This is a genomic window from Pantoea sp. ACRSB (assembly GCF_022346905.1).
Taxonomy (GTDB): domain Bacteria; phylum Pseudomonadota; class Gammaproteobacteria; order Enterobacterales; family Enterobacteriaceae; genus Pantoea; species Pantoea piersonii.
On the sequence record NZ_JAKRNL010000010.1, the window covers coordinates 57,672 to 104,278 of the forward strand.

A 46,607-nucleotide genomic window follows, 5' to 3' on the forward strand; every position below is an offset into this window, starting at 1 on the left:
ATCGTCGGCCGTTACTTCACCGACGCGGGCGCGGGCTTTGTGGTGCCGGATGACAGCCGTCTCAGCTTCGACATCCTTATTCCGCCGGAAGAGACGCTGCAAGCGCGTATGGGCTCGGTCGTGGTAGTCGAGCTGATGCAGCGTCCAACGCGCCGCACCAAAGCCATTGGTAAAGTCGCGGAGATCCTCGGCGACAATATGGGCACCGGCCTCGCGGTTGATATGGCCTTGCGCACCCACGAAATTCCGCACAGCTGGCCGCCTGAAGTAGAAAAACAGGTCAGCAAGCTCAGCGAAGAGGTGCCTGAAGAGGCGAAAAAAGGGCGTATCGATCTGCGTAAGCTGCCGCTGGTCACTATCGATGGCGAAGATGCGCGCGATTTTGACGATGCGGTCTACTGCGAGAAAAAACGCGGCGGCGGCTGGCGCCTGTGGGTTGCCATCGCCGACGTCAGCTACTATGTGCGTCCCGGCACGCCGCTGGATGACGAAGCGCTGCAGCGCGGCACCTCCGTCTATTTCCCGTCGCAGGTGGTTCCCATGCTGCCGGAAGTGCTTTCCAACGGGCTATGCTCGCTGAATCCGCAGGTCGATCGCCTCTGCATGGTGTGCGAGATGACCATCTCCTCCGCAGGCAAGCTGACCGGCTTTAAGCACTACGAAGCGGTCATGAACTCGCACGCGCGTCTGACTTACACCAAAGTGTGGAATATCCTGCAGGGTAACCCAGAGCTGCGCGAACAGTACGCGCCGCTGCTGAAGCCGCTGGAAGAGCTGCACAACATGTATAAGGTGCTGGAAAAAGCGCGCGAGTCGCGCGGCGGCATCTCGTTTGAGACCGAAGAAGCGAAGTTTATTTTCAATGCGGAACGTCGTATTGAACGCGTAGAGCGCACCGTACGTAACGACGCGCACAAGCTGATCGAAGAGTGCATGATCCTCGCCAATATCGCCTCGGCGCGCTTTGTCGAGAAGCATCAGGAGCCGGCGCTGTTCCGCGACCATGATCGTCCCAGCGACGACAGCATTACCAGCTTCCGCACCGTACTTAACGAGCTTGGGCTTTCGCTGCCGGGCGGCACTAAACCGGAACCGATCGACTACGCCGAGCTGCTGACGCAGATCGCCGATCGTCCGGATGCGGAAATGCTGCAGACCATGCTGCTGCGCTCGATGAAGCAGGCGGTCTACGATCCGGAAAACCGCGGACACTTCGGTCTGGCGCTGCAGTCATACGCGCACTTTACCTCGCCGATCCGCCGCTATCCCGACCTGCTGCTGCACCGCGCCATTAAATATCTTCTGGCGCAGGCTGAAGGCGAGGTGAAAGGCAACACTACGGCGACCGGCGGCTACCACTATGAGATGCAGCAGATGCTGCAGCTGGGTCAGCACTGTTCCATGACGGAGCGCCGCGCTGACGAGGCCACGCGCGACGTCGCCGACTGGCTGAAATGCGACTTTATGCAGGATCAGGTCGGCAACACCTTTAACGGCGTGATCTCCAGCGTGACCGGCTTCGGCTTCTTTGTGCGCCTGAACGATCTCTTTATCGACGGGCTGGTGCACGTCTCCTCGCTGGACAACGACTACTACCGCTTCGATCCGGTGGGGCAGCGTCTGATCGGTGAGTCGGGCGGCCGCACCTATCGTCTGGGCGATGCGGTTGAAGTCCGGGTCGAGGCGGTGCATCTGGACGAGCGCAAGATCGACTTCGCGCTGATCTCCAGCCAGCGCCAGCCGCGCGGCGAGGGCAAAACCGCGCGCGACAAGGCGAAGCGTGAAGGTAAAGCGCCGCCGAAGCGTCGCCGTCAGTTAGGTAAAAAAGGCAACTTTGAACCGAACGAGGCTTTCCGCGACGGCAAGTCAACGGCGGACAAAGGGAAGAAAGAGAAAAAAAGCAAAACCCCGTCGGAAAAAACCCGTAAAATCGCCGCCGCCACAAAGGCGAAGCGCGCCGCGAAAAAGCAGGCCTGATTCGGCCTGATGCGTTAACGGACGCTTTCTGCCGCGCAGAAAGCGTCCGCTGAAGTCCATTCAATTCTTAACTGAGCAGATCGATGAGCGAAATTATTTTTGGTATCCATGCCGTGCAGGCGCTGCTGGAGCGCGATCCCCAGCGCTTCCAGGAAGTCTTTATCCTCAAGGGCCGCGACGATCGTCGCCTGCAGCCGTTGGTGGCGGCGCTGGAAGCTCAGGGCATCGTTATCCAGCTGGCGAACCGCCAGTGGCTGGACGGTCAGGTTGAAGGCGGCGTGCATCAGGGCATCGTGGCGCGCATTAAGCCTGGCCGTCAGTACCAGGAAGGGGATCTGCCGGATCTGCTGGCGAGCCTGGAGAAACCGCTGCTGCTGGTGCTGGATGGCGTTACCGATCCGCATAACCTTGGCGCCTGCCTGCGCAGCGCCGACGCCGCAGGCGTACATGCGGTGATTGTGCCAAAAGATCGTTCCGCCTCGCTCAACGCTACCGCGAAGAAAGTGGCCAGCGGCGCGGCGGAGAACGTGCCGCTGATCCGCGTCACTAACCTGGCACGCACGCTGCGTCTGCTGCAGGAGTACAACATCTGGGTCGTGGGTACCGCTGGCGAAGCGGATCATACCCTCTATCAGAGCAAAATGACCGGGCCGATGGCGCTGGTGATGGGCGCAGAAGGCGAAGGCATGCGCCGTCTGACGCGCGAGCACTGCGACGAGCTGATCAGCATCCCGATGGCGGGCAGCGTTTCATCGCTTAACGTCTCTGTCGCGACCGGCGTCTGCCTCTTCGAAGCGGTACGCCAGCGCGGGGCGTGATCGCCGCCGCAAAACTTTTCAGATCCAGGCATAACCACGCGGCGCTCTCCCATACTTATCGGGACACGCATTGCGAGGAGTGGTTATGACCTGGACAACCCACACCGTTTTTAATCAGCCGCAGCCCCTTAGCAACAGCAATCTCTTTCTCTCCGACACGCCGCTGCGCGAAGCGCTGGCGCGCGAAGGTGCGGAGTGGGATCGCGAGTGGCTGGCGTCGGTAGGCGCGCAGCTTGGGGGCGCCGAGTCGCTGGAGCTGGGGCGGCTGGCTAACGCCGCGCCGCCGGAGCTGCTACGCTACGACGCGCGCGGCGTACGCATCGACGAGGTGCGCTTTCATCCCGCCTGGCACCTGCTGATGCAGGGCGTCTGCGCCAGTCGTCTGCACAACCTCAGCTGGCAGCCCGACGTGCTCGATCGCGCCATGGTGGCGCGCGCCGCGCGCTTTATCCTTCACGCTCAGGTCGAGGCGGGCACGCTCTGTCCGGCGACCATGACGCACGCCGCCATACCGCTATTGCAACGCTGGCTGCCCGACGCCTTTAGCGACTGGCGCGACCCGCTGCTCAGCGATCGCTACGACACCCACGCGCTGCCGGGCGATCAGAAGCGCGGTTTGCTGATCGGCATGGGCATGACGGAAAAGCAGGGCGGCAGCGACGTCACCACCAACACCACGCGCGCGGAGCCGCTGGCGGATCGCGCGCCCGGCTCGCTCTGGCGCATCACCGGCCATAAATGGTTCTTTTCCGTCCCGCAGAGCGACGCGCACCTGATCCTTGCGCAAAGCGGTAATGGGTTAAGCTGCTTTTTCCTGCCGCGTCTGCTGCCGGACGGCACGCGCAACGCCATTCGTCTTGAACGGCTAAAAGATAAGCTGGGCAACCGCGCCAACGCCAGCAGCGAAGCGGAATTTCAGGACGCTACCGGCTGGCTGCTGGGGGAAGAGGGCGACGGCGTGCGCATGATACTCAAAATGGGCGGCATGACCCGCTTCGACTGTGCGCTCGGCAGCCATGGTCAGATGCGTCGCGCCTTCTCCGTCGCGCTTTACCATGCACACCAGCGTCAGGTTATGGGTAAAAATCTGGTGGATCAGCCGCTGATGCGCCAGGTGTTAGCGGCGCAGGCGCTGCAGCTTGAGGGACAAACGGCGCTGCTGATGCGGCTGGCGCGCGCCTGGTCGCAACCGGCGCAGCCGCTGGAAGGGGTGTTCGCGCGGCTCTTCACACCGGCGGCAAAATACGCCGTCTGCAAGGCGGGCATGCCGTTTGTGGCTGAAGCGATGGAGGTGCTGGGCGGAATCGGCTACTGCGAAGAGAGCGAGCTGCCGCGTCTCTATCGCGATATGCCGGTCAACAGCATCTGGGAGGGATCGGGCAACGTGATGTGCCTCGACGTACTGCGCGTGCTGCGTAAGCAGCCGGGCGTAATGGAGATGCTGAATCAGGAGTTCGACGCGGTCAGAGGCGTCAATCGTCTGTTTGATGCTGGCTGGCGACAGCTAAAACTGCGCCTGAACCGGCTGCAGGAGAGCCAGGCGCGTGACACCGCCCAGCGCCTGTTTCTGCTGGCCACGGGCGCACAGCTGCTGAAATATGCCGAACCGCCGCTGGCGGATGCATGGTGCCGGCAGTGGCTCGACAGTCGTGGCGTCCGTCCGCTGGACAGCCTGGTGGCTGAGCGCTTACTGATGCGCGCCAGCGGTGGGTGACGCGCCGTACAGGATCGCTGTGCCGTACCAGAATCCCGGCGTCACCGTGTCGTCCAGCATAATCACCTGATAGTAAACCGCGCCGCGCTTATTGGCTTCCGCCGCCAGCGAACGCTGCGCGTCATCCGGCGAACCGCGTACCTGCGTGGTGATGCTGCCGAGCCTTGGCAAACCGGCGCTCTGCGCGCGCGTGATCTCCTGCGCCTGGTGAGTGGGCGCAGGCGGCGGTTGCGGCGTGGTTCTCATCGCCGAGCAGCCGCTTAACAGCAGCGCCATTGTCAGTAAGTAAGCGTAACGCATAACGTTTCCTCCAGAGGGACGGTGGAGTAAGTGTAAGCCACCGTCCCAAAAGAGGGTCAGGATTTCAGATGAAATACGCTGACTAACTGCGTCAGATGATGACCTTTGTGACTCAGGTTCTGCGCCGAAGCATCCGCCTGCGCCATCAGCTCGCTGTTTTCATGGGTCGCCTGACTGATCTGGTTCATCGCCAAATTGACCTGCCCAATGCCCGCCGCCTGCTCCTGCGCCGCGACGTTGATTTCGCTCATCAGCGCCTGCACCTGTTCGATATGCGACACGATATGGGTCATGGCGTCATGGGTCTGCTGCGACAGCTGGTGACCTTCTGAGACGTTGCGGATCGAGGTGGCGATCAGGCCGTCGATCTCTTTCGCCGCCTGCGCGCTGCGCTGCGCCAGCGCGCGTACTTCCGCCGCTACTACCGCGAAGCCGCGTCCGTGCTCGCCCGCGCGCGCCGCTTCTACCGCTGCGTTAAGCGCCAGGATATTGGTCTGGAAAGCGATGGATTCAATAACGTGCGTAATATCAGCAATGCTCTTAGAAGAGACCTGAATCGCCGACATAGTATTCACTGAACGGCTCACCGTCTGGCTGCCGTGGGTCACCAGGCCGCTCGCTTCCGCTACCAGCGTCATCGCCTGACGCAGGTTATCGGCGGTATGCTCTACCGTCGCGCCGAACTGCTCCATGCTGGCTGAAGTCTCTTCGACGCTGCTCGCCTGGCGGCCAATCTGCTCGCTGATATTGAGGCTGCTGGCGGCGATGGTATCGGTGCCGTCGCTGATCTCCTGCGCGGCAACGCGTACCTGGCCGACAATCTTCTCTAACCCGTCGCCGATGCCGTTAATCGCGCTAATCAGCTGGCCGACTTCATCATGGCGTTGGGTATCCAGATGCACGCGCAGGTTGCCCGCCGCGTACTGCTCAGCCAGGTGAATCACCTGCTGCAGCGGTCGGGTAATGGCGCGGCGGCTGTAGAGCACAAAGCCCAACGCAAAAATCAGCACCAGCGCCAGGCCGGTCAGCATAAACAGATTGCGGCTGTGGGTAATCGGGGCCAGCAGCGTGTCGCGGCTCACTTCGCCTACGACGATCCAGTTCCAGCCCGGAAGCTGTTGCCATGCCAGCATCTTGCTTTCGCCATCCAGCTCCGCCTCCTGCACGCCCTGCGGCTGGCTCAGCAGCGCCTGCTGCACGCTGGCGTCCCAGGCTGGCTGCTTGCCTTCGTTTTGCGCGGCAAAAAGATACTGTCCCTGCGCTGCGCCTGGCGCGCCGTTCAGCACGTAGAAATGGCCGCTGTCGCCCAGCTTGCGCGCCAGCACTTTGTCGCGCATCAGCGCGTATTGCTTATCGATTTGTACGCCGACGAACAGGATGCCGATGACGGTGCCGCCCTCATCTTTAACCGGCTGATACTGCGTGATGTAGCGGTGGCCGAACAGCGTCGCCAGCCCGCGATAGATCTCGCCACGGCTCACGCTTTTCCACGCCGCGCTGCTGCGGTCGAGACGGGTGCCGATGGCGCGGCTGCCGTCCTCTTTTTTCAGCGAGGTGGAGATACGGTAAAAGTCGTCGCCGTCGCGCACGAAGATGGTGGAGACGGCGGTAGTGCGCTGTAAAAAGTCGTCGACCGCGACCTGATCGAGGTTCAGGGTTTTAAGCCCGGCGCGCAGGGTTGGGGTCGAGAACTCCCCCACCTGAATACGCGAACTCTCGTCGCGGCTAAAGCGCTGCGGCAAAAAGCTGGTGAACAGCTGGGTATAGTTGTCGACCTCTTCGCTGAGGGTGGCGTTAAACATCGTCGCCATTTCACTGATGCCCTGCACCTGATTGTGCATGTCGTCCATGGCCAGGCTTTGTAGCTGACGGGATGCGTTGTGACTTTGGGTCAGGGTCAGGACGAACAGCAGCAGCGCGACGCTGAGAGACGTCAGTACAGACAGCTTAACTCCAAGACTCATGGTGCTGAGAGAGAGACGCTTCATAAGATACCTTTGGATGGGATTTGGGGGATATACGATTAACGGCATCGGCAGCAAAAGGTTTACCCCCTAAATCTTGTAAAGGATTTGTGAAGTTGTTCGCAGATTAAGGTTGAGGCACGTAAACTCAGCGGAGTCGACATCCACAGCGGGGCGAGCATGATTGAACTGAATACAGAACGGCTGGCGGGCATTCAGGTGCTGCACGCCGCGCCAGCGGGCCAGCGCGACGCGGCGCTGCCGACGGTGCTGCTTTACCATGGGTTCACCTCGTCTAAAGAGGTTTACGCTTATCTGGCCGTGGCGCTGGCGCAGGCAGGATTCCGCGCCGTGATGCCTGACGCCGACCTGCATGGCGCGCGCGATAATGGCAACGACGCCGTACGGCTCGCCCGTTTCTGGCAGATCCTGCAGCGTAATATTGATGAGATGCCGCAGCTGGAAAACGCGCTGCGCGCCGCTGGCCTGATTGACGGCGACCGCTTCGGCGTGGCGGGCGCGTCGCTGGGAGGCATGACCGCGCTGGGCGCGATGGCGCGCTATCCGCAGATCCGCAGCGTCGCCTGCCTGATGGGCTCCGGCTACTTTATGCAGCTGAGCCGGTCGCTCTTTCCGCCGTTGCAGGTGAACACGCCAGAGGAGCAGGCGCAGTTCGATCGGCTTATGGCACCGCTGGCAGCTTACGATCCCTGCGAAAAGCTGGAGGCGCTGGCGAACCGGCCGCTGCTGCTGTGGCATGGCGAAGCGGACGACGTGGTGCCTTTCGCCGAAACGGCGCGGTTAGTGGAGGCGCTGCGGGCCAGCGGCGAGGCGGAGAATATGACCTTCCTTTCAGAAAAGGGGATTGGTCATAAAATCACCCCTTTCGCTCTGCGCGCGCTGACGGATTTCTTTAAACAGCATCTGTAACACAGCCGGGCTGGCGGAACCCCGTCAGCCCGTTGCCCTGCAGGTATTACAGCTGATTCGACAATCGCTCCGCCGCGCTGGTGGTGGCGCTGGCGTGCGTATTGCCCGGCGCGTCCAGTCGATTGACGTAGACATAGCCTGAAGCCGCTTTGCTGCTGTTACTTCTTATCTGCTGCGCACAGTCAGTCTGGCTGGCAAGGGCGGGTGGAGACAGGAAGAGACCCAGTAAAGTGGCGATGACGAACGTTTTCATGCCCGACTCCTCACTGATGGGAACACACTCTGCGACGCCGCGAATGCAACTCACCGCGTCATGATCAAGTTTAGTGCGCGCCAGCGCCGATGCCAGACGGCAGCGCTGAACGCCTTTATCAGAAAAACTGATGGAGTGATGCGCAACCCGATGAATTTAAGGCGTTAGCACATAAAGCCTCTTTAATGACGATTTAATGAAATGTGCGCTTGAGTTTAGCGTCCGGCTTCAGTATGATTACGCGTCAATTTTTCAGCTGCATTCAGGGGCGCGTTACATTCATCGAATGTTTCACGACCTATAACGTTCCTTGCTTCCGTGGGCCGCAGCTGACCCTGACAGGAGGCTGAATAATCCGTAAGGAGCAATTTCGATGCGTCATTACGAAATCGTATTTATGGTCCATCCTGACCAGAGCGAACAGGTTCCGGGCATGATCGAGCGTTACACTGGTGCTATCACTGGTGCAGAAGGCAAGATCCACCGTCTGGAAGACTGGGGCCGCCGTCAGCTGGCTTACCCGATCAACAAACTGCACAAAGCTCACTACGTTCTGCTGAACGTTGAAGCGCCGCAGGAAGTGATCGACGAGCTGGAAACGAACTTCCGCTTCAACGACGCCGTTATCCGCAGCATGGTTATGCGCGTTAAGCACGCGGTAACCGAAGCATCTCCGATGGTTAAAGCGAAAGACGAGCGTCGTGAGCGCCGCGAAGACTTCGCTAACGAAACCTCTGACGAGTCAGATGCTGGGGATTCTGAAGAGTAATCATTCGTGACGGCCAATCGACTGCGCCTGTCTGGCACCGTGTGCAAGACGCCGGTTCGAAAAGTGAGCCCGTCAGGAATTCCTCACTGTCAGTTCGTGCTTGAGCACCGCTCAGTGCAGGAAGAGGCCGGTTTCCACCGGCAAGCCTGGTGCAGAATGCCCGTGATTATCAGCGGCACGCTTCATCAGGAGATTACTCAACATATAACGGTCGGCACGCTGCTCACCCTCGAAGGCTTCATTAGCTGCCATCAGGCGCGAAATGGACAGAGTAAAATGGTGCTGCATGCCGAGCAGATTGAATTGATAGATTCTGGAGACTAGCCAAATGGCACGTTATTTCCGTCGTCGCAAGTTCTGCCGTTTCACCGCGGAAGGCGTTCAAGAGATCGACTACAAAGATATCGCTACGCTGAAAAACTACATCACTGAAAGCGGTAAGATCGTACCGAGCCGTATTACCGGTACTCGCGCAAAATACCAGCGTCAGCTGGCTCGTGCTATCAAGCGCGCGCGTTACCTGTCTCTGCTGCCGTACACTGATCGTCATCAGTAATCGGCAACTGTCCATTAACGACTTTAAGAGGATAAGGTAATGCAAGTTATTCTGCTTGATAAAGTAGCAAACCTGGGCAGCCTGGGTGATCAGGTCAACGTTAAAGCGGGCTACGCGCGCAACTTCCTGGTACCGCAGGGCAAAGCTGTCCCGGCTACCAAGAAAAACGTTGAATATTTCGAAGCTCGTCGCGCTGAACTGGAAGCCAAACTGGCTGACGTTCTGGCTGCTGCCAACGCACGCGCTGAGAAAATCAATGCACTGGGTTCAGTGACCATCGCCTCTAAATCAGGCGACGAAGGTAAACTGTTCGGTTCTATCGGTACTCGCGACATCGCTGACGCTGTAACTGCAGCTGGCGTTGACGTGGCTAAGAGCGAAGTTCGTCTGCCGAACGGCGTTCTGCGTACCACCGGTGAGCATGAAGTTGACTTCCAGGTTCACAGCGAAGTTTTCGCTAAACTGGTTGTGAATGTAGTTGCTGAGTAATTTTACTCGGTAATGCGAAAAAGCCGGCCTTGCGCCGGCTTTTTTGTGTCTGACGATCGGGCGGCAGGAAAGGCGGCCCGTTCGTAAATCCGGCCTTTTACTGCGCGCGGATAAAGGTGCCGTCCGGCTGGCGAGTAAAGAGCACCGGGCCGTTAGCGCCGTCCACGGTCAGTCCCGTCACTACGCCTTGCGCATTCTGTCGAATCTTCACCTGCTGTCCGCTCTGCAGCGCGCTCAGCGGCTGATCGTTGCCCTCTACGCGCGCCATGGCGAACACGTCGCCCACCGGCAGATTATTGTCGCGAAACAGCTGCGCCAGCGTCTGGCCTGAGGCGATGGTGTAGTTGTGCCACTCACCCTGAGAATCCGCTTTCGGCGGCTGCGTATTCTGCTGCGGCGCTTTCTGGTCGTAAATCTCCGCCTGCATTGGCACCTCTTTTTCAGTGCTCTGCGTCTGCGGGCGCTCGACAGGGTATTGCGGCGAGCTGGATGGCCATAAAAACGCCAGCAGCATTACCAGCAGGGCGATAACGATGCCGCGCCGGTGCGCAGGCGGCAGTGGGGACATCCAGCGGATGTGATCCGTATAGTGCCAGATTTTACCGATCCAGGCGGGCAAGCGGGAAGGCGCGTCTGAAGCCATTCGTGAATCCTCCTCATCGCCAGCGGCGCGCGGCGGTTTAACAGACCGCCAGGCGAAGCGTTGGCGCAATGTGCGCAATGTGCGTGGCGCGCGCGTCCTGCGGCGTTGTGGGGCGATTTGACCCATGTATCTTCTCTTCTTTTCAGTGCTCTGGAAAAGTTGCCCTCGTCCAGATTTATAGTATGGGCAATACGGGCGCGACGTGCCTGCCAGCCTTTAGAAATATGACCTGCGTATTGTTTCTGTTTCACCGCGAAAAGTCACCTGCGCGGCGTGGGATTTTACGCCAGCGGCCCGCGCTGATATGCTTCCGGTTCAAATTAGCGAAAGAGACAGGTATCAAGATGACGACCCCTTCATTCGACAGCGTCGAATCACAAGCAAGTTACGGAATTGGTTTACAGGTTGGCCAGCAGTTGCTGGAGTCTGGTCTGCAGGGACTTCAGCCAGAAGCGCTGCTCGCGGGCCTGCGCGACGCGCTGGAAGGGAATTCGCCGGCGGTGCCGGTTGACGTCGTGCATCGTGCGCTGCGTGAAGTGCATGAGCGCGCTGAAGGCGTGCGTCGCGAGCGCGTGCAGGCGATGGCTGCTGAAGGCCAGACTTTCCTGGCTGAAAACGCGCAGCGCGAAGGCGTTAACAGCACCGAATCGGGCCTGCAGTTCAGCGTGATCAAGCAGGGCGACGGTCCAATCCCGTCACGTCAGGATCGCGTGCGCGTCCACTACACGGGCAAACTGATCGACGGTACGGTATTCGACAGCTCGGTCGCGCGCGGCGAACCGGCAGAATTCCCGGTGACCGGCGTGATTGCAGGCTGGATTGAAGCGCTGACGCTGATGCCGGTCGGCTCGAAGTGGGAACTGACGATTCCGCACAACCTTGCCTACGGCGAGCGCGGCGCTGGCGCATCCATTCCGCCATTCAGCACCCTGATCTTCGAAGTTGAGCTGCTGGAAATTCTGTAAGCTACGCCTGCGCGATTAACAAGGCGCACGCCCGGCGATTGCGCAGCGTATCAGAATGATGAAGCCAGCCCGCAGGCTGGCTTTTTTACGCGCTTATTTCTGCTGTAAATCTAGCTTCCATATAGCAAAACCGATCTCATCGCTGCCCTGCGGCTGCATCGGGTACTGCGCATGGCTGCGGATAAAGGCGGTTGCCTTCTCGCCCGGCGCGGTCTCAAAACGGATATCGAGCGGGGTACTGCTCTTTATCGGCGCCAGTCGCCAGTTGTTGTCCGCCTGCGGGCTGACTTCGCCCTGTTTTTTGGTCTCCGCGCTGATATAGGCCGCGACGACCGCGCGGTTCTCATCGGGCGCGGCGAAGGCGATAAATTTATCTCCGGTGCCCGCGAATTTGCCGCCGTAGGCACGATAGTTATTGGTGGCGACCAGGAAGGTGGCGTGCGGATCGACCGGCTTGCCCTGCCATGTGAGGTTTTTAATACGCGAAGCGTTGGGATGGATGAGCTGGCATTCGCCGTCGTAGCGCGCCGGTTGGGTCACATCGATCTGGTAATTAACGCCGTCGATCACGTCGAAATTATAGGTGCGGAAATCCCAGTTGATCAGCGACTGCGCGCTGCTGCGCTGCGGATCTATCTGGTTAAACTGACCGGCGGAGCACTCCAGCCACTCTTTTACCTGCGCGCCGCTCACTTTCATGACGACCAGCGTATTAGGATAGAGATAGAGATCGGCGGCGTTACGGAAGGTCAGTTCGCCTTTCTCTACTTCGGTATAGCTGGCGGGATCGTTCTTGCGACCGCCCGCTTTAAACGGCGCGGCGGCGGAGAGCACCGGCAAACGACCCAGATCGGGATCGCCCTGAATAAAATGTTCTACGTAAGCGCGCTGCGCGTTATTGACGATCTGTACGGTCGGATCGTCCTGTACCAGCGAAAGGTAGCTGTACATCACGTCGGCAGACTTACCGATCGGTTTCGACACAAACTCCCGCGTGGCGCGGTGATCCTCTGCCAGCACTTTAACCAGCGCCGGATCTTCCGCTGCCAGCGACTTTTTCTGCACCGCGTCGTAAATCGGGCGCGCTTCCGCTCGACTGTCGCTGACCTGCCAGCGGCCGCCTTCATGGGTCAGCACCAGATCCACAACGCCGAGATGATCGCCCCACATGCCGGGCATCACCGCTGCAACCCCGTTCAGCGTCCCTTTTTCAATATCGGCCCCTTTGATGGCGGCGAAATCTTTACCGGGAAAAACCGCATGGGCGTGGCCAAAGAGAATAGCGTCAATGCCTTTAACCTGGCTCAGGTAGTAGACCGAGTTCTCCGCCATTGCATGGTAAGGCTCGCTGCTGAGGCCGGAGTGGGGAATAGCCACCACCAGATCCGCGCCCTGCGCGCGCATCTGCGGCACATAGCGCCGCGCGGTTTCGGTGATGTCCTCTACGCGCACTTTGCCCTGCAGGTTGGCTTTATCCCACACCATAATCTGCGGCGGGACGAAGCCGATAAAGCCGATCTTCAACAGCTGGGTCTTGCCGTCGCGATCCGTTACCTGAACAGGCTTAATCAGCCAGGGCGTAAACATGGGGCGGTTGGTCTTAAGATCGATGATATTGGCGTTCACATAGGGAAAACGCGCGCCCGCCAGCGCCTTGCGCAGGTAAGGCAAGCCGTAGTTGAACTCGTGGTTGCCAAGGTTGCCGACGCTGTAATCCAGCGTATTCAGCGCCTTATAAACGGGATGGCTCTCGCCCTGCTGTAGACCTTTCGCCGCCATATAGTCACCGAGCGGGCTGCCCTGAATAATATCGCCGTTATCCACCAGCACGCTGTTCTTTACTTCCTGACGCGCGGCATGGATTAGCGACGCGGTACGTACCAGCCCGAATTTCTCGGTCGGGGTATCTTTGTAGTAGTCGAAGTCCATCATATTGCTGTGCAGATCGGTGGTTTCCAGCAGACGTAGATCAACGGTGGCGGCGTGCAGACTGACTGAAAGGCTCAGCGCCAGAAAGGTGATAGTGGGTTTAAACATGCGTGCTCCTGCTGCAAAAGGGTAAGTCTCTCAAATTAATGTAAAAGAATGATGATGTGTCAGAGGAATACGTGATGGGTTTAACGTTTTGCGCGTTGAAAAGGGTGATTGCCGTACGGCATAGCGGCAAGGCGCAATCTATGGTATTGATATTGTTAAAATATTGAGAGAAAAGCGCCCGGAAGCCCGGGCGGCGGCGCAGTAGCTGCTAAAATTTAACCGATGTGGCGCACGATGACGTCGTGCAGTCGCCACCGATGAGGAGGTGAAAGATGTTAGAGCAAATCTGCCAGCTGGCGCGCGAAGCGGGCAACGCGATCATGCTGGTTTATGAAAAGGAAACGCCGGTAGACGTTTCCCGCAAAGCCGACGACTCCCCGGTGACCGCTGCGGATATTGCCGCGCACGATATTATTCTGCAGGGGCTGAAACAGCTGACGCCGGAAGTGCCGGTGCTGTCGGAAGAGGATCCGCCTTCATGGAGCGAGCGGCAACAGTGGCAGCGCTACTGGCTGGTCGACCCGCTCGACGGCACCAAAGAGTTTATCAAGCGCAACGGCGAGTTTACCGTCAATATCGCCTTGATCGATCAGGGCAAACCGGTGATGGGCGTGGTATATGCGCCTGCGCTCGGCGTGCTTTACTCCGCCGCAGAGGGCAAAGCCTGGAAAGAGGAGGGCGGCCATAAGACGCCGATCCATGTGCAGGAGGCGCGACCGCCGCTGGTCGTGGTCAGCCGTTCCCATGCCGATGACGAACTGAAAGAGTATCTGCAGCAGCTGGGCGAGCATCAGACCGTCGCCATCGGCTCTTCGCTGAAGTTCTGTCTGGTGGCGGAGGGCAAAGCGCAGCTCTATCCCCGCTTCGGGCCGACCAATATCTGGGATACCGGCGCGGGGCACGCCGTCGCCGTCGCGGCTGGCGCGCACGTCCACGACTGGCAAGGCAAAACTCTGGACTATGCGCCGCGTGAATCTTTTCTCAATCCCGGTTTCCGCGTGTCGCTGTTTTGATCAATAAGGGAGGCGAAAGCCTCCCGTTTTCATTCATGATTTAAGCAGCGTGCGCACCAGCGTAATGACCTGCGTCACTTCCTCCTGCGTCAGCGCGCCGTCTTTAACAAAGCGGACATGACCGCTCTTATCCAGTACCACAATGGCCGAACCGGCATCTTCAAGCTGCCAGGCACGCTTTACGTTGCCTTTGCTGTCGACGATAAACTGCGACCAGGGGTACTGCTTTTTGTTGCTCTCAATGCTGCTGCGCACAAACATGCCGGTGCCGGGAATAGCATCATTGGTGTTAACGATAGTCGTGGTCTGGTAGCGATCGTGCGGGAAGGCCGCGGCTTTGATCGCTTCAACTACGGCGGCGTTTTTCTCTTTAGCGGATGAGCGACCGGCGATGTGCTGAATAACGCGCACTTTGCCCGGCAGCTGCGCGCTGTTCCAGCGTTTGTAGCTAAAGTCATCCTGCTGGTAAAGCAGCTCGCCTTTATCGTCAACGCCGACCGCAGGCACGCGCTGATCTTCTTTCAGGCTATGAGCGAAAACCGCGCCGGGTAATAAAACCAGCGCAAACAGGGCACAGGCGAGTCGCATTGTGAGTCTCCTTGGTGATCGGACCAGTTGGTCATTTTTCTGCAATAGTAAGCAGGGATGATGCGCCTGTCTTGTTAAGGTGTCAGGTTTGTTATTCATGCCACAATTTCTTAACAAGTTTGGATTTATACTGTGTTGGTAAAGCGTGATAACAGACTATTCTGTAATGATGTGTCAATTCAGTAAAAAAGTTCAGTTTTCGGAACATTATCCCAGCTGAGTGTTCTATAGTTTACCGGCACTTTGCGCTTCATGGGCTCGTACCGAACTTGGAAACGGCGAAGCGTATTTATAAATGTACAGGAGTTAGACAGCATGAAGATCTTCCAACGCTATAATCCACTGCAAATAGCGAAATATGTAAAAACGCTGTTCAAAGGAAGGATGTATATCAAGGACGTTGGCGCGTTCGAATTCGACAAAGGGAAAGTGTTGATCCCGCGCGTAAAGGACATCCAGCACCTGAGCGTGATGTCCGAAATTAACCGTCAGGTTCTGCGCCTTCAGGCGGAGTTCAACTGATAAAAAAGGGCGCCGTCGGCGCCCTCTGATTTTCTACTCTTCAGCTTCCGTGGTTTTCGCCACATTCAGCACCGGCGGACGATCGTCAATCCGCGTCACCAGCAGCTGATCGATACGATAACTGTCGATATCCACCACTTCGAACTTAAACCCGGCGAACTTCACAAAATCGGTGCGTTTCGGGATTTTGCGCAGCATATACATCATAAAGCCGCCGATGGTTTCATAGTTGCCCGACTGCGGAAACTCGTCGATATGCAGCACGCGCATTACGTCATCAATCGGCGTGCCGCCCTCTACCAGCCAGGAGTTTTCGTCGCGCGCCACAATCTGCTCTTCCAGACCCTGGCCGACCAGATCGCCCATCAGCGTCGTCATCACGTCGTTCAGGGTGATAATGCCCACCACCAGCGCGTATTCGTTCATGATCACCGCGAAGTCTTCGCCGGCGGTCTTAAAGCTTTCCAGCGCTTCAGAGAGCGTCAGCGTATCCGGCACAATCAACGCCGAGCGGATCTGCACGCCGCTGTTGAGCGCCATGCTCTGATTGCCCAGCACGCGCAGCAGCAGCTCTTTAGAATCGACATAGCCAACGATATGGTCGATATCGCCGTCGCACACCAGAAATTTAGAGTGCGGATGCTCAGCGATTTTGCTTTTCAGCATGGTTTCGTCTTCGCGCAGATCGAACCAGACCACGTTTTCGCGTGAGGTCATGGAGGAGGGTACGGTGCGCGATTCCAGCTCAAAGACGTTTTCAATCAGCTCGTGCTCCTGCTTACGCAGCACGCCTGCCAGCGCGCCCGCTTCCACCACCGCGTAAATATCGTCGGAGGTAATGTCGTCTTTACGCACCATCGGCAGCTTAAAGACGCGGAAGAAAACGTTCGCCAGGCCGTTAAACAGCCATACCAGCGGGCTAAACACCAGCAGGCAGAAACGCATCGGGTTAATAATTCGCAGCGCCACTACTTCCGGCGCGATCATGCCGACGCGCTTTGGCGTCAGATCGGCGAACAAAATAAACAGGCTGGTGACGATAACGAAGGAGCAGATAAAGCTGAGCTGATCGGCGAGCGCCGGCTCCATAAAGCGGTTAAAGAGGCTGCGGAAGGCTGGCGAGAACGCCGCGTCGCCGACAATACCGCCGAGGATAGCGACCGCGTTCAGGCCGATCTGCACCACCGTAAAGAAGGTGCCGGGCGTTTCCTGCATTTTCAGCACGCGCTGCGCGTTGATATTGCCTTCATCGGCCAGCAGTTTCAGTTTGATCTTGCGGGCGGCGGCCAGCGAGATTTCCGAGAGAGAGAAAAAGGCGCTGATCACGATCAGCAATAATATGACAAGCAAGCTATCTAACATAGGTTATCCAAAAGGTTATCCACTTGTCATTTTTGGCCTGGGCAGCGCACGCAAAGGGCGTACCGATTGTACTCACCTCGTAGTCTGGGCTATCCGTGCCAAAAATGTCTGCGCCTTATCGACGGTGCGGAGCAGCGCCGGGGCAGAAATAGAGCAGGCGTAACCTGCGCCGCTGATTATAGCAGCAGCGCCCTCAACGCCGCCAGAGATCCCGGCGACGCCGTTTCGCTCAGATTAATCCGAGTGGCGAGCGCTTCTGCTGCGCAGCGGTTGTATCGGTCCGGCCATTTGCTGACAATAGGGCGCTATTTGGCTTTGTTAACCGTTTTTCGCCGCCGCAGGCCGCTTTATGCGGCTATGATGATGACTGCGCCGCTGCGATGTTCTTATATCAGGGATATATCACGCCCCGCGGAATAGGGGTCGGCATGATTAACAGGAGTACGCGTGCCACGAATTCACGTCTGTTTTATGACCTGCCTGTTGGCCGCCGCGCCAGTCGCTGAGGCAGCGAAAGTGCGCCTTGAAGTGCAAGGCTTAACCGGGGATCTCAACAAAAACGTGCGTGCTCGCCTCTCGACCATCAGCGCCGACGAGGTGTCGAACGATGGCCGTTTTCGCGCGCGCGTTTCAGAGGCAATCCAGCAAGGGCTGAAGGCGCTCGGCTACTACGAGCCCGACATCGATTTTGAATCGCGTCCCGCGCCGCCACAGGGCGGACGACCGGTACTTATTGCCCATGTCACACCCGGCGAGCCGGTAAAAATCGCTGGCAGCACTATCGTGCTCGAAGGCGACGCGCTGCGCGATCCCGACTATCGGGCCTGGGTGAAACAGGGTACGCCGAAAAAAGGGCGGCAGCTCAACCACGGCGAGTATGACAAATTCAAAAGCGGCTTTTCGAACCTGGCGCTACGCAACGGCTATTTCGACGGCGATTTTAAAAAGAGCCAGCTCGGCGTTTCCGTTGAACGGCGCGAAGCCTTCTGGGATATCGACTATGACAGCGGCCAGCGCTATCGCTTCGGCGACGTCAGCTTCTCCGGCTCGCAGATCCGCGAAGAGTATCTGAAAAATCTGGTTCCCTTTAAGAAAGGCGACTACTACAGCTCGCGCGATCTCGCCGAGCTGAACCGTCGTCTCTCGGCGACGGGCTGGTTTAACTCGGTGGTGGTCGCGCCGGAATTCGCGCAGGGGCGGAAAACCAAAGTGCTGCCGCTGAGCGCGGTGGTATCGCCACGCACCGAAAACACCATCGAAACCGGTATCGGCTACTCGACTGACGTCGGCCCGCGCCTGAAAGGCAGCTGGAAAAAGCCCTGGGTCAACGATCGTGGCCACAGCCTGACGGCGGACGCCTATCTCTCCGCGCCGGAGCAGCAGCTCGACCTCAGCTACAAAGTGCCGCTGCTGAAAAGCCCGCTGGAGCAGTATTACATCTTCTCCGGCGGCCTGAAACGCACCGATCTGAACGACACCAAAGCTGACACCTCGACGCTCGGCGTATCGCGTTACTGGGAGAACAGCTCCGGCTGGCAGAAGGCGATCAACCTGAAATGGAGCCTCGATCACTTTACCCAGGGCAGCGTTACCAACACCACGATGCTGCTCTATCCGGGCGTCAGCCTCAACCGCACCCGCTCACGCGGCGGCCTGATGCCGACATGGGGCGATTCGCAGCGCTACTCGGTGGATGTCTCCGACACCACCTGGGGTTCAGACGTCGACTTCCTGATCCTGCAGGCGCAGAACGTCTGGATCCGCACGCTGGCGGATAAACATCGCTTCGTGGCGCGCGGCAATCTCGGCTGGATCGAAACCAACGACTTTGAAAAGGTGCCGCCTGACCTGCGCTTCTTCGCGGGCGGCGATCGCAGTATTCGCGGCTACAAATACAAAGATATTTCCCCGCGCGACGAGGACGGTAAGCTGACCGGCGCCTCGAAGCTCGCCACCGGCTCGCTGGAGTATCAGTACAACGTGACCGGCAAATGGTGGGGCGCGGCGTTCATTGACTCAGGTGAAGCGGTCAACGACATCAAACAGAGCAATTTTAAAACCGGCGCGGGCTTCGGCGTGCGCTGGGCGTCGCCGGTCGGGCCGATCAAACTGGATATTGCCCGGCCGATTGGCGACAGCGAGGAGCATGGTTTGCAATTTTATATCGGACTGGGGCCTGAACTATGAAGCTGTGGAAAAAGGTCCTGATCGGCATACTGATTTTTCTGGTAGTGCTGCTGGGAGGCGTGGCGTTTTTAATCGGCACGACGCCTGGCTTGCATCTGGTGTTGAACGGCGCGGCGCGCTGGGTGCCGGGCTTATCGATCAAACAGGTAGAGGGCGGCTGGCGCAACCTGACCATTAGTGGGCTGCGCTATGAAATGCCCGGCGTCAGCGTTGACGCCGGCACCTTTCATCTGGCGGTCGATCTCAACTGCCTGCTGCACTCGTCGGTGTGCGTTAACGACATCGCGCTGAAAGATGTCAGCGTGGTGGTCGACAGCAAAAAGATGGCCCCCGCGCAGGAGGCGCCGCAGGAAGAGGATAACGGCAGCGGCGATCTCAGCACGCCTTATCCCGTTACGCTGCGTCATCTCGGCCTGCATAATATCAATGTGAAAATCGACGACACTGCCATTTCGCTGCTCGATTTCACCACCGGACTGCAGTGGCAGGGGCGCGCGCTGACGCTCAACCCGACGCATATCCAGAGTCTGCTGGTGGCCCTGCCGAAAGCGGCACAGGTCGCCAGCGAAGAGGTGGTGCAGCCGAAAGTGCAGAAACCGCAGCCGGACGAAAAGCCGCTGGGCGAAACCCTGCAGGCGATGTTTGCGAAACCGCTGCTGCCGGAGCTGCCCGATTTTCGTCTGCCGCTCGATATCGACGTGCAGGAGATCCTTGGCGAGCAGCTGCGTCTGACTGGCGATACCGACGTTGCGGTAAATCGCCTGCTGCTGAAGGCGAAAACGGCCGACCGCCGACTGCAGCTGCAGACGCTGGACGTCGACTCGACGCTTGGCCAGCTTAACGGCAGCGGCGAAGCGACGCTGGCGGACAACTGGCCGGTAAATTTCACGCTCAACGGTACTGCGAACGTCGATCCGCTGAAAGGAGAGAAGATCAAGCTTGAGCTGGGCGGCGCGATGCGCGACGAGTTGAAGCTGGGCCTCAACCTCTCCGGTCCGGTCCGCGCCCGGCTCGACGCCGCCACCCAGCTGGCGGTGGCGGGCCTGCCGCTGTCGCTGCATCTCACCAGCCCACAGCTGCGCTGGCCGCTGACCGGCGCGGTGCAGTATCAGGCGGATAATCTCGATTATCAGTTTAAAGGCAAAGCTACTGACTACGTGATGTCGCTGCGTACGGCGGTGAAAGGCGACAGTGTGCCGCCCGCTACCGTGGCGCTGGACGGCAAAGGCAACGTCGAGCAGTTCAATCTCGACAAGCTGCGCATCGGCGCGCTGCAGGGCAACGTCGATCTCACGGCGCTGGTGGACTGGAGCAAAGCCATTAGCTGGCGCAGCGAGCTGACGCTCTCCGGCATCGACACCGCGCGACAGTATCCTGACTGGCCGGCGAAGCTGGACGGCAAAATCGCCACGCGCGGCAGCCTCTACGGCGGCAGCTGGCAGGTGAGCGTGCCGCAGCTGCAGTTGAAGGGCAACGTTAAGCAGAACGCGGTAAGCGCCGAAGGGTCGCTGAAGGGCAACAGCTATAACCAGTGGGAGATCCCGGGCGTGAAAATCGCCCTGGGCCGCAATAATCTCGATGTGAAAGGCTCGCTGGGCGACGCGCTCAATCTTGACGCCACCATCGACGCGCCCCATCTCGATAACGCGCTGCCGGGACTGGGCGGCGTTGCTAAAGGCACCATCAAGGCGCGCGGCACCCTGCAGGCGCCGCAGCTGCTGGCCGATCTTAACGCCACTGGCCTGCGCTGGCAGCAGCTGCAGATCCGGCGCGTAACGCTGGACGGCGACGTCCGCTCCAGCGATCAGATCGCCGGCAAGTTGCAGCTGCGCGTTGAGCAGCTGAAACAGGATGCGCTTACTATCAGCCTGCTGACGCTCAACGCCGACGGCAATGAAAAACAGCATCAGCTGAAGCTGCAGGTGCAGGGCGAGCCGGTTTCCGGTCAGCTGGCGCTTAGCGGCAGCTTCGATCGTCAGCAGCAGCGCTGGAAAGGAACCCTTAACGACACGCGCTTCGATACGCCGGTCGGCGAATGGCGACTGACGCGCGCGATGGCGATCGACTACCTGAACGCGAAGCAGACTGCCACTATCGGCCCGCACTGCTGGCAGAACCCTAACGCGCAGCTCTGCGTGCCGGAGCCGGTTGAAGCTGGCCCGAGCGGCCATGCACATATCGCGCTCAACCGCTTCGACCTGGCGATGATCAAGCCGTTCCTGCCTGACGCCACCCAGCTTGCAGGCGTATTCAGCGGCGACGCGCGCGTAAACTGGACGGCGGACGGCGCGCTGCCGACCGGCACCGTCTCGCTGAAGGGCAACGGTGTTAAGGTCAGACAGGATGTGCAGGGCAATACGCTGCCCATTGACTTCAACACGCTGAACCTCAACGCGGCGCTGCGCAACGGCCGCGCCGATCTCGACTGGCTGATCCGCATTGCCAACAACGGCCAGCTCGATGGCAACGTGCAGATCAGCGATCCGCAGAACCGTCGTACGCTGGGCGGCAACGTCAATATCCGCAATATCTCACTGACGATGCTCAATCCGGCACTGGCGCAGGGCGAGAAGATCAAAGGCAACCTGAACAGCAGCCTGCGCCTCGGCGGCAGCGTGAAGCAGCCGCAGATCTTCGGCCAGCTTGGTTTGCAGGGCGTTGACGTCGACGGCAACTTTATGCCGGTCGATCTCACCGCTGCTAACCTGAACATGGTGTTCAACGGCATGAGCTCGACGCTCAATGGACTGGTGCAGACCGCGCAGGGCAATATCAACCTCAACGGTAATGCGGACTGGAGCCAGCTCGACAACTGGCGTGCGCGCATCGCCGCGCAGGGCAGCCGCGTGCGGGTCACCGTTCCGCCGATGGTGCGCATGGACGTCTCGCCGGACCTGGTCTTCGAAGCAACGCCAGCGGCTTTCAGTCTGGACGGCAGCGTAGATATTCCCTGGGCGCGCATTACGGTGCAGGAAGTGCCGGAGAGCGCTACAGGCGTCTCGTCGGACGAAGTGCTGCTGGATAAAAACCTGCAGCCGATTCAGCCGAAAAGTGCCGCGATCCCGATTAACAGCAATCTGGTCATTCACGTCGGCAACGATGTTCGCCTGTCCGCCTTTGGCCTGAAGGCGAAGCTTAACGGCGACCTGAAAGTGGTGCAGGATAAAACCGGGCTGGGCCTCAACGGCCAGATCAATATCCCGTCCGGTCGCTTCCATGCCTACGGCCAGGATCTTATCGTGCGTAAAGGCGAGCTGCAGTTCGCAGGCCCGCCGGATCAGCCCTATATCAACCTTGAGGCGATCCGTAATCCCGAGGCAACAGAAGATGACGTGACGGCTGGCCTGCGCGTCACCGGACTGGCGGACGAGCCGAAAGTCGAAGTCTTCTCCGATCCGGCGATGTCGCAGCAGGAGGCGCTTTCCTATCTGCTGCGCGGCCAGGGACTGGGAACGGACGGTGACAGCAATGCATTAACTTCTGCCTTAGTTGGACTGGGGGTTGCACAAAGTGGGCAGGTTGTGGGTAAAATCGGCGAGACGTTCGGCGTCAGCAATCTTGCCCTTGATACTGCCGGCGTTGGCGACAGCCAGCAGGTGCAGGTCAGCGGCTATGTGCTGCCGGGTCTACAAGTAAAATATGGTGTTGGCATATTTGATTCACTGGCGACGTTAACCTTGCGTTATCGCCTGATGCCCAAACTCTATTTGGAAGCCGTGTCCGGTGTGGACCAGGCTCTTGATTTGCTCTATCAGTTTGAGTTTTAGCAATGCGAATAATTGTCTACGGCAGTTTACGGCGCAAACAGGGAAACAGTCACTGGATGACGAATGCGCAATGGCTGGGGGATATGCAGATTGAGGGCTATGAGCTCTACAGTCTTGGCCATTATCCGGGCGTGATCCCGGGCGAAGGAACCGTCTATTGTGAAGTTTACCGCATCGATGCCACCACGCTGGGTGAGCTGGATGCACTGCGCACAAAGGCTGGTGAATACAAACGCCAGCTGATGCAAACGCCTTACGGCAGCGCATGGCTCTACGTCTACCAGCGGCCGGTTAAAGGGCGTCAGCGCATCGCCAGCGGCGACTGGCTACGGCGCGACGATCCACCGTCAGACGCATAAACAAAAACACCGTCCAGAGGACGGTGTTTTTTTCTGCAGGTGGGCCATACCACCCACAGAATTCTGACCGCTGTAAACAAAAACACCGTCCAGGGGACGGTGTTTTTATATCGGTCGGCGACAGATTACTTCTTCTGCGCGCGCTCGAAAGAGGCAACGATTTCAGCTTTCGCCGCTTCGGCGTCTGCCCAGCCGTCAACTTTCACCCACTTGCCTTTTTCCAGATCTTTGTAGTGCTCAAAGAAATGGGTGATCTGCGCGCGCAGCAGTTCCGGCAGGTCGTTCACATCTTTGATGTGATCGTACTCTTTGGTCAGCTTGGTGTGCGGCACAGCGACCACTTTCGCATCCTGACCTGATTCGTCGGTCATGTTCAGCACGCCAACCGGACGGCAGCGGATCACGGAGCCCGGCTGCAGCGGGTAAGGGGTTGGAACCAGCACGTCAACCGGATCACCATCCAGCGACAGCGTGTTGTTGATGTAGCCGTAGTTGCACGGATAGAACATCGCCGTGGACATGAAACGGTCCACGAACAGGGCGCCAGACTCTTTGTCGACTTCATATTTGATCGGATCGGCGTTAGCCGGGATCTCAATGATAACGTAGAGATCTTCTGGCAGTTCTTTACCTGCAGGCACCTGGTTCAAACTCATCGGGCATTCCTTCAATAGTCACATGTTGAGTGTCGGCTATTATAGCCAACTGCCTGTGAAAGTATGCCCCAATTTTGACCTTTCGGAATGCTCCTCGCCTTACTTCGCGACCACAAACAGCGAGACGATCCCCGCAGCAATCAGTGGTCCGACCGGCACGCCGCGGAAGAAGGCGACGCCAATCACCGTACCGATTAATAAGCCGCCGATCACCGACGGCTGCGCGCTCATAAAACTGACGCCGCGCCCGCCCAGCCAGGCGACGAAAATGCCCACCAGAATCGCCACGATCGACTGCCAGCTGGCGAAAGACTTCAGCAGCGAGGAGGCGGGAAGCGAACCGCTGGCGAGCGGCGCCATAACCGCGACCGTCAGGATAATAATGCCGAGCTGGATGCCCTGTTTCTCAACGTAGGGAAAAAACTGCGACAGCGGCGTGAGCTTGATCGCCAGCAGGATCAGAATAGAGATAGTGACCGCGCTGTTGTGAACGAAATAGCTGAGGACCGCGAGGCCGATAAGAATAAGGGTAGAGGCATACGCAGCCATGATTTCTCCCTGAAAAAAGATGGATGCGCTGGCCAGCGCCAGCGCGTGAGTAAGAGATACCCCCCATTAATCAACAATCGGCGTCGCTGGCGCAACTGCCTTTATTCAGCGACCGCAGCATCAGCGCCTGATTGCGCACCAGATCGACGCCCTGCGCCGCCAGTGAAACCTGCGCCAGCGAGCCCTGCGTGCGGGTGAAATAAGCTGCGCTCGCCGCCTGCCAGCTGTCGCGATAAGTCAGCCACTGCCGCTGCGCGCTGCGCAGTTTCTCTTTCGGCTCGCCGCTGAGCTGCTTCATTAGCTGCACATACTGCGCGTTCATCTCGCCGTCCCAGCCCTGGCTGGCGCGGCTGTAACACTTCACCATTGCCAGGGTAGTGGAGGCGTCATTCAGACAGTTTTTAAGCGCCTCGTCGACCGGGTTCTGCTGCGCCTGCGCGAAGGCGCATACCAGCAAGCCTGCGGCGGCAATCCCTCTTTTCATTCCTGCGATCCTTTTTCTGAAGGGGCTAAGCCTGGGTGATGATCAGGTGAATGACCATCAATAGCGATAAAGTTTCCCTGCGCAACTGCCGATAACTTGTACGTTTTAGGGCTGCTGGATTCTCTGCCTTTATATAAGCAAACGGAAAACAACATCATGAATAAGCTCTCACTACGCACAGGACTATTAGCTTTACTCGCCTTTATGACTCTGCTGCTGCTGGCGGTCAGCGTCATGGGGATCATTGCCATTAACAAAGGAAACCGATCGCTGGATGTTATCAACCGCATTCAGGGTATCGAACTCAACGCGCTCTATCAAAGCAACGGCGATCTGATGCGCGCGCGCGCCACCGCCGCGCTGGCGGTGCGCAAAATCGAGATTGGCCTGCTGGACGAGGGTACCGCCTCGGTGAAGCAGGCGCAGGCTGACGTGCAGGCGTCGCAGCACAGCATGAAGGCCTTTATTGCAGCCGGGACGGTGACGGCGCAGGGCAAAAAGCTGGCCGATGAGGTGGTCGCCACCTGGAACGCCTATCTGGCGCAGGGCATTACGCCCATCATGAGCGCGCTGGAAAAACAGTATACCGATGAATATTACAGCGTGCTGGAAGGCAATCTCGCTAAGCTGGCGCTTAACTACAGCAACGCGGTAGAGGCGTTCGGCAGCTATGCCGATCAGGTCACTGACGCGCAGCTGGCGCAGGCAGCCAGAAACGAAGCTTTTATGAAGGCGCTGATCGGCGCAGCGGTGGCGCTGACGCTGCTGCTGTTCGTGCTGGCCTGGGTGCTGATGCGTCGCCTGCTGCTGCTGCCGCTTGATGGTGCCATCGCGCATCTGGAACAGGTTGCGGCAGGGGATCTCTCGCAGACGCTGCCGCCTCCGGGCGACAACGAGCTGGGCCGCCTTAACCGCGCGCTCGGCGAGATGCAGCAGGCGCTGCGCGTGCAGGTAAGTCAGGTGCTCGACGCCAGCCAGCAGATCGACGTCGGCAGCCGCGAGCTGGCGGCGGGCAACGTGCATCTTTCCCAGCGCACCGAGGAGTCGGCGGCGTCGCTGGAGCAGACGGCGGCCAGCATGGAACAGCTTACCGCCACGGTACGCCTTAACGCCGCCAACGCGCAGCAGGCGCATAAGCTGGCAAACAGCGTTTCGGACACGGCCGATCGCGGCGCGGAAGTAGTTTGCTATGTAATGGAAAAAATGCAGGAAATTACCGACAGCGCGAACCGCATCGGCGATATTCTCGGCGTCATCGACAGCATCGCCTTCCAGACCAATATTCTCGCGCTCAACGCCTCGGTAGAGGCGGCGCGCGCCGGCGAGCAGGGACGCGGTTTCGCCGTAGTGGCGAATGAAGTGCGCACCCTGGCGCAGCGCAGCGCCAACGCGGCGAAAGAGATCCGCGGGCTGATTTCCGAGTCGCAGACGCGGGTAAAAGAGGGCAGCGATATGGCGACGCGCGCGGGCGAAACCATGGATGAGATCTCCAGCGAGGTGATGCGCGTCACGACGCTGATGAAAGAGATCTCCATGGCGTCGGATGAGCAGAGCCGCGGTATTGAGCAGGTTAATCTGGCGGTGACGCAGATGGATGAGGTGGCGCAGCAGAACGCGGCACTGGTCGAACAGGCCACGGCGGCTACGCAGTCGCTGGAGGCGCAGTCGCAGCATCTGCAGTCCACGGTATCGCTGTTCCGTCTGGAAACGGCGTAAAAGAAAAGGGCGCGATATTCGCGCCCTTGTCATTCCGCGTCAATCAGCACGCGGAACGCAGCCATCTTACACGTTAGCGAACTTACTGCGCCGCGTCCGGGTACTCGCGCAGGAAGCGCTCAACGTCATCCACCATTGCGTTGTTGCCGCAGAAGAACGGGCAGCGCTGATGCAGGGTTTCCGGCTGGATGTCGAGGATACGGTTCGCGCCGTCGCTCGCCTTGCCGCCCGCCTGTTCAGCGAGGAACGCCATCGGGTTGCACTCATAGAGCAGACGCAGCTTGCCGTTCGGGTGGCTGGCGGTGCTCGGATAGAGGTAGATGCCGCCTTTCAGCAGGTTGCGATGGAAATCCGCCACCAGCGATCCGATATAGCGCGAGGTATAAGGACGATGCGTGGCATGATCCTCTTCCTGGCAGAACTTCAGGTATTTCTTCACGCCCTGCGGGAAACGAATATAGTTGCCTTCGTTAATGGAGTAGGTGTAGCCCGTCGGCGGGTAGGTCATGCGCTCGTGGCTCAGGCAGAAGACGCCGAGCGACGGATCGTAGGTAAAGGCGTGCACGCCGCAGCCGGTGGTATAGACCATCATGGTCGAGGAGCCATACACCACGTAACCTGCCGCCACCTGCTTGTGGCCCGGCTGCATAAAGTCCGCTTCGGTTACCGGTGTGCCAGGGGCGCTGACGCGATGATAGATAGAGAAGATGGTGCCGACAGAGACGTTAACGTCGATATTTGAGGAGCCGTCCAGCGGATCCATCAGCACCACATATTTACCGTGTTCTACTCCTTCGAAGATTACAAACTCGTCCTCTTCTTCCGAGGCGATCCCCGCCACGATGCCGCGCGCTTTCAGCGCCGCTTTAAGCTTCTCGTTTGCGAAGAGATCGAGCTTCATCTGCTGCTCGCCCTGGACGTTTTCAACGCCGCTTGCGCCGAGAATATCCACCAGGCCAGCTTTGTTAATATCGCGATGGATAATTTTCGCGCCCAGCTTGATAGCGGAAATCAGCGCCGTCAGTTCACCTGTAGCGTGAGGAAAGTCGTGCTGTTTCTCGACGATAAATTCGCCTAACGTTTTCATAACACATTCCCTGAATCTTCGATGGAGTGGCAGCCTGCCTGTCAAACCGCCAACGTTTGCGTACGCAGTTTAGCCGATTGAACTTCAAAAACCATAGTCCTAATCCGTTTCTTAACTCTGCGAGCGGGGTTACACTGTGCGCCGAACTTTTGAGTAATGGATCTTGTTATGCGCATTCATATCCTTGGGATTTGCGGCACGTTTATGGGCGGTCTGGCGATGCTGGCACGTTCCCTGGGCCATCAGGTGACCGGTTCGGACGCCAACGTTTATCCGCCGATGAGCACGCTGCTTGAGCAGCAGGGCATTGAATTAACAGAGGGTTACGACGCTTCCCAGCTCGATCCCGCGCCGGACCTCGTTATCATCGGCAATGCCATGACGCGCGGCAACCCCTGCGTAGAGGCGGTGCTGGAGCGCAATATTCCCTACCTCTCTGGCCCGCAGTGGCTGCATGACTTCGTACTGCGCGATCGTTGGGTGGTGGCGGTAGCAGGAACCCACGGTAAAACAACCACTTCTGGTATGGTAGCCTGGATTCTGGAGTCGTGCGGACTGGAGCCTGGCTTTATCATCGGCGGGGTGCCCGGCAACTTCGACGTCTCGGCAAAATTAGGAAAAAGTCCATTCTTCGTCATCGAGGCGGATGAATATGACTGCGCCTTCTTCGACAAGCGCTCCAAATTCGTTCACTACTGCCCGCGCACCCTGATCCTCAACAATCTGGAATTTGATCACGCGGATATCTTCGACGATCTGCGCGCCATTCAGAAGCAGTTCCACCATCTGGTGCGTATCGTGCCGGGCCAGGGCAAAATCCTGCTGCCAGAGCACGATCACAATATCCGCCAGGTGATGGCGATGGGCTGCTGGAGCGAGCAGGAGAGCGTCGGCGAAGGCGGTCACTGGCAGGCGAAGAAACTGACGCCGGACGCTTCGCGCTGGGAAGTGCTGCTCGACGGCGAGAAAGCTGGCGAGGTGAACTGGTCGCTGGTAGGCGAGCACAACATGCATAACGGCCTGATGGCGATCGCCGCCGCGCGTCACGTCGGCGTCAAACCGGAAGATGCGGCGCAGGCGCTGGACAGCTTTATCAACGCGCGCCGCCGTCTGGAACTGCGCGGCGAAGTGAACGGCATTAAGGTCTATGACGACTTCGCGCATCACCCGACGGCGATTCTGGCGACCTTATCCGCACTGCGCAGCAAAGTCGGCGGCAGAGCGCGTATCCTGGCGGTGCTGGAGCCGCGCTCCAACACCATGAAAATGGGCGTGAGCAAAAACGATCTGGCACCATCGCTGGCGCGCGCGGACGAGGTCTTTCTGTTCCAGCCGCACCATATTCCCTGGCAGGTCTCTGACGTTGCCGAAGCCTGCATGCCGCCCGCACACTGGAGCGCCGACATCGATACGCTGGTCGAGATGGTGGCGAAAGCCGCTCAGCCGGGCGATTCGATCCTGGTCATGAGTAACGGCGGATTTGGCGGCATTCATCAGAAACTGCTGGATCGCCTCGCCTGAAAGAACAAGCGCCCTGAAACGGGCGCTTGTTTATGCAGTGATCTGTCTGCTGCGTTAGCCTTCGCTTTCGGACGGGCAGATTCGCCCGTCGCCGCTTAGCTTTCCGCCAGCTCGCGCAGATACTGGAAAATCTGACGTGACGATTTCGGCGGCTTGTTGCCCGCTTTCTCTTTCTGTGCGTTGCGGATCATGCTGCGCAGCTGCTGACGATCGGCGTGGGGATAGAGGGTAATCACCTCGTTCATCGCCTCGTCGCCCTGATCGATCAGACGATCGCGCAGCGCTTCCAGCTTGTGAAACAGCGCAACCTGCTGGTTATGGCGGTTCTTCAGCTTATCGAGCGCCTGACGGATCGGGTCAACGTCGCGGGAGCGCAGCATTTTGCCGATCAACTGCAGCTGACGACGGCGGCCCTCTTTTTTGATGCGCTGCGCCAGTTCGATAGCGGCCAGCAGCTCTTCATCCAGCGGGATCTTCTCCAGGGCGTTCTTGCCCAGATCGACCAGTTCGGCACCCAGGCGTTTCAGCTCTTCAGCGTCGCGTTTAATTTCGCTTTTACTGACCCAGATAATCTCTTCATCATCTTCTTCCTGATTATCCGGCACATCGTCGAGCCACTCATCGGGCTGTTTGGTCATTTTCTGGGCTCCCCTAAAAAAAGAGGCTAATCCTATCAGTTTATCGGGTGACTGCGAAATTGTTCTCTGACTCTGATAGACTCAAAACTTTCATACATAAGATTAGACGGCAGGCCGATGAACGTATCTACTCAGGTTGCAGAACAGCGAAAAGTGTTGGAACAGGCAGTGGCGCAGGCGCTCGATCTGGCGAAAGCCAGCACCGACGGCGCGGAAGTGGCAGTGACCAAAACCACCGGAATCGGCGTCAGCACCCGTTACGGCGAAGTGGAGAACGTCGAGTTTAACAGCGACGGCGCGCTCGGTATCACCGTTTATCACCAGAACCGCAAGGGCAGCGCTTCCTCCACCGATCTCAGCCCGGAAGCGATCAAACGCACCGTGCAGGCGGCGATCGATATCGCGCGTTACACCTCGGCGGATCCTTACGCCGCACCGGCGGATGCCGATCTGCTGGCGTTCGAGGCGCCGGATCTCGATCTCTATCACCCCTGGGAGATCGACGCCGATCGCGCCATCGAGCTCGCCGCCCAGGCGGAGCAGGCGTCCCTGAAGGCGGATCCGCGCATCACCAATACCGAAGGCGGCAGCTTCAACAGCCACGTCGGCATTAAGGTATTCGGCAACAGCCACGGCATGCTGCAGAGCTACTGCTCCAGCCGTCATTCGCTCTCCAGCTGCGTTATCGCCGAGCAGGACGGCAATATGGAGCGCGATTACGCCTACACCATCGGCCGCGCTTTTGAAGATCTGAAAAGTCCCGACTGGGTCGGCGAAGAGTGCGCGCGTCGCGTGCTGTCGCGCCTGGCGCCGCGCAAGCTTTCCACCATGAAAGCGCCGGTTATTTTCGCGCCGGAAGTCGCCACCGGCCTGTTCGGCCATCTGGTCGGCGCCATCAGCGGCAGCAGCGTCTACCGTAAATCGACTTTCCTGCTCGATGCGCTGGGCCAGCAGATCCTGCCGGAGTGGCTCACGATTCAGGAGCATCCGCATCTGTTAAAAGGCCTGGCGTCAACGCCGTTCGACAGCGAAGGGGTACGTACCCAGGCGCGCGACATCATTAAGGATGGCGTACTGCAAACCTGGCTGATGACCAGCTACTCGGCGCGCAAGCTGGGCCTGAAAAGCACCGGTCATGCGGGCGGCATTCACAACTGGCGCATCGCCGGGCAGGGCAGCAGCTTTGACGACCTGCTGAAGCAAATGGGACGCGGCCTGGTCGTTACCGAACTGATGGGACAGGGCGTCAGCGCCATTACCGGCGACTATTCGCGCGGCGCGGCTGGCTACTGGGTCGAGAACGGCGAGATTCAGTATCCTGTGAGCGAGATCACTATTGCAGGAAATCTCAAGGAGATGTGGCGAAATATAGTCACGGTCGGTAACGACATTGAAACCCGCAGCAACATACAATGTGGTTCGGTGCTGCTGCCGGAGATGAAAATCGCCGGACAATAAGAAAACTCGCTTCCTGAAAGCAGCCGCTCTGGCTGCTTTTTTTTTACCCACAATAAAAAAGGATATACCGATGCGTAAGCATGTGATTGCTATGTTGTCTCTCTCTTTGCTGTTCGGAAGCGCCAGCCTTTACGCGGCGGATTTAGAAAATGATATGGATACCCTGAAAGACGGGCTGAATACCGTTATGAAAACCAGCGACGCGCAGACGATGCAGAAAGCGCTGGGCGAGATGCGTCAGGCTGCGCAGGATGCTAAAAAATCGACGCCGGAAAAGCTTGAAGGCCAGCCGGCCGACAGCGCGTCGATCAAGGATTACCACGCCGGGCTTGACTCGCTGATTGCGCAGATCGACGTGGTTAACGAGCTGGCGAAAGCCAACAACCTGGACGGCGCCAAATCCGAAGCGAAGAAGCTGGCGGATATCCGCAACGCCAACCATAAAAAATTCCGCTGATCTATCGGGCCGGTCTGCGTGACCGGCTTCGCATCGTCATCATATTTTCTTATCCCAATCCGCTCCTGATGCGCGCCGCGCCGCAGGACGTGCGCACATCTCTTCTTTAATAGCGCAATCGAGCGCAATCCACGCATAACGCGGCCTCTGTCACACAATCCATGCGTCCTGCGATCTGGCGCACAGGCTGCCCTGCGATTTCCACTTCCATGCGGAAAAAGTGCGTCTGCACTTCCGCCGCGCCACGCCGTAATTTATTCGTAACGCGAATTTTCGTGAACAGGAGTAGCAAGGTGAGCAGCAACGGAGCTTCGGTACGGCAGGCAACGCCGGAAGAGATTCAGGCCCTGGCCGACAAGGTCATGGCGCAAATCGCGGCGATCTATGCCCGACACGATATAGAGCCGAACGCGGTGCAGCAGCAGATGCTGGCTTCGCACGTCCGCGCCATGGCGCAGCGCTCGCTGACTGGCGAACCGCTTCCGGAGGTGGAAGAGGAGCTGTTTGAGGATATTTCGCCGGAAACCATGCAGCTGGCGCAGCAGATCGTCGATCTGTTCGGCAATCTGCCGCGCGAAGAGGCCTGGCTTCTCTCCGTCCATATAGAAGTGGCTCGTTCTAACTAATTGTATAAAGAGGAAATAATCATGGTGACCGTAGTGATTGGCGATCGTTTAGGTAAAGGACAGAAAGTGGCCGCAGGCGTAGAAAAAGCGGGCGGGCGCGCCGTCGTCGTACCGGGCGTCGCGGCGGACATGAAGCTGGGCGACGTAATGAAGGCGGAAAACGCCGACTTCGGCATCTCTTTTTGCGGCAGCGGCGGCGCGGGCGCCATCACCGCCCAGAACAAATATGGCTACAAAGCGCGCCACGGCATGCGCTCCGTTGACGAAGGCGTCACCGCCATCAACGAAGGGGCCAACGTGCTTGGCTTCGGCTTTATGGACAAAGAAGAGTTAGGCGAGCGGCTGGTGCAGGCCTGGAACAAGAAGCACGGCAGCTAATTATGAAAGAACAATACGTTACTCAGGTGACGGTGCAGGGCAAAGGCGACAGTAAAGAGAAGGCGTTTGCCGATGCCCTGAGTCACGTGCAGAACCAGGTTCTGCGCGCGACGCAAAAAATTCTGCTGCGCATTGAACCCCTGGATGTTCGGGTGCTGCGCGCGCAGGAAAGCGTCAGAACGGAGAAGTTTTTGTTCTTCTTTCTGGCGCGCCAGCGGCGGAACTACAGCGTCGAGCTGGAAATTTCCGTCAGCGTCACCGTGATTGATACCGGGCAGGTGACATTCACGGCGGCACCGTAAAAACAGACGACAACAAAGGTAAAAAAACATGTTTTTAATTATTTTGTTTAAGTCGTTGATCATTGGGGGGCTGGTAGGTGTGGGCGTTGGCGCCGGTGCGGCGCGCATGTTCCACGCGCCGACGTCGCAGGGCATGGGCGCGTTCCGTACGCTGGGCGAGCTCAACTCCTGTGAGGGCGATCCCGCCTCGCATTTCTCCTTTGGTCTCGGCTTTTTCTTCAATGCCTGGGCATCTTCCGTCGCAGCAGGCTCCTTCACTCAGGACGTCGACCACCGCATCATTCCCAACTGGGGCGCGGCCGCGCTGATGGTTAAAAACCGCAACCTGGCCGAAACCCTGCATGACCCGAAAAAGATGGCCATCGCCTGCGGCATTATCGGCATGATCGTCGTGGCCTTCCTGAACTCCACCGCGTCGGCCGTCCCGGCCGCGCTACAGGTGACCGCGGTTAAAGTGCTGGTGCCGGCGGCTAACCTGCTGGTTAACACCGTCATGCCGGTGATCTTCTGGCTGGCGGCGATCGACGCCGGAAAAAAATCGGGCTTTTGGGCGACGATTTTCGGCGGCCTGGCGCAGCTGATCATGGGCAACGCCGTACCGGGGCTGGTGCTTGGCATTCTGATCGGCAAAGGCGTCGAAGAGAGCGGCTGGAACAAAGTCACCAAAGTAATGATGGTGGCGATCGTGCTGCTGTTCGTGCTGAGCGGCTTCTTCCGCGGTTTCGATATGAAGCTGTTGCAGTCGTTCCAGTTAGGCATTCCCGGCTGGCTCGACATGATCCACAACTCTCTGAGCGGCAAGTAAGGCTAACGATATGACTGAAAATAAAGGCTTCTGGTACGCCGACTGGTCTTTCCCGATCTTCGTCGGCCTGCTCTCGGCGGGCGTATTCGCCGGTACGCATATGTATTACCTCTACGGCATCGGCGCGTTTAATGAAGTGGCGTTTGTTTCTATGCTGCGCGCCGGAATGGAAACCGGCGTCTATGGCGCGGTAGCGGCCTTCGGCGCGAGTTTTCTGTTTGCGCGCATCATCGAAGGCTCGCTGGTGGGCATCCTCGACATCGGCGGTGCCATCCAGACCGGCGTTGGCCTGGGCGTTCCGGCGCTGCTGCTCGGGGCAGGCATCGTCTTCCCGGTGGCGAATTTCGCCGCCTCGCTGGCGACGGGCCTGGTGATTGGCCTGGCTATCGGATACATCATCATCCTGGCGCGCAAATTCACCATTAACCAGAGCGACTCTACCTACGGCGCAGACGTCATGATGGGCGCAGGCAACGCCTCCGGCCGCTTTCTGGGGCCGCTGATCATCCTTTCCGCTATGGCGGCTTCGATTCCTATCGGGCTTGGCTCGCTGCTCGGCGCGCTGCTGTTCTATCTGTGGAACAAGCCGATCACCGGCGGCGCGATCCTGGGCGCCATGATCCTCGGCGCGATCTTTCCGATCGCTATCTGAAACTGGCGGCGGCTCGTCAGCGGGCCGCCGCGTTAAGGAGGTGCTATGTTCGATCTGATTCTTCGTCGCGCAAGGCTGACGGATGAGCGGCGGGTGGATATCGCTCTTCAGGACGGGAAAATCGCCGTCGTCGCCGACAGCGTGCAGGGCGAAGCAAAAAGCGAGCGCGATCTGGCCGGGCGCTATTACGTCAGCGCAGGCTGGATCGATTCTCATGTGCACTGCTACCCCAAATCGCCCATCTATCATGACGAGGCGGACGCCATCGGCGTTGCCACCGGCGTTACCACGGTGATCGACGCAGGCAGCACCGGCGCAGACCATATTGATGATTTCTATACCATTACGCGTGCGGCCAGCACGCAGGTTTACGCGCTGATCAATATCGCGCGCACCGGCATCGTGACGCAGAACGAACTGGCGGATATGCGACAGATCGACGGCGACGCGGTGCAGAAAGCGGTCGAGCGACTGCCTGACTTTATCGTCGGCCTCAAGGCGCGCATGAGCAGCAGCGTGGTCGGCGAGAACGGCATTCAGCCGCTGATCGAGGCCAAAGCGATCCAGAAGCGGGTCGGGGATCTGCCGCTTATGGTGCATATCGGCAATAACCCGCCGGATCTGGCGGAGATCGCCGACCGGCTCACCGCAGGCGATATCATCACCCACTGCTTTAACGGCAAGCCCAACCGCGTGCTGACGCCGCAGGGCGAACTCAAGGCGTCGGTGCAAAAGGCTATCGCGCGCGGCGTAAAGATGGACGTTGGCCACGGCAGCGCCAGCTTCAGCTTTGAGGTGGCGCGCGTCGCCATCGCGCAGGGCATTCTGCCTGACACCATCAGCTCGGATATCTACTGCCGCAACCGTCTCAACGGCCCGGTGCATAACCTGGCGCACGTCATGTCGAAATTTTTCAGCGTCGGCATGACGCTGCCACAGGTGATCGACTGCGTTACCTGGAAAGCGGCGGACGGGCTGCATCTGACGCGAAAAGGGCGTCTGGAGAGGGGTTTTGACGCCGATCTCACCATTTTCAGCGTCACAGAAGCACCCCGCCTGTTTGTTGATTCCGAAGGCGAACAGGTCACCGGGGAGAAACATCTTACGCCGCTGGCCGCCGTGGTGGCGGGCGAGTGGTTCCTGACAGAAGAAGGGAAAGCCAATGTCTTCGATCTATGAAAAATATGGCCTGAAGCCGGTTATCAACGCCTCGGGCCGCATGACGATCCTCGGCGTCTCTACGCCCTCGGCTGAGGTGGTCGATACCGTTCAGACCGGCCTCAGCCACTATTTTGAAATGAAAGATCTGGTCAACAAGACCGGCGCCTATATTGCCCGGCTGCTGAATGTCGAAAACGCGGTAGTGGTCTCCTGCGCCTCGGCGGGCATTGCGCAGTGCGTCGCGGCGGTCATCGTGAAAGAGAGCGACTGGCTGCTGGATAACCTGCACGCCGCACCGCTTGAGGTGCCGCACGACATCGTGGTGCCGAAAGGCCATAACGTCAATTTTGGTGCGCCGGTCGGCAGCATGGTGGCGCTGGGCGGCGGCCGCCTGGTGGAAGCGGGCTACAGCAACGAGTGTTCGCCTGAGCAGCTGGCGGCGGCGATCACGCCACAAACCGCTGCGATCCTCTACGTTAAATCTCACCACTGCGTGCAAAAAAGTCATTTAAGCGTCGAGCAGGCGGCGGTGGTGGCGCGCAAGCACGGCGTCCCGCTGATCGTCGATGCGGCCGCCGAAGAGGATCTGCAGTGCTACTACCAGTACGGTGCCGATCTGGTGATCTACAGCGGCGCGAAGGCGATTGAAGGGCCGACCAGCGGGCTGGTGATTGGCCGACAGCAGTATGTTGAATGGGTGAAGCGGCAGAGCAACGGTATCGGCCGGGCGATGAAGGTGGGCAAGGAGGGGATCCTCGGCCTGACGCAGGCGATTGAAAACTATTTGCGGCTGGAAAAAGTGAGCGGCGCGCAGATGGTGGAGAAGATGACGCCCTTTATCGACCATCTCAACCAGCTGCGCGGCGTTAGCGCGCGCGTAGTCTGGGACGCGGCAGGGCGCGATATCGCCCGCGCCGAGATCAAATTCGACGAGGCGGCTATCGGTCAGCGTACTGGCGATATCGTACAGGCGCTGAAGAACGGTGAGACCGCTATCTATTTTCGCGGCTACAAAGCCAATGAAGGCATTATCGAGGCGGATGTCCGCAGCGTCAGCGCTGAGCAGCTGCACACCATATTCACCTCGATTCAGGCGCTGTTGAACGGAGAAAAAACCGCATGAAGCTGACCCCAAATTTCTATCAGGATCGTCTGTGCCTGAACGTGCTGGCCGGATCGAAAGCGAACGCGCGCGCCATCTGGGAAGCGGCGGAAGGGCATGTGCTGGTAGGGGTGCTGTCGAAAAACTACAGCAGCAACGAGGCGGCTATCGCCGATATGCGCGAATATGCCGCGCTGATCGATAACGCGCTCTCGGTCGGACTTGGCGCGGGCGATCCGAACCAGTCAAAAATGGTGAGCGAGATTTCCGCCGTGCTGCAACCGCAGCACGTTAACCAGGTATTCACCGGCGTCGGCGCCAGCCGCGCGCTGCTCGGCCAGTCACAAACCGTGGTTAACGGGCTGATTTCGCCGACCGGCACGCCGGGTCTGGTAAAAATCTCTACCGGCCCGCTAAGCTCGCAGGGCAGCGACGCCCTGGTGCCGATCGACAGCGCCATCGCGCTGCTGAAGGATATGGGCGGCAGCTCGGTGAAATATTTCCCGATGGGCGGGCTGAAGGCGGTCGATGAGTATCGCGCCGTCGCCCAGGCGTGCGCGGCGCATGACTTCTGGCTGGAGCCGACCGGCGGCATCGATCTCGATAACGTCGAAGCGATCCTGACGATCGCGCTGGAGGCAGGCGTCAGTAAAATCATCCCGCACGTCTACAGCTCGATTATCGATCCCGCCAGCGGCGATACGCGGGTGGAAGATGTACGTCAGCTTCTGGCGATTTGCAAAAAACTGCTGCCGTAACGACCACCACGCCGGCGCGCTTCACAGGGCGTCGGCGCTTGCCTGGACGTAACGCGCCGTTCGCTTTAGGCTGCTATTTTTCGACATGATGCCGCTGAATGCATGCCAGCGCCGTAACAGGTAGACCGCTTTGAGATTCCCTAATCAACGCCTTGCACAGCTGTTTGACGCCCTGCAAAACGAAACGCTGCCTCAGGATGAGCTGGCGCGGCGCTTCGCCGTTTCAACGCGCACCGTACGCGCCGATATCAGCGCGCTCAACGCGCTGCTGGAGGAGTATGGCGCGCAGTTCGTGCTCAGCCGCGGCGAGGGGTATCAGCTAAAAATCGAGGATGCTCAGCGTTTCCAGCGGCTGGAGCTGCAAAAACGCTCGCCGCTGCGCGTGCCGCGCACCTCCGCCGAGCGGGTGCGCTATATGCTGACGCGCTTTCTGACCGCCGCCTGGTCGCTCAAGCTGGAGGATCTGGCGGATGAGTGGTTCGTCAGCCGCGCCACGCTGCAAAACGATATGACCGAGGTGCGCGAATGGCTGGCGCGCTATCACCTGAATATCGAAAGCAAACCCCATTACGGCATGAAGCTGTTCGGCAGCGAAGTGGCGATCCGTACCTGCTTAACCGATCTGCTGTGGCAGATCGATCAGGAACAGGCCGACAGCCCGCTTATCACCATCGAAGCGCTGCACAGCAACATTCTGGAGACGCTGCGCCCGCTGCTGCAGCAGTGCCTGTCGCGCCACAACGTTCGCCTCAGCGATGAGGGAGAGCGCTATCTGCGCCTTTACTGCGCCGTGGCGGTGCGGCGCATCAGCGAAGGGTATCCGCTCAGCGATCCCGGCGCGGAGGATGTCGGTCTCGACGTGCGCGAGGCGGCGCACGAGCTGATTAATCTGCTGCGGCCGCTGGTGGGCAAGCCGGTATCGCCGGCGGAAGAGGGGTGGCTGCGCGTCAATATCGCGGCGCGCCAGATGCAGGAGGTCGCACCGAGCGCCATTAACGCCGATGATGCCGACGCGCTGGTGGACTATCTGCTCAGCTATATCAATACCCACTATAACTACAACCTGCAGGGCGACGAGCAGCTGCGCGCCGATCTGTTGACGCACATTAAAACCATGATCACTCGCGTGCGTTATCAGATCCATATTCCGAACCCGCTGCTGGGCAATATTAAGCAGCACTATCCTATGGCCTACGACGTCACGCTGTCGGCGGTCTCCAGCTGGGGCAAATATACGCCTTATGTTATCAGCGAAAACGAAATCGGCTTTCTGGTGCTGCATATCGGCGTCGGGCTGGAGCGCCACTACGACGTCGGCTACCAGCGCCACCCGCAGGTGCTGCTGGTGTGCGACAGCGGCAACTCGACCCTGCGGATGATTGAGGCGATGCTGCTGCGTAAGTATCCGCAGCTGCAGGTCACGGGGCGCCTGTCGCAGCGCGAATATGAGGAGCGCACGCGCATCGACGAAGATTTCGTTATCTCCACCACGCGCCTGAGCGAGAAAGATAAGCCGGTGGTGGTGATATCGCCGTTCCCCACCGGCTTTCAGCTGGAGCAGATCGGCAAGCTGGTGCTGGTGGATCGCACCCGGCCCTATATGCTGGAGAAGTTCTTCGACGCGCAGCACTTCCTGATTGTCGATAAGCCGATGACGCAGTCGCAGCTGTTTCGTCAGCTGTGCGATCGGCTGGAGGCGGAAGGCTTTGTTGACGCGAGCTTTTATCCCTCGGTCGAGGAGCGCGAGGCGATCGTCAGCACCATGCTGGGCGAAGGCATTGCGCTGCCGCACTCGCTCGGCCTGCTGGCGAAAAAGACCGTGGTTTACACGGTGCTGGCGCCGCAGGGCATTGCGTGGGGAGAGGATACCGCCTCGGTGATCTTTCTGCTGGCGATCAGCAAAAGCGAGTATGAAGAAGCGATGGCGATCTACGACCTGTTCGTGACTTTTTTGCGCGAAAGGGCTGTAGCCCGGCTGCGCGACAGCAAAGATTTCGCTGAATTCAAGGCGGTGGCCATTGAGTGTCTGGGGCGGCTGTAAGATAAGGCTCCAGCCTGAGGGCCGACTGGAGCAGGAACGCGTTTAGCTTTTTTTCGCCAGCAGACGCGGGATTTCGCGCAGGCACCAGGCTTTGGCTTCGCCCATGCTGTCGCGTCGCCACGCCATAATAATATCCACTTCGCGGGTATATTCCGGGCTGACGACGCGCAGCCGACCTTCCGCGATATCCTTCTCCACCAGCGAATAGGGCATAGTGGCGACGCCAAGGCCCGCCAGCAGCGCGCGGCGTTTGTCGTCCATGCTGCTCACCGTCAGGCGCTGCTGTTTATCCAGCAGCTGCACCGTCAGAACCGGACGCTCGCGCGCCGTATCGGCTACCGCAATGCCGCGATACTTCACGCGCGTCACTTCCGACTGCGGCTCCGGCTCGTTATGGATAGGGTGGTCGGCGCTGGCGACATAGACGCTCATCATGGTGTAGAGCTTACGGGTATTGATTTCGGTCGAGGCGCGGAAGTGCATATCGGGCGCGATAACGATATCCGCGCGGCCCTGCTCCAGCCGTTCCCACGCGCCCGCCAGCACCTCAGTCACCAGCGAAATCTGGGTATTGGCTTTTTCCGACAGCTTCTCCACCAGCGGAAAGAGCGCGTCGGTCGGCACCAGCGCCTCGGTAACGATAGTCAGATGCGTTTCCCAGCCGCGCGCCAGCGCTTCGGCGTCGGTAGTGAGCTTGTCCGCCGCCTCCAGCAGCACGCGTCCGCGCTCCAGCAGCATGCGCCCGACGTTGGTGAATTTCGTCCGGTGGCCGGAGCGGTCGAACAGCACCACGTCCAGCTCCTCTTCCAGCTTTTGCATGGTGTAGCTGAGCGCCGATGGCACACGCCCCAGTTCATCCGCGGCCGCCGCAAAACTGCCGCGACGATCGATCGCATCCATCACGCGCAACGCTTCCAGGGTTAAGGCACGCTCTTTAGCCATCCGAACTCTCTTTCAGGAAATTTGAATATGCACGGCAGATTAACTGGCTAACAATACGGCGTCCAGCCTTTTACCATAATGGGTATCAGGTCTGCGGCCGCTCTCTGCCGCAGCGAGCTGGAGGTAAATTATGATAACGACGCGCAGCGCGTCCGCGTGCGGCCAGGCCGATTTCGGCTGGTTGCAGGCACGCTACAGTTTCTCTTTTGGTCACTATTTCGATCCCAAACTCATGGGCTATGCCTCGCTACGGGTGCTGAATCAGGAAGTGCTGGCGCCAGGGGCCGCCTTTCAGCCGCGCACCTATCCGCAGGTCGACGTACTGAATATCGTGCTGCAGGGCGAGGCAGAGTACCGCGACAGTGAAGGCAATCATATCGTCGCGCGCGAGGGCGAAGCGCTGCTGCTCGCCACGCAGCAGGGCGTCAGCTACAGCGAAATCAACCTGCGCAAGGATCAGCCGCTGACGCGTATGCAGCTCTGGCTGGCGGCCTGTCCCGAGCGTGAAAACCCGACGCTGCAAAAGATTGCGCTGTCAGAGCGCGGCAAGCTGCAGCTGATCGCCTCGCCGGACGGCGCGGGCAACAGCCTGCAGCTGCGTCAGCAGGTGTGGGTTCACCAGCTGCTGCTGGCGCCAGGCGAAGAGCAGTCGCTGACGCTGCGCGGGCCGCGCGCCTATCTGCAGTCGATTCACGGTTCGCTGGAGGCGGCAACTTCAGGCGAGCGGCAGGAGAAGCTGGGCTGCGGCGACGGGGCGTTTTTGCAGGAGGAGCAGCAGATTCGGCTGCGGGCGAAAACCGCGACGCGGGCGCTGGTGATTGATATACCGGTATAAAAAAACGGGCGGCTCAGGCCGCCCGTTCTGTTTCTTTGCCTGTTACTTCAGCATGGTGAATGCGGTAGTGACGTGCTTCACGCCGCTGACCCGGCTGGCGATATCCGCCGCGGCTTTCGCCTCTTCCTGCGTTACCAGACCTAACAGGAACACTTCGCCGTTCTCGGTCGTCACCTTCACGTTCGACGATTTCACCTGATCGCTGCCCAGCAGCTGCGAGCGGATTTTGGTGGTGATCCAGGTATCGGAGGACGAAGTGCCCAGGCTCACTTTCTGGCCGATGCGAATTTCGTTATAGACCTCGGTCGCGCCATCTACGCCCATGGCGATCTGCTTAGCGCGGCTGGCGATGTCCTGCGACGGCGCCTGGCCGGTCAGCAGCACTTTGCCCTGGTAAGCGGTGGCGATAATGCGCGCGTCGGTTTTAATCTGCTGATCTTTTGCCAGCGCGTTGCTGACGCGCAGCTCCAGCGTGCCGTCATCTACCTGGGTGCCTACGGTGCGCGGATCGGTGGCGGTTTTGGTGGCGACGGCCGCGCCGCCAGCGACAACGGCGACGCAGCCCTGCAACAGCATGGCGGTTAACAGGATGGCGACAGCATTCAATGCTTTCATGTTTGCTCCTTCAGTCATTCCTGGTGTGGAAACAGGGTGTTATCAATCAGGTCGCACAGACAGTTCAGCGTCAGCATATGCATCTCATGGATGCGGGCGCTACGGTGCGACGGGATGCGAATTTCCACGTCGTGCGGGCCTAACAGGCCTGCCAGCTCGCCGCCGTCATAGCCGGTGAGCGCAACGATGGTCATATCACGGGTAACCGCGGCTTCTACCGCTTTGACGATATCTCGCGTGTTGCCGCGGGTGGAGATCGCCAACAGGACGTCGCCGGTCTGACCCAGCGCGCGCACCTGTTTGGCGTAGATTTCATCGTGCTGACGATCGTTGCCGATCGCCGTCAGCATCACGTTGTCCGCGCTGAGTGCCAGCGCAGGCAGGCTGGGACGCTCAGTCTCGAAGCGGTTAATCATGCTGGCGGCGAAATGCTGCGCGTTGGCGGCCGATGCGCCATTACCGCAGCTGAGAATTTTATTGCCGTTAAGCAGCGACTGCACCAGCGTCATCGCGGCGCGGGAAATGGCATCCGGCAGCGCTTCCGCGGCGGCAATCTGGGTTTGAATACTTTCAGTAAAACACGCTTTAATTCTGTCCTGCACACGACCACCTGGTTCTATACGTCTGCATTAAAGGCATTGGGCAGCCACTCCAGCGCCGTACCGGTAATGGCGATGATGTCGAAACGGCAATCCACCGTATCAAAACTGCCGCCGCGCTGCGACAGCCAAAGGGCGGCGGCGCGCAACAGCTTTTGCCGCTTGAGGCGGGTGACGCTGGCCAGCGCGCCGCCGTAGCGCGCGTCGCGCCGGTAGCGCACCTCCACAAACACCCAGCATGCGCCGTCGCGCATGATGAGATCCAGCTCGCCGCCGCGATAAGTCACGTTGCTGGCGATCCAGCGCAACCCGGCGCGCTCTAAATAGCGCCGGGCGCGCTGTTCCTGTTCAGCGCCGAGGCGCCGCGAGGTCAGGAGGCGGGAACGATCGCGCCCTGACGGTACTGGCTCCATGACAACGCCCTGTTGATCACGCAATCCTGATTCGCGCTCAGCTTGCCGGTATTGCCGTCAATGGTGAAGCCCGGCGTCTGGCGCATCTGATTAAAACTGTTCGCCAGCGTCCAGGCGTCAATGCCCATTGCATAAAGGCGAACCAGCGAATAGTCGTTGTTAAACGACTGCGCTGCCCGCTGCATCAGCGCCGGATTACGGCCTGAAAGCAGCGGAATATCGCTGAACTGCAGTCCTTCCATCTCCAGGCGGAAATCGGGGCCTGCGCCAGCCTGATAGCTGCGTGAACTGGCGTAGAGCGATGCCGCGCTACGGCTGCCGGTGCGCATGGCGATCATCGGCTTGATCAGCTGTAGCTCATCCTGCGTCGAAACGATATAGACCGAATCGACGTTGCCGCCGCTGCTCGCCGCTGGCGGCGCGCTCTGCTGCTGCGGCGAGGGAATATTCAGCCCGGCGATAGCGACGCCCTGCGGTTCAGCCGGCTGCGTAGTAACCGGCGTGCCGCTCAGCGTAATGCCCGCGCCGCTGTTGATGCCTTGCTTCAGCTCAGCAGTCGAGCCAAAACGCTGTTGCAGCGGCGCACCGCCGCCCAGTTTCTGCCACTCCTGCGCAAAGGCGTTAACCACGCGATCGCCGAAGCTGCTGCGCGGCACCAGCAATAGCGGCTGGCGTTTGCCCTGATCCCACATATGGTGCGCGGCATCGCGCGCTTCGTCTTCAGGAGAAAGCGCAAAGTAACAAACATTCGGATGGTTCTGGATCTGCTCCGGCGCGTTAAGCGCCAGAACATTAAGCGACGTCTGGCTGTTAGCGACCGCTTCAACGTTGCTTTTCAGCAGCGGACCGACCACGAGGGTGGCGCCATCCTGCTGTGCCTGCTGCATCACCTGCTGAATCGGCTGGCTGCTGGTGTCATACACCTTGACCTGCGTAGTGCTGGAAGGGGCGCTTGCCGTCGGCTGCTGCGGCTGCGCGGCTGCGGGCTGCTGGGACTCGGCTGGCGTGATCGAGGCGGCTGCCGGGCTGACCACGGCGTTGGCTGCGCCAGTAGGCGCAGGCTGCGCGTCTGCGGCGGCGGCAGGCTGAGCTGCGGTCGGCTGCGGCGCAGCGTTCAGGGCGCCGTTTTTCGCATCGTTGAAGCCTTTCTCAATCGCGCTGGCGAAGACCTGCGCCTGACCGTTCAGCGGCAGCAGCAGCGCGATGGTGCTGGTAGAGGCTTTAGTAAAGTTCTGCGCCTGGCTTAACGGCGTCGGCAGGGTTTTAGCCGCCGGGTTTTGCGGATAGCGCGTCTGCCAGTCTTTAAGAGCGGACTTCAGCATCTCGCCGTCCTGCGCGTTGGCGCGCCAGACGTTAAGCAGATCCAGCCAGCCCTGCAGGGTATTTTCACTGGCGTTGATCACCAGGCTGCTGGCTTCCTGCGGCGTCATCTGCGTCAGCGCCTGCCAGGTGGCGTCGATGTTTTTCTGATGATCGTCGCCGGTCAGCAGCGGCTCCTGCGCAATATAGGCGCGCAGCAGCGCCAGCGAGGTTTTACCCTGCACGGCGGCGATCTGCAGACCGTAGTAGCGCGCCTGCTGCTCTTTCGACAGGTCGTCGACTTTCACCTGATTCAGCAGCTGCGTCGCGCCCGGCACGTTCTGCTGGCTAAACAGGAACTGCGATTTAAGCAGCAGCAGTTCCTGCTGTTGCGTGTCGCTGAGGCGGCTCGGCAGCTGGTTAAGCTGCTGGCCAGCCTGTGGATACTTTCCTTCTTTCATCAGGGCACGGATGGCAAGTAATTGCCAGTCTGTCCTGCTATCATCGCTGCTTTGCTGCACTTGCTGCAGATAGTAATCAGACCCGCCGGTCACGGGTCCCTGAATATTAACGTTTGAGGTTTGCGGCCCCTGACCGCTACAGGCGGCTAAAATCAGCCCAGCAAGAAGGACAGGCACAAAGCGTCCTGCTTTATGACGAACGACTTTTGAAGGAAGCATACTGTATCCAGTGATGTTTTTTTCAAGATGCTCAATATTAAATCGGCAATTCGGATGAAACAATGAAACAACTCGATCGGGCAGAGATTTCTGCCAGCACGCTCTACATCGTTCCAACCCCGATTGGTAATTTGGGTGATATCACCCAGCGGGCGCTGACGGTGCTTTCGGGCGTCGATCTGGTCGCAGCGGAAGATACACGTCATACCGGACTGTTGCTACAACATTTCGCCATCGCTGCGCGGCTCTTCGCACTTCACGACCACAATGAACAGCAGAAGGCCGAACTGCTGCTGGCGAAGCTGCAGGAAGGGCAGAGCATCGCGCTGGTCTCCGATGCCGGCACGCCGCTGATTAACGATCCGGGTTACCATCTGGTACGCCGCTGCCGCGAGGCGGGCATTCGCGTGGTGCCGCTGCCTGGTGCCTGCGCTGCCGTCACAGCATTAAGCGCCGCCGGGTTACCGTCCGATCGTTTCTGTTACGAAGGGTTTCTGCCTGCCAAAACCAAGGCGCGCTGCGACACGCTGCGCGCGCTGGCGCAGGAGCCGCGCACCCTTATTTTCTATGAGTCTACCCATCGTCTGCTCGACAGCCTGCAGGATATGGCGAGCGAGTTGGGTGCCGGGCGCTACGTGGTGCTGGCGCGCGAGCTGAGCAAGACCTGGGAGTCGATTCACGGCGCGCCGGTGGGTGAGCTGCTCGCCTGGGTCAAAGAGGATGAGAACCGTCGCAAAGGGGAGATGGTGCTGGTCGTCGAAGGGCATAAGCCGGACGAAGAGGCGCTGCCCGCCGAAGCGCTGCGTACGCTGGCGCTGCTGCAGAAAGAGCTGCCGCTGAAAAAGGCGGCGGCGCTGACCGCGGAAATCCACGGCGTGAAGAAAAATGCGCTCTATCGCTTTGCTCTCGATCAGCAAGAGACGTGACAATTGCAGTCGAATGGCCTATCATCCGGCGCCGAAGCTGACCAGACAGTCGCCGCTTTGTCGTCGTCCCTCTTGTAGGGAGACGGGCAGAGGGGAGGAAAGTCCGGGCTCCATAGGGCAGGGTGCCAGGTAACGCCTGGGGGGCGCAAGCCTACGACCAGTGCAACAGAGAGCAAACCGCCGATGGCCCATTTATGGGATCAGGTAAGGGTGAAAGGGTGCGGTAAGAGCGCACCGCGCGTCTGGCAACAGTTCGCGGCACGGTAAACTCCACCCGGAGCAAGGCCAAATAGGGGTTCGCATGGTACGGCCCGTACTGAACCCGGGTAGGCTGCTTGAGCCAGTGAGCGATTGCTGGCCTAGATGAATGACTGTCCACGACAGAACCCGGCTTATCGGTCAGTTTCGACTTTTCAGGTGAAAACCCCGCGCAAGCGGGGTTTTTGCTTTCTGGAGCAAGCTGCCGCCCACTTTGTGCCACGTTCGCCGCCGTTGAAAATGACAAAGCTGCCTGCTCAAATCACGAACATTTCGGCCCATAAGGGATATATCGCTGCGGGTAATGACTCCAAATTATTGATAGTGTTTTATGTTCAGATAATGCCCGATGACTTTGTCATGCAGCTCCACCGATTTTGAGAACGACAGCGACTTCCGTCCCAGCCGTGCCAGGTGCTGCCTCAGATTCAGGTTA

Annotated in this window: 47 protein-coding genes and 1 other RNA gene (1 of these 48 only partly in view); 30 read left to right on the forward strand and 18 right to left on the reverse strand. The window is 59.3% G+C overall.

The window, feature by feature from the left end; all coding sequences use genetic code 11:
- The 3 genes from rnr to MHZ89_RS20675 all read left to right on the forward strand — a co-directional run.
- A protein-coding gene (gene rnr, locus MHZ89_RS20665) for a ribonuclease R (RefSeq protein WP_311784506.1) crosses the window boundary here: on the forward strand, positions 1-1,977 show its 3' portion. It extends 453 nt beyond the left edge of the window; only the last 1,977 of its 2,430 coding nucleotides appear in the window; its start codon lies beyond the left edge, outside the window; the stop codon is at positions 1,975-1,977.
- Positions 1,978-2,060: 83 nt separating this feature from the next.
- On the forward strand, positions 2,061-2,795 hold the full coding sequence (rlmB, locus tag MHZ89_RS20670; protein ID WP_081140753.1) for a 23S rRNA (guanosine(2251)-2'-O)-methyltransferase RlmB: 735 nt from the start codon (positions 2,061-2,063) through the stop codon (positions 2,793-2,795).
- A gap of 85 nt (positions 2,796-2,880) precedes the next feature.
- Positions 2,881-4,509, forward strand: coding sequence for an isovaleryl-CoA dehydrogenase (locus tag MHZ89_RS20675; RefSeq protein WP_311784507.1), 1,629 nt, complete (start codon positions 2,881-2,883; stop codon positions 4,507-4,509).
- Here the strand turns inward: MHZ89_RS20675 and bsmA are convergent.
- Together bsmA and MHZ89_RS20685 are read right to left on the reverse strand one after the other, a co-directional pair.
- The gene (bsmA, locus tag MHZ89_RS20680; RefSeq protein WP_311784508.1) at positions 4,483-4,809 is read right to left on the reverse strand and encodes a biofilm peroxide resistance protein BsmA; all 327 of its coding nucleotides are present in this window, start codon (positions 4,807-4,809) and stop codon (positions 4,483-4,485) included. The two genes, MHZ89_RS20675 and bsmA, sit on opposite strands and share 27 nt — an antisense overlap.
- Before the next feature lie 56 nt (positions 4,810-4,865).
- Complete coding sequence (locus MHZ89_RS20685) at positions 4,866-6,797, reverse strand: Cache 3/Cache 2 fusion domain-containing protein (protein WP_311784509.1); 1,932 nt, start codon at positions 6,795-6,797, stop codon at positions 4,866-4,868.
- 156 nt (positions 6,798-6,953) lie between these two features.
- Here MHZ89_RS20685 and yjfP point away from each other — a divergent pair, with 156 nt between their 5' ends.
- Positions 6,954-7,703: an esterase gene (yjfP, locus tag MHZ89_RS20690; protein ID WP_311784510.1), complete on the forward strand. Its 750-nt coding sequence runs from the start codon at positions 6,954-6,956 to the stop codon at positions 7,701-7,703.
- Positions 7,704-7,749: 46 nt separating this feature from the next.
- On the opposite strand, the gene MHZ89_RS20695 is transcribed toward yjfP, so the two are convergent.
- Positions 7,750-7,956 (reverse strand): hypothetical protein, encoded by a 207-nt coding sequence (locus MHZ89_RS20695; RefSeq protein ID WP_120455013.1) that lies wholly within the window; start codon positions 7,954-7,956, stop codon positions 7,750-7,752.
- Positions 7,957-8,329: 373 nt separating this feature from the next.
- Between MHZ89_RS20695 and rpsF the strand changes: the two genes are divergently transcribed.
- From rpsF to rplI, 4 genes are read left to right on the forward strand one after another with little or no spacing between them, the layout of a single operon-like run.
- The gene (gene rpsF / locus MHZ89_RS20700; protein ID WP_120455011.1) at positions 8,330-8,725 is read left to right on the forward strand and encodes a 30S ribosomal protein S6; all 396 of its coding nucleotides are present in this window, start codon (positions 8,330-8,332) and stop codon (positions 8,723-8,725) included.
- Between the two features lie 6 nt (positions 8,726-8,731).
- A complete protein-coding gene (gene priB, locus MHZ89_RS20705) occupies positions 8,732-9,049 on the forward strand; it encodes a primosomal replication protein N (RefSeq protein WP_120455009.1) in 318 nt (105 codons plus the stop codon).
- Between the two features lie 4 nt (positions 9,050-9,053).
- Complete coding sequence (rpsR, locus tag MHZ89_RS20710; protein WP_000135199.1) at positions 9,054-9,281, forward strand: 30S ribosomal protein S18; 228 nt, start codon at positions 9,054-9,056, stop codon at positions 9,279-9,281.
- Positions 9,282-9,320: 39 nt separating this feature from the next.
- Entirely contained in the window at positions 9,321-9,770 is a 450-nt protein-coding gene (gene rplI / locus MHZ89_RS20715; protein WP_120455007.1) for a 50S ribosomal protein L9, read from the forward strand.
- Positions 9,771-9,867: 97 nt separating this feature from the next.
- On the opposite strand, the gene MHZ89_RS20720 is transcribed toward rplI, so the two are convergent.
- Positions 9,868-10,539: a LysM-like peptidoglycan-binding domain-containing protein gene (locus MHZ89_RS20720; protein ID WP_311784511.1), complete on the reverse strand. Its 672-nt coding sequence runs from the start codon at positions 10,537-10,539 to the stop codon at positions 9,868-9,870.
- A 218-nt stretch (positions 10,540-10,757) separates the two neighbouring features.
- On the opposite strand from MHZ89_RS20720, the gene fklB reads away from it, so the two are divergent.
- Positions 10,758-11,378: an FKBP-type peptidyl-prolyl cis-trans isomerase gene (fklB, locus tag MHZ89_RS20725; RefSeq protein ID WP_311784512.1), complete on the forward strand. Its 621-nt coding sequence runs from the start codon at positions 10,758-10,760 to the stop codon at positions 11,376-11,378.
- 93 nt (positions 11,379-11,471) lie between these two features.
- On the opposite strand, the gene MHZ89_RS20730 is transcribed toward fklB, so the two are convergent.
- On the reverse strand, positions 11,472-13,415 hold the full coding sequence (locus MHZ89_RS20730) for a bifunctional 2',3'-cyclic-nucleotide 2'-phosphodiesterase/3'-nucleotidase (RefSeq protein ID WP_311784513.1): 1,944 nt from the start codon (positions 13,413-13,415) through the stop codon (positions 11,472-11,474).
- A gap of 272 nt (positions 13,416-13,687) precedes the next feature.
- On the opposite strand from MHZ89_RS20730, the gene cysQ reads away from it, so the two are divergent.
- Positions 13,688-14,428: a 3'(2'),5'-bisphosphate nucleotidase CysQ gene (cysQ, locus tag MHZ89_RS20735; protein ID WP_120455000.1), complete on the forward strand. Its 741-nt coding sequence runs from the start codon at positions 13,688-13,690 to the stop codon at positions 14,426-14,428.
- A 33-nt stretch (positions 14,429-14,461) separates the two neighbouring features.
- Here the strand turns inward: cysQ and MHZ89_RS20740 are convergent, their stop codons facing one another.
- A complete protein-coding gene (locus tag MHZ89_RS20740; RefSeq protein ID WP_311784514.1) occupies positions 14,462-15,016 on the reverse strand; it encodes a YtfJ family protein in 555 nt (184 codons plus the stop codon).
- Positions 15,017-15,331: 315 nt separating this feature from the next.
- Between MHZ89_RS20740 and MHZ89_RS20745 the strand changes: the two genes are divergently transcribed.
- Entirely contained in the window at positions 15,332-15,538 is a 207-nt protein-coding gene (locus MHZ89_RS20745; protein ID WP_033754894.1) for a DUF1107 domain-containing protein, read from the forward strand.
- Between the two features lie 33 nt (positions 15,539-15,571).
- On the opposite strand, the gene MHZ89_RS20750 is transcribed toward MHZ89_RS20745, so the two are convergent.
- Positions 15,572-16,900, reverse strand: a complete 1,329-nt coding sequence (locus tag MHZ89_RS20750; protein ID WP_311784515.1) for a hemolysin family protein — start codon at positions 16,898-16,900, stop codon at positions 15,572-15,574.
- A gap of 471 nt (positions 16,901-17,371) precedes the next feature.
- Here MHZ89_RS20750 and MHZ89_RS20755 point away from each other — a divergent pair, with 471 nt between their 5' ends.
- The 3 genes from MHZ89_RS20755 to MHZ89_RS20765 are packed head-to-tail and all read left to right on the forward strand — an operon-like array spanning position 17,372 to position 23,213.
- Positions 17,372-19,087: an autotransporter assembly complex family protein gene (locus MHZ89_RS20755; RefSeq protein WP_311784527.1), complete on the forward strand. Its 1,716-nt coding sequence runs from the start codon at positions 17,372-17,374 to the stop codon at positions 19,085-19,087.
- The gene (locus MHZ89_RS20760) at positions 19,084-22,854 is read left to right on the forward strand and encodes a translocation/assembly module TamB domain-containing protein (protein ID WP_311784516.1); all 3,771 of its coding nucleotides are present in this window, start codon (positions 19,084-19,086) and stop codon (positions 22,852-22,854) included. Before MHZ89_RS20755 ends, MHZ89_RS20760 begins: the two co-directional genes overlap by 4 nt.
- Before the next feature lie 2 nt (positions 22,855-22,856).
- Positions 22,857-23,213, forward strand: coding sequence for a gamma-glutamylcyclotransferase (locus tag MHZ89_RS20765; RefSeq protein ID WP_033792318.1), 357 nt, complete (start codon positions 22,857-22,859; stop codon positions 23,211-23,213).
- Positions 23,214-23,338: 125 nt separating this feature from the next.
- On the opposite strand, the gene ppa is transcribed toward MHZ89_RS20765, so the two are convergent.
- The 3 genes from ppa to MHZ89_RS20780 form a co-directional block, all read right to left on the reverse strand.
- Complete coding sequence (gene ppa / locus MHZ89_RS20770; RefSeq protein WP_120454990.1) at positions 23,339-23,869, reverse strand: inorganic diphosphatase; 531 nt, start codon at positions 23,867-23,869, stop codon at positions 23,339-23,341.
- A gap of 99 nt (positions 23,870-23,968) precedes the next feature.
- Complete coding sequence (locus tag MHZ89_RS20775; protein ID WP_311784517.1) at positions 23,969-24,418, reverse strand: DUF441 domain-containing protein; 450 nt, start codon at positions 24,416-24,418, stop codon at positions 23,969-23,971.
- A 70-nt stretch (positions 24,419-24,488) separates the two neighbouring features.
- The gene (locus tag MHZ89_RS20780) at positions 24,489-24,902 is read right to left on the reverse strand and encodes a lysozyme inhibitor LprI family protein (RefSeq protein WP_311784518.1); all 414 of its coding nucleotides are present in this window, start codon (positions 24,900-24,902) and stop codon (positions 24,489-24,491) included.
- Positions 24,903-25,058: 156 nt separating this feature from the next.
- On the opposite strand from MHZ89_RS20780, the gene MHZ89_RS20785 reads away from it, so the two are divergent.
- Entirely contained in the window at positions 25,059-26,618 is a 1,560-nt protein-coding gene (locus MHZ89_RS20785) for a methyl-accepting chemotaxis protein (protein ID WP_311784519.1), read from the forward strand.
- Positions 26,619-26,700: 82 nt separating this feature from the next.
- Here the strand turns inward: MHZ89_RS20785 and fbp are convergent, their stop codons facing one another.
- Positions 26,701-27,705 (reverse strand): class 1 fructose-bisphosphatase, encoded by a 1,005-nt coding sequence (fbp, locus tag MHZ89_RS20790; protein WP_120454983.1) that lies wholly within the window; start codon positions 27,703-27,705, stop codon positions 26,701-26,703.
- 168 nt (positions 27,706-27,873) lie between these two features.
- On the opposite strand from fbp, the gene mpl reads away from it, so the two are divergent.
- Entirely contained in the window at positions 27,874-29,226 is a 1,353-nt protein-coding gene (gene mpl / locus MHZ89_RS20795; protein WP_126690403.1) for a UDP-N-acetylmuramate:L-alanyl-gamma-D-glutamyl-meso-diaminopimelate ligase, read from the forward strand.
- A 95-nt stretch (positions 29,227-29,321) separates the two neighbouring features.
- Here mpl and yjgA read toward each other — a convergent pair whose 3' ends face one another.
- The gene (gene yjgA / locus MHZ89_RS20800; protein WP_120454979.1) at positions 29,322-29,864 is read right to left on the reverse strand and encodes a ribosome biogenesis factor YjgA; all 543 of its coding nucleotides are present in this window, start codon (positions 29,862-29,864) and stop codon (positions 29,322-29,324) included.
- Positions 29,865-29,981: 117 nt separating this feature from the next.
- Here yjgA and pmbA point away from each other — a divergent pair, with 117 nt between their 5' ends.
- The 11 genes from pmbA to MHZ89_RS20855 all read left to right on the forward strand — a co-directional run bounded on the left by pmbA (position 29,982) and on the right by MHZ89_RS20855 (position 39,604).
- On the forward strand, positions 29,982-31,322 hold the full coding sequence (pmbA, locus tag MHZ89_RS20805) for a metalloprotease PmbA (protein WP_311784520.1): 1,341 nt from the start codon (positions 29,982-29,984) through the stop codon (positions 31,320-31,322).
- 70 nt (positions 31,323-31,392) lie between these two features.
- A complete protein-coding gene (gene cybC, locus MHZ89_RS20810) occupies positions 31,393-31,779 on the forward strand; it encodes a cytochrome b562 (RefSeq protein WP_311784521.1) in 387 nt (128 codons plus the stop codon).
- Between the two features lie 293 nt (positions 31,780-32,072).
- Positions 32,073-32,405 (forward strand): glycine dehydrogenase, encoded by a 333-nt coding sequence (locus MHZ89_RS20815; protein ID WP_240629457.1) that lies wholly within the window; start codon positions 32,073-32,075, stop codon positions 32,403-32,405.
- 15 nt (positions 32,406-32,420) lie between these two features.
- Positions 32,421-32,783, forward strand: a complete 363-nt coding sequence (locus MHZ89_RS20820) for an SFCGS family glycine-rich protein (protein ID WP_096072111.1) — start codon at positions 32,421-32,423, stop codon at positions 32,781-32,783.
- 2 nt (positions 32,784-32,785) lie between these two features.
- Positions 32,786-33,085: a DUF4312 family protein gene (locus MHZ89_RS20825; RefSeq protein ID WP_120454972.1), complete on the forward strand. Its 300-nt coding sequence runs from the start codon at positions 32,786-32,788 to the stop codon at positions 33,083-33,085.
- 28 nt (positions 33,086-33,113) lie between these two features.
- Entirely contained in the window at positions 33,114-33,890 is a 777-nt protein-coding gene (locus tag MHZ89_RS20830; protein WP_126690401.1) for a DUF4311 domain-containing protein, read from the forward strand.
- Positions 33,891-33,900: 10 nt separating this feature from the next.
- Positions 33,901-34,542: a DUF4310 family protein gene (locus tag MHZ89_RS20835; protein ID WP_120454968.1), complete on the forward strand. Its 642-nt coding sequence runs from the start codon at positions 33,901-33,903 to the stop codon at positions 34,540-34,542.
- 45 nt (positions 34,543-34,587) lie between these two features.
- Positions 34,588-35,721, forward strand: coding sequence for an amidohydrolase/deacetylase family metallohydrolase (locus tag MHZ89_RS20840; RefSeq protein ID WP_311784522.1), 1,134 nt, complete (start codon positions 34,588-34,590; stop codon positions 35,719-35,721).
- Positions 35,705-36,826 (forward strand): DgaE family pyridoxal phosphate-dependent ammonia lyase, encoded by a 1,122-nt coding sequence (locus tag MHZ89_RS20845; protein WP_311784523.1) that lies wholly within the window; start codon positions 35,705-35,707, stop codon positions 36,824-36,826. The genes MHZ89_RS20840 and MHZ89_RS20845 overlap by 17 nt, the downstream gene beginning before the upstream one ends.
- A complete protein-coding gene (gene dagF / locus MHZ89_RS20850) occupies positions 36,823-37,563 on the forward strand; it encodes a 2-dehydro-3-deoxy-phosphogluconate aldolase (RefSeq protein ID WP_311784524.1) in 741 nt (246 codons plus the stop codon). Before MHZ89_RS20845 ends, dagF begins: the two co-directional genes overlap by 4 nt.
- A gap of 130 nt (positions 37,564-37,693) precedes the next feature.
- A complete protein-coding gene (locus MHZ89_RS20855; RefSeq protein WP_120454961.1) occupies positions 37,694-39,604 on the forward strand; it encodes a transcription antiterminator in 1,911 nt (636 codons plus the stop codon).
- Positions 39,605-39,646: 42 nt separating this feature from the next.
- Here the strand turns inward: MHZ89_RS20855 and MHZ89_RS20860 are convergent, their stop codons facing one another.
- Positions 39,647-40,546 (reverse strand): LysR family transcriptional regulator, encoded by a 900-nt coding sequence (locus MHZ89_RS20860; protein WP_120454959.1) that lies wholly within the window; start codon positions 40,544-40,546, stop codon positions 39,647-39,649.
- Positions 40,547-40,676: 130 nt separating this feature from the next.
- Here MHZ89_RS20860 and MHZ89_RS20865 point away from each other — a divergent pair, with 130 nt between their 5' ends.
- Positions 40,677-41,381, forward strand: coding sequence for a pirin family protein (locus MHZ89_RS20865; RefSeq protein ID WP_120454957.1), 705 nt, complete (start codon positions 40,677-40,679; stop codon positions 41,379-41,381).
- A gap of 42 nt (positions 41,382-41,423) precedes the next feature.
- Here the strand turns inward: MHZ89_RS20865 and dolP are convergent, their stop codons facing one another.
- From dolP to MHZ89_RS20885, 4 genes are read right to left on the reverse strand one after another with little or no spacing between them, the layout of a single operon-like run.
- Positions 41,424-41,996, reverse strand: coding sequence for a division/outer membrane stress-associated lipid-binding lipoprotein (gene dolP / locus MHZ89_RS20870; RefSeq protein WP_120454955.1), 573 nt, complete (start codon positions 41,994-41,996; stop codon positions 41,424-41,426).
- A 14-nt stretch (positions 41,997-42,010) separates the two neighbouring features.
- Positions 42,011-42,598, reverse strand: coding sequence for a DnaA initiator-associating protein DiaA (gene diaA / locus MHZ89_RS20875; protein ID WP_120454953.1), 588 nt, complete (start codon positions 42,596-42,598; stop codon positions 42,011-42,013).
- A gap of 14 nt (positions 42,599-42,612) precedes the next feature.
- Positions 42,613-43,008, reverse strand: coding sequence for a YraN family protein (locus tag MHZ89_RS20880; protein ID WP_120454951.1), 396 nt, complete (start codon positions 43,006-43,008; stop codon positions 42,613-42,615).
- A complete protein-coding gene (locus MHZ89_RS20885) occupies positions 42,966-44,987 on the reverse strand; it encodes a penicillin-binding protein activator (protein WP_311784525.1) in 2,022 nt (673 codons plus the stop codon). Before MHZ89_RS20885 ends, MHZ89_RS20880 begins: the two co-directional genes overlap by 43 nt.
- A gap of 62 nt (positions 44,988-45,049) precedes the next feature.
- On the opposite strand from MHZ89_RS20885, the gene rsmI reads away from it, so the two are divergent.
- The gene (rsmI, locus tag MHZ89_RS20890) at positions 45,050-45,913 is read left to right on the forward strand and encodes a 16S rRNA (cytidine(1402)-2'-O)-methyltransferase (protein WP_311784526.1); all 864 of its coding nucleotides are present in this window, start codon (positions 45,050-45,052) and stop codon (positions 45,911-45,913) included.
- A gap of 33 nt (positions 45,914-45,946) precedes the next feature.
- Positions 45,947-46,324, forward strand: an RNA gene (gene rnpB, locus MHZ89_RS20895) — RNase P RNA component class A.
- Between the two features lie 162 nt (positions 46,325-46,486).
- Here the strand turns inward: rnpB and MHZ89_RS20900 are convergent.
- Positions 46,487-46,607 (reverse strand): IS1 family transposase (locus MHZ89_RS20900; protein WP_001481131.1); only part of this gene is annotated, 121 nt, incomplete at its 5' end.

Excerpts from the sequence above, each read along its gene's own strand:
- MHZ89_RS20760 (WP_311784516.1), top strand. The coding sequence starts at position 19,084 with ATGAAGCTGTGGAAAAAGGTCCTGATCGGCATACTGATTTTTCTGGTA.
- rlmB (WP_081140753.1), top strand. The coding sequence starts at position 2,061 with ATGAGCGAAATTATTTTTGGTATCCATGCCGTGCAGGCGCTGCTGGAG.
- rplI (WP_120455007.1), top strand. The coding sequence starts at position 9,321 with ATGCAAGTTATTCTGCTTGATAAAGTAGCAAACCTGGGCAGCCTGGGT.
- MHZ89_RS20675 (WP_311784507.1), top strand. The coding sequence starts at position 2,881 with ATGACCTGGACAACCCACACCGTTTTTAATCAGCCGCAGCCCCTTAGC.
- MHZ89_RS20745 (WP_033754894.1), top strand. The coding sequence starts at position 15,332 with ATGAAGATCTTCCAACGCTATAATCCACTGCAAATAGCGAAATATGTA.
- MHZ89_RS20765 (WP_033792318.1), top strand. The coding sequence starts at position 22,857 with ATGCGAATAATTGTCTACGGCAGTTTACGGCGCAAACAGGGAAACAGT.
- MHZ89_RS20785 (WP_311784519.1), top strand. The coding sequence starts at position 25,059 with ATGAATAAGCTCTCACTACGCACAGGACTATTAGCTTTACTCGCCTTT.
- MHZ89_RS20825 (WP_120454972.1), top strand. The coding sequence starts at position 32,786 with ATGAAAGAACAATACGTTACTCAGGTGACGGTGCAGGGCAAAGGCGAC.
- MHZ89_RS20775 (WP_311784517.1), bottom strand. The coding sequence starts at position 24,418 with ATGGCTGCGTATGCCTCTACCCTTATTCTTATCGGCCTCGCGGTCCTC.
- MHZ89_RS20840 (WP_311784522.1), top strand. The coding sequence starts at position 34,588 with ATGTTCGATCTGATTCTTCGTCGCGCAAGGCTGACGGATGAGCGGCGG.
- MHZ89_RS20865 (WP_120454957.1), top strand. The coding sequence starts at position 40,677 with ATGATAACGACGCGCAGCGCGTCCGCGTGCGGCCAGGCCGATTTCGGC.
- fbp (WP_120454983.1), bottom strand. The coding sequence starts at position 27,705 with ATGAAAACGTTAGGCGAATTTATCGTCGAGAAACAGCACGACTTTCCT.
- cysQ (WP_120455000.1), top strand. The coding sequence starts at position 13,688 with ATGTTAGAGCAAATCTGCCAGCTGGCGCGCGAAGCGGGCAACGCGATC.
- MHZ89_RS20830 (WP_126690401.1), top strand. The coding sequence starts at position 33,114 with ATGTTTTTAATTATTTTGTTTAAGTCGTTGATCATTGGGGGGCTGGTA.
- yjfP (WP_311784510.1), top strand. The coding sequence starts at position 6,954 with ATGATTGAACTGAATACAGAACGGCTGGCGGGCATTCAGGTGCTGCAC.
- yjgA (WP_120454979.1), bottom strand. The coding sequence starts at position 29,864 with ATGACCAAACAGCCCGATGAGTGGCTCGACGATGTGCCGGATAATCAG.
- pmbA (WP_311784520.1), top strand. The coding sequence starts at position 29,982 with ATGAACGTATCTACTCAGGTTGCAGAACAGCGAAAAGTGTTGGAACAG.
- MHZ89_RS20685 (WP_311784509.1), bottom strand. The coding sequence starts at position 6,797 with ATGAAGCGTCTCTCTCTCAGCACCATGAGTCTTGGAGTTAAGCTGTCT.
- MHZ89_RS20845 (WP_311784523.1), top strand. The coding sequence starts at position 35,705 with ATGTCTTCGATCTATGAAAAATATGGCCTGAAGCCGGTTATCAACGCC.
- dagF (WP_311784524.1), top strand. The coding sequence starts at position 36,823 with ATGAAGCTGACCCCAAATTTCTATCAGGATCGTCTGTGCCTGAACGTG.
- MHZ89_RS20835 (WP_120454968.1), top strand. The coding sequence starts at position 33,901 with ATGACTGAAAATAAAGGCTTCTGGTACGCCGACTGGTCTTTCCCGATC.
- ppa (WP_120454990.1), bottom strand. The coding sequence starts at position 23,869 with ATGAGTTTGAACCAGGTGCCTGCAGGTAAAGAACTGCCAGAAGATCTC.
- dolP (WP_120454955.1), bottom strand. The coding sequence starts at position 41,996 with ATGAAAGCATTGAATGCTGTCGCCATCCTGTTAACCGCCATGCTGTTG.
- MHZ89_RS20860 (WP_120454959.1), bottom strand. The coding sequence starts at position 40,546 with ATGGCTAAAGAGCGTGCCTTAACCCTGGAAGCGTTGCGCGTGATGGAT.
- bsmA (WP_311784508.1), bottom strand. The coding sequence starts at position 4,809 with ATGCGTTACGCTTACTTACTGACAATGGCGCTGCTGTTAAGCGGCTGC.
- cybC (WP_311784521.1), top strand. The coding sequence starts at position 31,393 with ATGCGTAAGCATGTGATTGCTATGTTGTCTCTCTCTTTGCTGTTCGGA.
- MHZ89_RS20885 (WP_311784525.1), bottom strand. The coding sequence starts at position 44,987 with ATGCTTCCTTCAAAAGTCGTTCGTCATAAAGCAGGACGCTTTGTGCCT.
- rpsR (WP_000135199.1), top strand. The coding sequence starts at position 9,054 with ATGGCACGTTATTTCCGTCGTCGCAAGTTCTGCCGTTTCACCGCGGAA.
- MHZ89_RS20740 (WP_311784514.1), bottom strand. The coding sequence starts at position 15,016 with ATGCGACTCGCCTGTGCCCTGTTTGCGCTGGTTTTATTACCCGGCGCG.
- rpsF (WP_120455011.1), top strand. The coding sequence starts at position 8,330 with ATGCGTCATTACGAAATCGTATTTATGGTCCATCCTGACCAGAGCGAA.
- MHZ89_RS20780 (WP_311784518.1), bottom strand. The coding sequence starts at position 24,902 with ATGAAAAGAGGGATTGCCGCCGCAGGCTTGCTGGTATGCGCCTTCGCG.
- MHZ89_RS20755 (WP_311784527.1), top strand. The coding sequence starts at position 17,372 with ATGACCTGCCTGTTGGCCGCCGCGCCAGTCGCTGAGGCAGCGAAAGTG.
- mpl (WP_126690403.1), top strand. The coding sequence starts at position 27,874 with ATGCGCATTCATATCCTTGGGATTTGCGGCACGTTTATGGGCGGTCTG.
- MHZ89_RS20720 (WP_311784511.1), bottom strand. The coding sequence starts at position 10,539 with ATGGGTCAAATCGCCCCACAACGCCGCAGGACGCGCGCGCCACGCACA.
- MHZ89_RS20880 (WP_120454951.1), bottom strand. The coding sequence starts at position 43,008 with ATGGAGCCAGTACCGTCAGGGCGCGATCGTTCCCGCCTCCTGACCTCG.
- MHZ89_RS20695 (WP_120455013.1), bottom strand. The coding sequence starts at position 7,956 with ATGAAAACGTTCGTCATCGCCACTTTACTGGGTCTCTTCCTGTCTCCA.
- rsmI (WP_311784526.1), top strand. The coding sequence starts at position 45,050 with ATGAAACAACTCGATCGGGCAGAGATTTCTGCCAGCACGCTCTACATC.
- fklB (WP_311784512.1), top strand. The coding sequence starts at position 10,758 with ATGACGACCCCTTCATTCGACAGCGTCGAATCACAAGCAAGTTACGGA.
- MHZ89_RS20730 (WP_311784513.1), bottom strand. The coding sequence starts at position 13,415 with ATGTTTAAACCCACTATCACCTTTCTGGCGCTGAGCCTTTCAGTCAGT.
- MHZ89_RS20750 (WP_311784515.1), bottom strand. The coding sequence starts at position 16,900 with ATGTTAGATAGCTTGCTTGTCATATTATTGCTGATCGTGATCAGCGCC.